The organism is Mangrovibacterium marinum (assembly GCF_003046625.1).
Classification (GTDB): Bacteria; Bacteroidota; Bacteroidia; order Bacteroidales; family Prolixibacteraceae; genus Mangrovibacterium; species Mangrovibacterium marinum.
Genome location: NZ_QAAD01000006.1, coordinates 115,344 through 173,014, shown reverse-complemented (window position 1 = coordinate 173,014; position 57,671 = coordinate 115,344). Strand labels below are relative to the sequence as shown.

Annotated in this window: 37 protein-coding genes and 1 riboswitch (1 of these 38 only partly in view); of the genes, 28 read left to right on the top strand and 9 right to left on the bottom strand. The window is 48.1% G+C overall.

The window, feature by feature from the left end; all coding sequences use genetic code 11:
* From panC to C8N47_RS07630, 6 genes are all read left to right on the top strand, one after another.
* On the top strand, positions 1-20 hold the final stretch of the coding sequence (gene panC / locus C8N47_RS07660; RefSeq protein WP_107822037.1) for a pantoate--beta-alanine ligase. The gene continues 835 nt to the left of window position 1, outside the view; the window shows 20 of its 855 coding nt (coding positions 836-855); its start codon lies beyond the left edge, outside the window; it ends in the stop codon at positions 18-20.
* 61 nt (positions 21-81) lie between these two features.
* Entirely contained in the window at positions 82-432 is a 351-nt protein-coding gene (gene panD / locus C8N47_RS07655) for an aspartate 1-decarboxylase (protein WP_107821953.1), read from the top strand.
* A 171-nt stretch (positions 433-603) separates the two neighbouring features.
* A complete protein-coding gene (locus C8N47_RS07650; RefSeq protein ID WP_107821952.1) occupies positions 604-1,479 on the top strand; it encodes a DUF6268 family outer membrane beta-barrel protein in 876 nt (291 codons plus the stop codon).
* 731 nt (positions 1,480-2,210) lie between these two features.
* The gene (locus tag C8N47_RS07640) at positions 2,211-2,651 is read left to right on the top strand and encodes a hypothetical protein (RefSeq protein WP_107821950.1); all 441 of its coding nucleotides are present in this window, start codon (positions 2,211-2,213) and stop codon (positions 2,649-2,651) included.
* 163 nt (positions 2,652-2,814) lie between these two features.
* Entirely contained in the window at positions 2,815-8,826 is a 6,012-nt protein-coding gene (locus tag C8N47_RS07635) for an MBG domain-containing protein (protein WP_170111331.1), read from the top strand.
* A 28-nt stretch (positions 8,827-8,854) separates the two neighbouring features.
* Entirely contained in the window at positions 8,855-9,751 is an 897-nt protein-coding gene (locus tag C8N47_RS07630; protein ID WP_107821948.1) for an outer membrane beta-barrel protein, read from the top strand.
* Between the two features lie 214 nt (positions 9,752-9,965).
* Here the strand turns inward: C8N47_RS07630 and C8N47_RS18670 are convergent, their stop codons facing one another.
* The 4 genes from C8N47_RS18670 to C8N47_RS07610 form a co-directional block, all read right to left on the bottom strand.
* Positions 9,966-10,352 (bottom strand): hypothetical protein, encoded by a 387-nt coding sequence (locus C8N47_RS18670; protein WP_146161463.1) that lies wholly within the window; start codon positions 10,350-10,352, stop codon positions 9,966-9,968.
* An 11-nt stretch (positions 10,353-10,363) separates the two neighbouring features.
* Positions 10,364-12,355 (bottom strand): UvrD-helicase domain-containing protein, encoded by a 1,992-nt coding sequence (locus C8N47_RS07620; RefSeq protein WP_107821947.1) that lies wholly within the window; start codon positions 12,353-12,355, stop codon positions 10,364-10,366.
* Positions 12,348-14,453, bottom strand: coding sequence for an ATP-dependent nuclease (locus C8N47_RS07615; protein WP_107821946.1), 2,106 nt, complete (start codon positions 14,451-14,453; stop codon positions 12,348-12,350). The genes C8N47_RS07620 and C8N47_RS07615 overlap by 8 nt, the downstream gene beginning before the upstream one ends.
* Before the next feature lie 432 nt (positions 14,454-14,885).
* Positions 14,886-15,785: an HNH endonuclease gene (locus tag C8N47_RS07610; RefSeq protein ID WP_107821945.1), complete on the bottom strand. Its 900-nt coding sequence runs from the start codon at positions 15,783-15,785 to the stop codon at positions 14,886-14,888.
* A gap of 188 nt (positions 15,786-15,973) precedes the next feature.
* On the opposite strand from C8N47_RS07610, the gene C8N47_RS07605 reads away from it, so the two are divergent.
* Positions 15,974-16,276, top strand: coding sequence for a hypothetical protein (locus C8N47_RS07605; RefSeq protein WP_107821944.1), 303 nt, complete (start codon positions 15,974-15,976; stop codon positions 16,274-16,276).
* A gap of 348 nt (positions 16,277-16,624) precedes the next feature.
* On the opposite strand, the gene C8N47_RS07600 is transcribed toward C8N47_RS07605, so the two are convergent.
* Entirely contained in the window at positions 16,625-17,311 is a 687-nt protein-coding gene (locus C8N47_RS07600; RefSeq protein ID WP_107821943.1) for a hypothetical protein, read from the bottom strand.
* A 384-nt stretch (positions 17,312-17,695) separates the two neighbouring features.
* Positions 17,696-18,235: an ester cyclase gene (locus C8N47_RS07595; protein ID WP_107821942.1), complete on the bottom strand. Its 540-nt coding sequence runs from the start codon at positions 18,233-18,235 to the stop codon at positions 17,696-17,698.
* Between the two features lie 230 nt (positions 18,236-18,465).
* Between C8N47_RS07595 and C8N47_RS07585 the strand changes: the two genes are divergently transcribed.
* The 11 genes from C8N47_RS07585 (at position 18,466) to C8N47_RS07530 (ending at position 35,049) form a co-directional block, all read left to right on the top strand.
* Positions 18,466-19,494 carry a GNAT family N-acetyltransferase gene (locus C8N47_RS07585; RefSeq protein ID WP_107821940.1) on the top strand — a complete coding sequence of 343 codons (1,029 nt, stop codon included), beginning with the start codon at positions 18,466-18,468 and terminating at the stop codon, positions 19,492-19,494.
* A gap of 54 nt (positions 19,495-19,548) precedes the next feature.
* Complete coding sequence (gene radA, locus C8N47_RS07580) at positions 19,549-21,009, top strand: DNA repair protein RadA (protein ID WP_245915686.1); 1,461 nt, start codon at positions 19,549-19,551, stop codon at positions 21,007-21,009.
* A gap of 321 nt (positions 21,010-21,330) precedes the next feature.
* Complete coding sequence (locus tag C8N47_RS07575) at positions 21,331-21,738, top strand: endonuclease domain-containing protein (RefSeq protein WP_107821938.1); 408 nt, start codon at positions 21,331-21,333, stop codon at positions 21,736-21,738.
* 1,593 nt (positions 21,739-23,331) lie between these two features.
* Positions 23,332-23,544: riboswitch (cobalamin riboswitch) on the bottom strand.
* Positions 23,545-23,752: 208 nt separating this feature from the next.
* Positions 23,753-24,148 (top strand): DUF4296 domain-containing protein, encoded by a 396-nt coding sequence (locus tag C8N47_RS07570; RefSeq protein WP_107821937.1) that lies wholly within the window; start codon positions 23,753-23,755, stop codon positions 24,146-24,148.
* Positions 24,145-24,633, top strand: coding sequence for a hypothetical protein (locus tag C8N47_RS07565; RefSeq protein WP_107821936.1), 489 nt, complete (start codon positions 24,145-24,147; stop codon positions 24,631-24,633). The genes C8N47_RS07570 and C8N47_RS07565 overlap by 4 nt, the downstream gene beginning before the upstream one ends.
* A gap of 29 nt (positions 24,634-24,662) precedes the next feature.
* Positions 24,663-25,442, top strand: a complete 780-nt coding sequence (locus tag C8N47_RS07560; protein ID WP_107821935.1) for a radical SAM protein — start codon at positions 24,663-24,665, stop codon at positions 25,440-25,442.
* Positions 25,443-25,591: 149 nt separating this feature from the next.
* Complete coding sequence (pepF, locus tag C8N47_RS07555) at positions 25,592-27,466, top strand: oligoendopeptidase F (protein WP_107821934.1); 1,875 nt, start codon at positions 25,592-25,594, stop codon at positions 27,464-27,466.
* A 993-nt stretch (positions 27,467-28,459) separates the two neighbouring features.
* Positions 28,460-28,951, top strand: a complete 492-nt coding sequence (locus tag C8N47_RS07545) for a hypothetical protein (RefSeq protein WP_107821932.1) — start codon at positions 28,460-28,462, stop codon at positions 28,949-28,951.
* A 93-nt stretch (positions 28,952-29,044) separates the two neighbouring features.
* A complete protein-coding gene (locus C8N47_RS07540) occupies positions 29,045-29,683 on the top strand; it encodes a flavin reductase family protein (protein WP_107821931.1) in 639 nt (212 codons plus the stop codon).
* A 67-nt stretch (positions 29,684-29,750) separates the two neighbouring features.
* Positions 29,751-31,805: a M3 family metallopeptidase gene (locus C8N47_RS07535; protein WP_245915685.1), complete on the top strand. Its 2,055-nt coding sequence runs from the start codon at positions 29,751-29,753 to the stop codon at positions 31,803-31,805.
* 727 nt (positions 31,806-32,532) lie between these two features.
* Positions 32,533-35,049 (top strand): TonB-dependent receptor plug domain-containing protein, encoded by a 2,517-nt coding sequence (locus C8N47_RS07530; RefSeq protein WP_170111330.1) that lies wholly within the window; start codon positions 32,533-32,535, stop codon positions 35,047-35,049.
* On the opposite strand, the gene C8N47_RS07525 is transcribed toward C8N47_RS07530, so the two are convergent.
* Positions 35,046-35,786, bottom strand: coding sequence for a 5'-methylthioadenosine/adenosylhomocysteine nucleosidase (locus C8N47_RS07525; protein ID WP_146161462.1), 741 nt, complete (start codon positions 35,784-35,786; stop codon positions 35,046-35,048). The genes C8N47_RS07530 and C8N47_RS07525 overlap by 4 nt on opposite strands.
* Positions 35,787-35,878: 92 nt before the next feature.
* Here C8N47_RS07525 and C8N47_RS07520 point away from each other — a divergent pair, with 92 nt between their 5' ends.
* The 7 genes from C8N47_RS07520 to C8N47_RS07490 all read left to right on the top strand — a co-directional run bounded on the left by C8N47_RS07520 (position 35,879) and on the right by C8N47_RS07490 (position 50,605).
* On the top strand, positions 35,879-38,779 hold the full coding sequence (locus C8N47_RS07520) for a ligand-binding sensor domain-containing protein (RefSeq protein ID WP_107821928.1): 2,901 nt from the start codon (positions 35,879-35,881) through the stop codon (positions 38,777-38,779).
* 226 nt (positions 38,780-39,005) lie between these two features.
* A complete protein-coding gene (locus tag C8N47_RS07515; protein WP_107821927.1) occupies positions 39,006-42,038 on the top strand; it encodes a SusC/RagA family TonB-linked outer membrane protein in 3,033 nt (1,010 codons plus the stop codon).
* A 13-nt stretch (positions 42,039-42,051) separates the two neighbouring features.
* Positions 42,052-43,539, top strand: coding sequence for a RagB/SusD family nutrient uptake outer membrane protein (locus C8N47_RS07510; protein WP_211316073.1), 1,488 nt, complete (start codon positions 42,052-42,054; stop codon positions 43,537-43,539).
* 19 nt (positions 43,540-43,558) lie between these two features.
* A complete protein-coding gene (locus tag C8N47_RS07505) occupies positions 43,559-45,607 on the top strand; it encodes a hypothetical protein (RefSeq protein ID WP_211316072.1) in 2,049 nt (682 codons plus the stop codon).
* A gap of 15 nt (positions 45,608-45,622) precedes the next feature.
* Positions 45,623-47,275 (top strand): family 16 glycosylhydrolase, encoded by a 1,653-nt coding sequence (locus tag C8N47_RS07500; protein WP_107821926.1) that lies wholly within the window; start codon positions 45,623-45,625, stop codon positions 47,273-47,275.
* A gap of 212 nt (positions 47,276-47,487) precedes the next feature.
* A complete protein-coding gene (gene bglX / locus C8N47_RS07495; RefSeq protein WP_107821925.1) occupies positions 47,488-49,779 on the top strand; it encodes a beta-glucosidase BglX in 2,292 nt (763 codons plus the stop codon).
* A 214-nt stretch (positions 49,780-49,993) separates the two neighbouring features.
* Positions 49,994-50,605, top strand: coding sequence for an HAD family hydrolase (locus C8N47_RS07490; RefSeq protein WP_170111329.1), 612 nt, complete (start codon positions 49,994-49,996; stop codon positions 50,603-50,605).
* 4 nt (positions 50,606-50,609) lie between these two features.
* Here the strand turns inward: C8N47_RS07490 and ispG are convergent, their stop codons facing one another.
* Positions 50,610-52,475 (bottom strand): (E)-4-hydroxy-3-methylbut-2-enyl-diphosphate synthase, encoded by a 1,866-nt coding sequence (gene ispG, locus C8N47_RS07485; protein WP_107821923.1) that lies wholly within the window; start codon positions 52,473-52,475, stop codon positions 50,610-50,612.
* A 300-nt stretch (positions 52,476-52,775) separates the two neighbouring features.
* Here ispG and gldA point away from each other — a divergent pair, with 300 nt between their 5' ends.
* Together gldA and C8N47_RS07475 are read left to right on the top strand one after the other, a co-directional pair.
* Positions 52,776-53,687, top strand: a complete 912-nt coding sequence (gldA, locus tag C8N47_RS07480) for a gliding motility-associated ABC transporter ATP-binding subunit GldA (RefSeq protein WP_107821922.1) — start codon at positions 52,776-52,778, stop codon at positions 53,685-53,687.
* A 299-nt stretch (positions 53,688-53,986) separates the two neighbouring features.
* On the top strand, positions 53,987-55,153 hold the full coding sequence (locus tag C8N47_RS07475; RefSeq protein WP_146161461.1) for a tetratricopeptide repeat protein: 1,167 nt from the start codon (positions 53,987-53,989) through the stop codon (positions 55,151-55,153).
* A gap of 175 nt (positions 55,154-55,328) precedes the next feature.
* On the opposite strand, the gene C8N47_RS07470 is transcribed toward C8N47_RS07475, so the two are convergent.
* Positions 55,329-55,730 carry a DUF7670 domain-containing protein gene (locus C8N47_RS07470; protein ID WP_107821920.1) on the bottom strand — a complete coding sequence of 134 codons (402 nt, stop codon included), beginning with the start codon at positions 55,728-55,730 and terminating at the stop codon, positions 55,329-55,331.
* A gap of 343 nt (positions 55,731-56,073) precedes the next feature.
* Between C8N47_RS07470 and metK the strand changes: the two genes are divergently transcribed.
* Positions 56,074-57,327: a methionine adenosyltransferase gene (gene metK / locus C8N47_RS07465; protein ID WP_107821919.1), complete on the top strand. Its 1,254-nt coding sequence runs from the start codon at positions 56,074-56,076 to the stop codon at positions 57,325-57,327.
* Positions 57,328-57,671: the final 344 nt, after the last annotated feature.

Genomic DNA, 57,671 nt, shown 5'->3' with positions numbered 1-57,671 from the left:
TAGCCGAAACAATTAATTAAGGCCGACCACGAAACGGTCCGGAAAATTTAGATCAGGTCATCGACCTAAAAAGAGAACGAAATGTATATTGAAGTTTGTAAATCGAAAATTCACAAAGTTACCGTTACGGAAGCCAACTTACAGTACGTAGGAAGCATTACCATTGATGAAGACCTGATGGATGCTGCAAACTTAATCGAAAACGAAAAGGTGCAGATCGTCAACATCAACAATGGCGAACGTTTGGAAACTTACGTCATCAAAGGCCAGCGCGGTTCAGGGGTGATTTGCCTGAATGGCCCCGCTGCCCGCAAGGTTGCCGTAGGCGATGTAGTCATCATCATCTCTTATGCCATGATGGACTTTGAAGCTGCCAAAGGCTTTAAACCGCAGCTGGTGTTTCCCGACACCGAGACTAACAAAATTGTATAACACAAGCAATCCAGATAATCGAAAACCCGAGGCAAACCGCTTCGGGTTTTTTGTTTTCCATGAAGTAAATTTCAGTTTATTAACATTTAGATTAATAACAAAGGGCACGGGAATTCCTAACTTTACACCCGATTATCCAACTTGGACTTTTAAACAACTTTACAGAAAACAATGAAACAACTTATTGCCATCAGCCTGCTATTGTGCGGGCTGAACCTGCATGCCCAAAAACCAGAGAACTACGACATTTACCTCAAAGGAGGATGGAACACCAAATCCGAAAGCGATGCCCGGTTCGAGCAATACGGCATCAATGCCAAACTGCTGACAATCCCGATCCAACAAGGACAAAAAGGCGTTTTTATGCTCCGCGGGAGCTACGATCTGGCCCGCATCGACATTAACAACCAGCTGATGATGCCCCACCGGCTGGAGCAATTTCACAGCGCCGGTCTGATGCTGACCTACTTTAAACGCCTCCAAAAAACCGGCTGGTCCTTCACCGGCCTGCTGATCCCCCAGCTGAACTCCAACTTTTCGCAAAGCCTCAACAGCAACGACTTTTATCTGAACGCAGCGGCCCTGCTCTCCTACTCCGCGACGCCCCGCAGCCGCCTCACCTTCGGGCTCACCTACGCCAGCACCCTGGGCTTCCCCGCTCCCATCCCCATCATCAGCTACTGGAAAAGCTGGGCCGACCGCTGGGAAATGAACCTGGGCTTTCCGCGACTGGGCATCACCCGCCGCTTGAACGACAAAAACAAACTGGCCCTGCTGGCCGACCTGAACGGCTACAACGGTAACATCGGCCACGGCATTGCCGACGATCGGTTTACCGCCGGACGCGTTGCCAAACGCATCAGCTATGTCGATGTGATTACCGGCCTGGAGTGGCTGCACAAATTCGACCACTACCAGTTACGACTGAAAACAAGCTACGCCGTTTACCGCAAATTCCAACTGCAAACCGACGACTACGACACAGCCTGGGAGTTCGATATGAATAAAGGCCTGAACATCGGCCTGGAAGTCGGCTTCAACCTTTAACCCCCGTCCACAACCGCTGCATTTCTGCCTCAATGCAGGAGTTTTATTCACCGGGTGACGACGAGTCAGCCGGTGAGTAGAACCCAAAAGAGACGCCCCCAAAACTTCATGTTAACTAAATTTCAAACAAAATTAACACAGCCCAAACGCCTCAATTCCCCTATTTGGGCCTAATTAAAGGATCACCCCCAACCAAATCACATTTGTAATTAAATATTATTACTAATAGTCTGGGAAAATTTATTTCTTTGTTAGTAAAATTTGCGATTGAAGGAAAGGATGATGCTCATCGTTCGGGTGAAAAGCGAAAGTGCAGAGCAAAATCCAAGTTCTACACTTATCTGTCCCCAGCTCGAGTCGAGTAGCAGGAACCAAAAATCAGAAGATTACGAGAACATAAAGCGTATGACCGGACGCCTTATGCCCCCAATTGACCTGAATGCGCTGTGCATCGGGGTCAGAAGTACACCAATAGTGGTACTCGAAGGGCATCATGCTCCAAACTGATATGGAACACTTTTATTAACATTTAAAATAGTATTTATGAAAAGACATCTACATGAACTTACATCCCCGTTTCATGCTCTTGAAACTATAATGAAAGCAAAAAGGGAGAATTATATATCCTTCGCAAGGAATAGCTTATTCAATTGAAAATCGGCCAACGGCAGATTACATACACCTTTTTTTGAAAAAAAATCGAGAAATAAAGAACAAAAGACTCACTATCTATGAGAAAATTATTTATCCTTTTATCTATTTGTATTTCATATACCCACCTTCTCCAAGCGCAGACAAGCGACGACCGAGCTCAGTTGCTCCAATTGTGTATTGATTTGCCGGAAATACAGGCAAACTACCCAACATTCGAGAATGAATCAAAGGCAGCGGCCTACATAATGCAATATCCGCTGACAATCCCGGAGAACCTGCCAATACATAAGTTTGAGAAAAAACCTGTCTACATGACTCGAAGCGAGATTTACGACAATCACGTTGACGCCTATTTTTTATTTAAACAAATAGAGATTGGCTCAGAATCAGCTCAAATTGAATTTACAATGTACTCGAATTACAATTCAAACACTCCTCAGATCGTAGATGTATATCTCAATTTTCAAAAATCGTCTACTGGCTGGTTGATCTCAAACCAAAAGCTTGAAAACAAGTAAGTAAATCTCCATAAACAAAAGCCTTATGCACCTCAAAATAATGAATATAGGAATAAAAATAAGCCTAATTCTACTTTTTGCCTTAGTAGGAAACATCTCATTTGCTCAATCCAATTTGTGTGCCTCGTACCCAAGTTCTTTTGGCTACGAATATGTCTCATCTATGAGCATAAATGGCAACTCTGTTTCCGGCGCAAGTAGTTTCTCCGATCAAACGGGATATTTCGACCATAGCTCATCATCTATTGCCTCGCTTGTAGCAGGAAATACTTATCCGATTCAAGTAACTGTGAATACAAACAGCACCTACACAGAGTATGTTAAGATCTGGTTTGATTTCAACGGGAATGGAGATCTAACGGACGACGGCGAATTGATTTATGATGCGAACCACAGTATTAATGGCACCTATGTTTTCAGCGGAAACATAACGATTCCGAGTGATGCCTTTAATGGAGATGTATACATCCGCCTCGTGATGACATACAATGGGACTCCTACACTATGCGGAAGTTATGGCTATGGAACTACCATTGATTCAAAGGTGACCATATCAGGCGGTGTTCAGTCCTATTCTCTAGAAGTAGGTGTCTCTGGCACCGGAAGCTATACTGGTACTGTCGTAAGCTCTCCATCCGGTATTGATACCGGAAACGGGCTTGAAACAGCAAAATTTGCCGATGGCTCAACCGTTAGTCTCACTGCAACACCGTCTGGAACTGCTAAGTTCAAGGGATGGACCGGAGCAGTAACAAGTAGTGACAATCCATTATCGATAACAATGGACGAAGCGAAAAACTTAACGGCTAATTTCGGGTCGAAAAACGCCACACCATCTTTTAATGACGGAACCTCAACGACACTGTCCGTTGCACAAAACGCTTCGGCAACCACCATCAACGATTTACTCGACATTACCGACACGGATACCGGCGACGCCTTGTCGTGGACCGTAACCACAGCCCCATCACATGGGTCTCTGGGCGGATTTCCGGCTACAGCAACAAGTACCGGAAGTGCCGTCACTCCAAGCGGATTGACTTATACGCCAACCACAGATTACAGTGGGGCGGACTCATTTATCATCCAAATCAGTGATGGTACAGCAACGGCGTCCATCACCGTCAATGTAACCGTTAAAGCCCTACAAACAATCGCCTTTGATGCCATTGACAGTAAAACTTATGGCGATGCTGATTTTTCGCTGGGCGACGCCACAACCGACAAGGGCTTAACCGTTACCTACACGGCCACCGACCCAACGATTGTTTCCATCAGCGGAAATACGGCAACCATCCTTAAAGCGGGAACCACTAAAATTACAGCCTCACAAAGTGGAGACGCTACGCATGCAGCAGCCGAATCCGTTGAGCAAACACTGCTTGTTAATACTAAAGGATTAACAGTTACCAATGCTATTGCTGCCAACAAAGTTTACGACGGCTCAACTACGGCCACAATCAGCGGGGCAACCTTAACCGGCGTAGTGGGTACCGATGCCGTAACATTGGGAAACAGCACTTCCGGAACCTTTGCGCAGGCAACAGTCGGCTCAACTATTGCCGTGGCTACAGCCATGACTATTTCGGGTACCGACGCAGCCAATTACACGCTGACACAACCAAGCTTAACCGCGGCCATTACAGCGAAAGAGTTAACGGTTAGCGCCGCTACAGCATCCGACAAAGTTTACGACGGCTCAACAACAGCCACCATCAACGGAGCAACCTTAACCGGCGTAGTAGGAACTGATGCCGTAACATTGGGAAACAGCACTTCCGGAACCTTTGCGAAGGCAACGGTCGGCTCGGACATTGCCGTGACAACAGCCATGACATTAACCGGAGACGATGCGTTCAATTATTCCTTAACTCAACCCAGCTTAAGTGCCGCCATCACCCAAAAGCCAATCACCGTAACGGCCGATGCAGCACAAACCAAAGTGTATGGCGAAGCAGATCCGACATTCACCTATACCTTCGCTCCTGCTTTGGTTAGCGGCGATGCATTCACCGGCGAATTAGACCGCGTGGCTGGCGAAAACGTTGGCAACTATGCCATCAACCAGGGAACACTGACTGCAGGTGCCAACTACGACTTAACGTACGCAGGCGACAACTTCAGCATCACCCAAAAGCCAATTACCGTGACTGCCGATGCAGCACAAACCAAAGTGTATGGCGAAGCTGATCCGACATTCACCTATACCGTTGCTCCCGCTTTGGTTGGCGGCGATGCATTTACCGGCGAATTAGACCGCGTGGCTGGCGAAAACGTTAGCGACTATGCCATCAACCAGGGAACACTGACTGCCGGTGCCAACTACGACTTAACGTACGCAGGCGACAACTTCAGCATCACCCAAAAGCCAATTACCGTGACTGCCGATGCAGCACAAACCAAAGTGTATGGCGAAGCTGATCCGACATTCACCTATACCGTTGCTCCTGCTTTGGTTAGCGGCGATGCATTCACCGGCGAATTAGACCGCGTGGCTGGCGAAAACGTTGGCGACTATGCCATCAACCAGGGAACGCTGACTGCCGGTGCCAACTACGACTTAACGTACGCAGGCGACGACTTCAGCATCACCCAAAAGCCAATCACCGTAACGGCCGATGCAGCACAAACAAAAGTGTACGGCGAAGCGGATCCGACATTCACCTATACCGTTGCACCCTCTTTGGTTAGCGGCGATGCATTCACCGGCGAGTTAGACCGCGTGGCTGGCGAAAACGTTGGCAACTATGCCATCAACCAGGGAACGCTGACTGCCGGTGCCAACTACGACTTAACGTACACAGGCGACGACTTCAGCATCACCCAAAAGCCAATCACCGTAACGGCCGATGCAGCGCAGACCAAAGTGTACGGCGAAGCTGATCCGACATTCACCTATACCTTCGCTCCGGCTTTGGTTGGCGACGATACATTCACCGGCGAATTAGACCGCGTGGCTGGCGAAAACGTTGGCAACTATGCCATCACCCAGGGAACGCTGACTGCCGGTGCCAACTACGACTTAACGTACGCAGGCGACGACTTCAGCATCACCCAAAAGCCAATCACCGTAACGGCCGATGCAGCACAAACAAAAGTGTACGGCGAAGCGGATCCGACATTCACCTATACCGTTGCTCCCGCTTTGGTTAGCGGCGATGCATTCACCGGCGAATTAGACCGCGTGGCTGGCGAGAACGTTGGCGACTATGCCATCAACCAGGGAACACTGACTGCCGGTGCCAACTACGACTTAACGTACACAGGTGCCAACTTCAGCATCACCCAAAAGCCAATCACCGTGACTGCCGATGCAGCACAAACAAAAGTGTATGGCGAAGCTGATCCGACATTCACCTATACCTTCGCTCCTGCTTTGGTTAGCGGCGATGCATTCACCGGCGAATTAGACCGCGTGGCTGGCGAAAACGTTGGCAACTATGCCATCAACCAGGGAACGCTGACTGCCGGCACCAACTACGACTTAACGTACACAGGCGACAACTTCAGCATCACCCAAAAGCCAATCACCGTAACGGCCGATGCAGCGCAGACCAAAGTGTACGGCGAAGCTGATCCGACATTCACCTATACCTTCGCTCCGGCTTTGGTTGGCGACGATACATTCACCGGCGAATTAGACCGCGTGGCTGGCGAAAACGTTGGCAACTATGCCATCACCCAGGGAACACTGACTGCCGGTGCCAACTACGACTTAACGTACGCAGGCGACGACTTCAGCATCACCCAAAAGCCAATCACCGTAACGGCCGATGCAGCGCAGACCAAAGTGTATGGCGAAGCTGATCCGACATTCACCTATACCGTTGCTCCCGCTTTGGTTAGCGGCGATACATTCACCGGCGAATTAGACCGCGTGGCTGGCGAAAACGTTGGCAACTATGCCATCAACCAGGGAACACTGACTGCCGGTGCCAACTACGACTTAACGTACGCAGGCAACGACTTCAGCATCACCCAAAAGCCAATTACCGTAACGGCCGATGCAGCGCAGACCAAAGTGTATGGCGAAGCAGATCCGACATTCACCTATACCGTTACTCCTGCTTTGGTTAGCGGCGATGCATTCACCGGCGAGTTAGACCGCGTGGCTGGCGAAAACGTTGGCGACTATGCCATCAACCAGGGAACGCTGACTGCCGGTGCCAACTACGACTTAACGTACACAGGCGACAACTTCAGCATCACCCAAAAGCCAATCACCGTAACGGCCGATGCAGCACAGACCAAAGTGTATGGCGAAGCTGATCCGACATTCACCTATACCGTTGCTCCCGCTTTGGTTAGCGGCGATGCATTCACCGGCGAATTAAGCCGCGTGGCTGGCGAGAACGTTGGCGACTATGCCATCAACCAAGGTACCCTGGCTGCCAATGCCAACTACGACTTAACGTACGCAGGTGCCAACTTCAGCATCACCCAAAAGCCAATTACCGTGACTGCCGATGCAGCGCAGACCAAAGTGTATGGCGAAGCTGATCCGACATTCACCTATACCGTTGCTCCCGCTTTGGTTAGCGGCGATACATTCACCGGCGAATTAGACCGCGTGGCTGGCGAAAACGTTGGCGACTATGCCATCAACCAGGGAACGCTGACTGCCGGTGCCAACTACGACTTAACGTACACAGGTGCCAACTTCAGCATCACCCAAAAGCCAATCACCGTAACGGCCGATGCAGCACAAACAAAAGTGTACGGCGAAGCGGATCCGACATTCACCTATACCGTTGCTCCTGCTTTGGTTAGCGGCGATGCATTCACCGGCGAATTAGACCGCGTGGCTGGCGAGAACGTTGGCGACTATGCCATCAACCAGGGAACGCTGACTGCCGGTGCCAACTACGACTTAACGTACGCAGGCAACGACTTCAGCATCACCCAAAAGCCAATTACCGTAACTGCCGATGCAGCACAAACAAAAGTGTATGGCGAAGCAGATCCGACATTCACCTATACCTTCGCTCCGGCCTTGGTTGGCGGCGAAACGATTTCCGGAGAATTGTCGAGAGAAGCCGGTGAAGATGCAGGTTCTTATGCCATCACGATGGGAACACTCACAGCTGGCAGCAACTACCAGCTGAGCTTGGTAAGCGAGCCTTTTGTGATCGAAAAAGCAACGCAAACCATCAGCTTCGAAGCCATTCCGCTCAAACACCTGGAAGAAGATGCCGACTTCCAACTCCATGCTGTTGCCAGCTCCGGTCTTCCGGTAAGCTACACCTACAACTTCGAGGCGGAGACCGCTCCGGCAACCGTGAGTACCGATGGATTGGTTAGCCTGCAAACCTCGGGTATTGTGCACATTACCGCTGCTCAGCAAGGCAACCAAAACTACCTGCCGGCAGCGCCTGTCGAACAACAACTGACCATTGAAAGCTCCGATGCAAGCATCCACGAACTGACCATTGGTAGCGAGTATTACAGCCAACCCGAACAGGAGATTTACTACCTGATTGATTGCGACAGCCAGGACGAATCGGTTGTGCTAAGCTACAGCACCGAGGCCAATGCCACCGCCAGCGAGGCCAGCCAAATTGTGATCGACACACCAAACCCGGGTATTTACAAGCAGTCCATCACCATTACATCGCAGGACGGAACACAAAGCTTAACCTACCGCATCACCATCGAACGCAGCTTCAGCTTCGAGGAGATCGTTGAACAGAAGTACGACAATGTTCTGCTGGTGAACAACAACCCGGCAACCAATGGCGGCTATCGTTTTGTGGATTTTAAATGGTTCAAAAACGGGCAGCTGATCGGAAACGGACAGTACTATTCGGCCGGCCAAAATGCATCGAACCAGCTGGATCCGTTTGCCAGCTACTCGGCCGAGTTAACCACAACCGACGGACAGCTGATTCACACCTGCGACTTCCGCATTGAGCTGAACAACACCTTCGTTCTGCGCGTGAACCCCAACCCGATACAAGCCGGAAGTACCATCGAGGTGGTTACAAACTACAACGACGATATGCTGAGCAGCCGCGAGGTGAAAATCACAAACCTCTACGGAACGCCCATCATGCAGGCACCATCGGCAACCAACACCACCAATGTAAGCTTGCCCGACAACATGAGCCCGGGAACCTACATTGTAACAACCCAAGCCGGTGGCGTTGTGCTGAGCACCAAAATCATTGTTCATTAATTCATGGTGAAACTGAAAAACAAACAAGATGAAAAAAGTTAAAATCAACCGATACAAACAACTCGTTATCGCAGCGCTGCTGTTGTTGTCCGCAAGGGCAGCAACAGCCCAGGAATACCGTTTACCCGAAGGCGAACTCTCGGTGTACCTGAAAGGACCTTACGCCAATTTGAATGTCGACATGAATGGTGCCGGCGACAACAACAGTCGCTTCGGTGCCGGCCTGGGCGTGCAGTACAGCCGCTACCTGAACCCCACCTGGAGCGTTTCGGCAGCACTCGAATACCAATCGTACCGGGCAAAAACCGTCCTCGAAGGTATTGCCGACGCCTACAGCCTTACCGACCTGGAGGGCGACAATATGGTGTTCCGCACGTCGGCATCAACCTACCGCGAGTGGCAGTCGGCAGGCATGCTCAACGTTCCGCTGCGCATACAATGGGAAAACAACGCCCCGGGCGCCCACCTGTTTGCTGCTGCCGGCCTGCAATTGGGCTTTCCGGTTCGCGCCCGCTATAAAGCAACAGCCTACGGCCTGGAAACCTCCGGCTACTTCCCCCAGTGGGATGCCGAACTAACCAGCCCCCGCTTTATGGGCTTTGGCAGCTGGGGAACCCAACAAAGCAACAAGCAAAAGCTGAAGCTGAAAACCAGCTACTCCATGCTGCTCGAACTGGGTTTCAAACAGCAACTACGCAGCATGCGCAACCTGTATGTAAGTGCATACCTTGAACTGGGCTTGAACGACATCGCCAAGACCAACAACAACCAACAGCCCCTGATCAACTACGATCCGGCTAAGCCCACCCAATTTGGCTATGCCTCGCTGCTGAACAGCAGCCAGCAAACCACCGGCACCCGCTACACCGGGAAAGTGAAAACACAAGGCTTCGGCGTGAAAATGCGCTACGCCTTTAGTTGGTAGACCCGCTGCCCAAACATAAACCAAAACCCGAAGCAAGCCGCTTCGGGTTTTTTGTTCGAACCGAGCAGCCCAACCGCCCTGCACCGCTTTTGCCTATCTTTACGCCGATGGCCGATGTACACAACAAACCAACACGCAGCTACAACATGAGCCGCATCCGCGGAAAGGACACCAAACCCGAACTGCTGGAATCAAGCTATTATTGTAGTGAATTTCAAGAAGAAGCTTTAAACAATATCTCTTCGAGGTTTGATATTTGTCTTAACCTATAAATTACCTCTTTCGTTGAGTAAGCCTTACTATCTTCTAACTTTTTGAATGGACTGATATCTGCCTGCAAATTTTGTCTCCCTCCAGGCTCATTCAGATAATTCTCTTGAGAATAAATAATGTATGGGATAAACCCTAGCTGTCTATTTGTATTCAAATCATCAATTGGCTCGTGCCCAAAACTCATTCCCAGCCTATACAGCAACGAATCTAAAGCTCCATAGTAATCGTTAAATCCATACTCTTTTTTATATCGATCAAGTATTTTCAATATCGATTCATTCGGTAAAGCTTTCTTTAATCTTAAAATTTCTTTATCCTCAGGTGTCATTTATTTTTGTTTTAGTATGCTCTAACAACTTCCCAAAGGCCGTCATTTACAAGATCAAGCTCCTCATCAAAACGATCTTTATGAATTGCCATGCAAAGCATAAATCTTGGTCTGCTCATACCCACATAAGCCATCTTGAGAGTTTCTTTGGTATAAGTATCCTTTTTCCCTTTTGGTTGCTTATATGATTCCCCTTTCAATTGCCCTGTTATTGATTCACTCTCAAAGCGCCCTTGATAGTAGGTCTCCAAATAAAGCGTCGCCGTATGAGTTTCACCTTTTACTTGGTGGATATTGGACACTTCGACTTTTAAATCCTCAATTCCTGGGTAACAATACAAATTCTGAGATTCAATTGCATTTTCAGGGATAACAGAATCATCAATTTCACTATCTAGAAATGAAACCACTTCCCGATTTCTCGCATTTACCTCCAAAACTGGAAATAACTCGTTAAGAAAAAATGCCTTTACCTTGTTTCTTATTTCATCAATATCCGAACCTTCATTGTCTATCTCAAGAATCCATTTCGAACATTCCTTATTAAACTTATCAAGCAACTCCGCCTCTGCAAGTTTTGCAAGCAAAGTTGTCTTCGTGTAAAAATGTCTCTTTGAATTCTTTTGATAAGTTACCCCTTGAATTCTCAGAATATGGAGCATCGCATCAATAATTTTGTTTCGATATTCCTTTATTGTTGCTCCATCTATCTTTCTAAGAAAGCTTTTCAATGATTGATAGTCCACTTTATCCTTCTTCTTTACCTCTTTATGGTAATCTCCAAAGTACGAAGCTAGCTTATATCGATCTTGTTGTTTCTCGTCCAACTCTTTACCAACCCACCCAACAGCTTTTATTGGTCTACGTTCTTTTTTTGAAACTTCAAATACAGATAAATCTTCTCCTTGATAGTTAACAGTCCGACTAAGCACTAACTCACAAAACTTAGGAAGCACTTGCAATGGATTATCATAGAGTATCAAGATTGGGCTAAGTGAATTTATTTCAGGAGACGCTTTCAATGCACTATTATCTTTAATACATACCGTCTTTAGAACTTCTCCTATATTATCCCCAAACCGTTTACTCGTATTGATCGGTAAGGAATCTTTTACAGTCCACACTTCTTCAACACTTACCTTGTTGTAGATCGATTGAGAAGGATCGCCGAATCGTTGGATAATCGTCTTTTGTGAGTCAAAAACCTTTCCCAAGATATCTAGTTGATGCTTTGCGGTATCCTGCATTTCATCAATGAATACATATTGAAAACGATTAGCAAAAGAATCGATAATGTTGTTGGTAGTATCCGGATCTGACAAAAATAGTTCTGCTAGATCGTACGCATCCATATAAGTCAGATAGCCAGATTCAATAGAGTAATCTTTTGTCCTCCGTAATCCGTCATAGATTGCGTGACCATCTGCCTTGCTCAAATCCAAACCTAGACGGATGCATTTATTGTCTTCATCTAACTCAAAATCCTTTAAACTAATCGTATAAGGGAAGCCTTTCGATTGCGTTCTATGACAGTATGCTATAGCCTTTTTTCCCATATATTTGAATTGAGATTTATCGAATTGAGCTCGATATCTTTCGTTGTCTATTGAGATCAACTTATTCCCGTATTTGTAGATAAAGTAAGGTGAGGTGAGAAATTTATCTACAAACGATTGTATTGTGCCAAAATGGTTGGGGTAGCGAAAGAGCACGTCAGACTTCGCTCCTAGCTTTTCTTTGATTTCATCGATAGCCACATTCGTATGGGTTAAAACACAAACTCCTCTGTTTCCCTCCAGTGGCATCCGATTGGCTAGGATCAAAAGCTTTGCGAGTAAAGTGGTGGTTTTACCGCTGCCGGGGCATGCAACAATATCCTTTGATTCGTTACACTTTATGATATTGACCTTTTCTTCGTCATCCATGAAGCAATGCTCCTTGGGGAGCAAGACTTTCGATGCATGTCTAATCTCGTCGTCTGTTGCAAATTCCTCTTTAGACATCAGCCCCTCCTTCTTCCTTAGGTTCGGTGACGTGATAAATAGCGTCGCAGATATACTTCAAATAATTGTCCTTCTCTATTCGTTCCTTGCTTTCCTCTTTATGCCATTCAAGTATCATTGCTAGACACTGTGCGGTAACTGCCTTTGAAACGTCTCCATTATTAAGAGGCTTAAAGATTTCATACGCAATCCTCTTCTTGCCTTCTCCAGTCAGGTCTTTTAGAATCTGCTTTGCTCTGCCTATTGCTTCACCTATCAATTCATCACTTAAACTCACGTTAGCGTCCTTCTGTAAAGTTCTGGCACACTCGATTGCAGAAAGTAAGTCAACGTGCAATGCCCCCAACGCGATTTCATATTCCAAAGTCCAATTGTTTGAGACAAATAGCTTCACATTTTGCTTTTGGGAATTAGCCATTTTTGCTTCTAATGTTCTCTCTCGTGTTTTACGAATAATAGGCTTAGATATAGTGACGAAATTCACTTTCAACATTTCGTCAATATCAGATTTAACCCCTCCTTTAAATTTCTTTACACGTTTTCGTTCCTTTTCTGTTTTCCAAAATTGATCCAATGATGTGTAAATATTTCCTTCTAATCCCTCAGCGTCAAACTCACCTACATATTTTCTAAGTTTATCGACCGTTTCTTGCGAGATTTTGATGTATTTGGGTCGTTCCCCATCTGGGATATCTTCATAATATTCAAAACTCCTTATGTCCAAATCTGAGATTATTGAGACTGGTATTCCTAACCATGTTTTCTCATGCGCCACATCATCTTTGTCTTTTCGCAAAAAGATCTTTGCATATCGCTTAAAAGCAGTACTGCCAACATTCACAACTGACACCCCATAAGCATGTAATGGTCTACCAATTATTTCAGCGATTGTTGGGATCAATAAGTTTTCAGCATCCCCCTCGACAATGATTACACCACGCGCAAAAAAGAGATTCGCTTTAGTTGCATCCAAAAAGCGTTGCAAGAATTGGTAATCCCCTTGCTCCAACTGCGTGTATTTATGCCCCATTGGAAAAGCTCCTCGATCTTTTTGGCAAATAATCAAATTCTCCAAGTTAATCTTCGATGCAAGCGTGGTACTATGAGTGGTCAAAATAAATTGCCCATATTCCTTTTTGTTCTTTTCAATAAAATCGATTACTCTCAACTGATATTGTGGGTGTAAATGAGCCTCCAATTCTTCAATTAATGTGAGCTTTAGACCTGTCTTCTTTTCTTTCAGATGCAACAGTTCGGCTGCCATACAAAGCAAGTTCAAGGAACCTAAACCCGATTTATTCTCTTCCAAAACAAGATCCAGCTCTCTCAAAATTTCATTCAATTCATTATCATCTATCTTTATCGCAGCCTTCCGATCCTCACCATGAAAAAGGAAGTCTTTTGTTAGAAACTCATTTATTGTATCCTTCACCACGCTACCCGATGGGTCAGTCGTAAAATAGTCATTCACTTCGTTTCCGTAAGATTCACGATGAGTCTCAAGCAAATGCTTCTTCTTCTTCCCGTGTTCGTCTTTACGGTCTTTGAAAACATCAAGGCTTTTAAGAATTTGAGCAAGTCTAGACTTTCTTCCGTGTGTCATTTCAGATAGAGCATCGCGAAGTGGCTTTAAGTAAATAACCCTCAATAAATCTCGGGCCTCACCTTCCATATAGGTTCCGTCAACATCTGCTCCTGCACTAATTTTCGGATAAATACTATTATCCTTCCTTTTTGCGGTCAACCAAATCTTTAATTGGTATTTCTTTTCATCATCAAAGCCAATCCATTCTAGAAAATGGCCCGCATCACTCGCGCTAAAACCAGAAAAGGTGCATTCTATCTTTAACTCACTTGTCCTTTCAGTTCCATCTTTATGAAAGTCTTTATCTTCAAGCTGAATAAACTCTTGGCTTTGGGTTTTTAACACATACCGTATAGCATCAATTATAGCCGTTTTCCCAGAGTCGTTTTCTCCAACGAGCACATTAACGCCTTTCTCAAAACGTACAACCAATCCTGGCTCTGATGTTTCAAATTGGTCTCCATTAATTCCGTATTTTCTGAAATTCCAAAGTTTAAGTTCTGCTAGATACATTGTTTCTCGATTTAGAATTGAGTAGACTAATGCAAAATTTTTTAAAAATGTAGATCCCCAATTGCACTCCAAAAGTAATCGCCGCGTATAATAGAATGTTCAAGAAAAATCTATTGATCCGTCGCAATGACATTGAGAGAATGGTAAATGGCAAGATTATATAGAATTCGGATTTAAATACGTGCCATAGACTTGTATTTCCCATACCACAACTCTTTCCATACAAATAGGCTAGAGGTATTAGATTTATTAGAATAATCGTTAACAAACTATTCTGACTAGCGACTATAGTACCAATCCGTCTAGTCTTCCTTAATAAGTATCGCGTGAATTTGCTATCGAACCTGTAATAGTATGTAGTGACTGTTGTTCTAACTGAGTCCGAGCTAAACAGCCTTGATATTTGATCAATTCCATCCATTGGTCGAAACACTAAACATTTTTAAACACCTCATACCGCTCTTCCAACCACTCCCGATTGGGTCGAGAAGCAACAGAGCGAGGTAAAATCAATTGATTCCCGTGCATGGCTTGTATACCGTGCTTCAACATGGGGCCATCTATTTCTTGTAAAATATCTTCGCGAACTTGCACTTGGTAGTCAGGCGTAATACCCAGAATATTTTGGTCGAACGCAGCGTGGTGAATCTTGCAAAGCGAGAGCCCATTTTGCACGACAGGTTGACCACCTTTGGAGTCAGAAATAATATGCGCCGCATCCAACAGTTCACGGTGTTTCAAATTACAAATCGCGCAATGTTCGCGGTATGCTTCCAGCACCCGTTCGCGGAAAGTACCTTGGTGCAAGCGTTGAATCATTTGCCGCGTGGCGTAACGCCGTTCGAGATCTGCAGCTTGGTTGTCCTCAATATTCGTATCGGCTTGTTGGTATGTTTTCACATCGGCCTCAACAATAAAGCTTAGATTCTTCCTATCGTCAAACACGATAAAAACCGGCCATTGAGCTAAATACTTGCCTCTTGAAACTTCGTGTAAATAAATTAAGGGGATTTTATGATTCATGCAGTCGCGTAAACCTCGGTTCACCCAATGGTTCGGATCTGTCCCCATGTAACGGTAGCGAATGCGATTATCGGAGATAAACTCATCGTCGTAAATACTGTCAATGCGGGATTTAATTGAAATGGGGAATTGCAGCTGCTTGGGTTTCCAAATGCCCTGTTGTCCACTCAGAACCACTCGCTCTCCCCCAACAATACAATCGTTAGCCAATACCATCGAGGGAATCACTTTATCGGGATATTTGAATCCGAGCGAGTTTAACCAGTCAAAAACCGCGAAGCGAATACGCTGACTTTCGTAATTTTCCATTAGGGGTGCTTAGTTAATTCCCATAAAAATAATCAATGTTATTGAAAATGACATCCATTATATCTAGAAAACAATTCTAGCGTATCTCTACCGCCACCAGCGAATACACAATGCGGAATACCTTCATGTGACCCATAGTCCGTTGACCAGCATCCTCCGACTTCTTTACTTTGTTCGCAAAAAGAACAATGGCAAAGGGAATCCGTTTTCACTACCTGCATCGCGATTCGGGGAACTACAAGAAATTTGGGCATCGCGATTTTTCGAATCCCAATAACCTGACAGTTGAAGAAATTACACAGCGAATCCGACAAGCACTGATCGACACGGAATTCTTCTATCCGGAAAAGGTTGGTATCCCGAAGTTTTTGTTCCACCGTTATGGCGACGACTTTTCGTGGTACGAATTTGAAAGCGTTGAAGAAATTCAAACGCATTATTTGCATGAGAGCATTGAGGGATTTATTGCCAAACTGCTCAGGGACGGGTGAAACTACTCAGGGACGGGTCAGAATGCTCAGGGAGGGGTCAAACTGCTCAGGGGAAGGGTCAACCAGCCCGGGGGAGGGTGAAACTGCTCGTGAACGGCGAGAAATTGCTCGGGGGACGGTCAACCATGCTCGTGAAGCGGGTGAAACTGCTCAGGGGACGGTCAAATTGTTCAGGGGATGGCTCAAACTGCTCAGGGGATGGTTCAGATTGCTCGGGGACGGCTTCAAACTGCTCGGGGACAGGTGAAACTGCTCAGGGGACGGGTGAAACTGCTCGGGGGAGGGTCAAAAGCCCCCGGGGAGGGTCGAACCTACTCGGGGGCTGCGTCAACTGCGGGTTTCAGAAAATCAGGCAAGGTACTTTTTGCGTTTTTCTTCGTCTTTCCAGAAAATATACTGCCCAAATTCGCGCACCGTACCGGCTTTTTCGGCCAACAAAGTAAAAGCCTTATCGCGCGTCACCTTATTGGGGCTGGTTTCACCGGCCGTTCCGTTGTAGGCGGCCAACAGCTCGGCCATCGTCTCCGATGTTGCCCGAGCCAGGTCCAGCTTCGTCAAGTCAAAATTAATTGCTGTCAGCGGATCGGGATATTTAGCCCCTAACTCGGCCAACTCATACAAATCCTGAACCATATCAGCATTACTTCCTCCTTCGCGAATGCGCATCACCCTTTTGTGGTTATCGGCATCGTTGCGGTAGGCAAACGAAAAATCGTGGAGCAGTCCATCGCGCAGTTCAAAAGCGGCCGGCGACTGTTCGCCCCACTCTTTCTGGGCTTCCTGGCGAAAGCGATACTCGCCCATCCACACCGCCTGGCAATAGCGCAAGGCTCCGGCCAACGGAGTAAGCTCGTCAATCAGCGTGACGTCCATACCTGCCGCACCGAGCGCATCGCGGTCCTGATTGGCATCCACTGCCAAAGTTTCAACACTTGCTGCATACTCATCAACCGGTCGGTTGGGCAGCTTTATCTCGTCGGAAGGCACCCCTCCGATCTCCTCTTTCCACAAGTCGTAATCGTCTTGATAACTCATGAGAAATCTAATTTTTGTGATATATTGCGAAAGCTCCGCCGGCCTCCTCTTCCGCTCCGGGCTTCCAAACGTGGAGGGGTCGATGACCAGCCGGCGGGCTACTTTCGACAATTGTTCCCCAAATTACAGAACATAAGTGAATTATTCACAAAATTCACTTTGTTAAACACGTAATTTAGAATCATTATCAATAAAATACGGCGCCCGCCGCCCTCCCGCTACGACATGCTTAGCTTCAAAGCCTTACAAAAGCTCGCCACCTGCTACCTCCTCGATATGAAAAGCCGGTTAACGACCGCAATCGCTGCCCGATTCACATAATCCGCAAATCCGAACATCCAGCTATCCGACAATCTACCGACAAAATCCGCCGGCCGCCGACAGCTATTCCGCTGCCGGTTCTTTCAGGCGAAGCTCCATGCCCAGCTGCAACATAAAGCCGAGCTCGTCCATGATTTCCCATTCTTCGGCAATCTTTCCATTCACCAGCCGAAAAACCGTGAACATCTGCGTTTCGATCGTTTTGCCCGTTGGCGGCAGTCCTTCCAACTCGCCGGCGTGAACCCCGGTAAGCAAACATCGGCTCACCACCCGGTCGCCATCGGCAATCAATTCCTCAATTTCCAGGTGGGTGTTGTGCAGCGCCGAAAGGTAACTTTGGTAAACCGCTTTATACGCGTCGCGCCCAGTCATGCTCATCGAGCTGCCGTGGTACAGCACATCGGGCGTTTGGCACTCGTCCAAAATCTCGGGACGACGCTCGTTCCACTTGCCCTCCCAGTACTTTTGAATAACTTGCTTGTTGTGTTCTTCGACATGTTGTTTCGACTTCAGGGCTTTCAAATCAGCCTTGTCGGCCTGATCAACACAAGACATACCGAACAATAAAACAAGGGTGATTACGAGGCTTAAGATGTTTTTCATGATCCTTGGTTTTGGTTTTGTAGTAAATACGAGCCCGGAGTCCGGAAAGCTACAGAGAGGGGGCGCGAGCGACGGAGTGAGTAAAAACGGTAGCAACAAGCTCAACTTAGTTTGGAGAACCACCAGCCGCTCTTTATTCCTAATCTCTTACCCCAACCAAAAGCTCCAAATGACGATGAACTCTTGTATGATTTTGAAATTCATCTATCTTTAACAAAAAAACCTCTGCCATGAACTTTCGTTTAGCGACTGAAAATGATCTTGAAGAAATTTTTCGTATTGCCAGCGCGTGGGATGTCAACCACGTGACCGATAAGAATGAAGGCTTCTTTGTGTCGTCCTTCAGTTTAGCGTATTACCAAAAGGCCTTTAAAAACGGGCATCTGTTTTACCTTGTCACGATCGACGGACAAATTGAAGCTTTCATTTACGGCTATCACAACGATAAAATAGACGCCTCGACCACGGTTAATAAATTGATTATTGCCAATTTCCCGGGCACTTATTTTGTTACCAAACAAATTTGCCGCCGCAAAGACAGTAACAAAGGCAAAGGCGCTACCAAAGCACTCTACGAAACGTTCATTAAATACATTGATTGCCCCATTGTGACAGCCATTGTACTGAAACCCTACAATGCCCGATCGGTTATATTTCACGAAAAAATGGGCTTCGACAAGGTACTGGAGACAACGCCCTTCGAGGCTGATGCCGACGGCGTAATCCGCCCACGCGGAATCTGGCTGCTTGCCCCCTACAAACTCGAGATGGCAACCACCTACATTAAAAAAGATTTTTCGCTCGAGGCCCTGGTCGATTTTCACCAGTCGGCGATCATGCTCTATACCCACGAAGATAATCTGAACTGGACCAAACTGGGCTTGAATGTCACCTTCATGTTTGCCATGATGGCATCAACTCCGTTCTTTATGCGCCTCGATTTTTCAATAAAAAATATGATCCTGCTCGTACTCGTCGGCCTGCTCGGCATTCTAATCAACTGGCTATTTGCCACCAAACTAAAAAGCGGACTCGAGTATATGCGATGCCATAAAGAAACAGCTCAAAACCTCGAAAAATCAGTTATGCGTTACGGCCCCAATGTTCCGGTGCTAAATGTGCATCACAAAAACATAAACGGTGTTTCAAAAACGAATAACATCATGCGAAAGGTCCCAAGCCTGCTACTCATTATCTGGGTTATCACATTCTTCTTTATGCTTTTAACAATGCTCGAAAAGCAGCTCGTTACGGGCTAAAACCACAAGAAATCGAGCAAGCAGGGAAACGCATGATTCGTGGAAAGCCCGGACTTGTCCACCTTGAGCTTTTCGCTGACCAATAAGAAAAGAAAAACTATTACCCTTATTTTTACAGATCAATTAATCGCTCTTCATTCAACCATCATGGCAAAAATCAAAACCGTTTATACCTGTCAGAGCTGTGGCAATACTTCGCCCAAATGGGTGGGCCGCTGTACCAACTGCGGCGAGTGGAACACCTTCGTCGAGGAAGTGGAAGTGAAGCAAACGCAGTCGCCCCTGCCCTCGCGCTCGGCCAGTGGTGCCCAGCCGCAAAAGCTCTCGGAGGTTGGCCACGGACAGGTGGAACGGATCGACACCCGCAACAGCGAACTCAACCGCACCCTGGGCGGCGGACTGGTTCCCGGCTCGCTGGTGCTGGTTGGCGGCGAGCCCGGCATTGGCAAATCGACCCTGGTGCTGCAAGTGGCCCTCGACCTCACCGACCGCAAAATCCTCTATGTGTCGGGCGAGGAAAGCATCCAGCAGATTAAGATCCGCGCCAACCGCCTGAAACGCGAAAACGACAATTGCTATTTCCTGAGCGAAACGGCCCTGGAGAATATCCTCACCCACTGCGAGCACCTGGAGCCCGAGCTGCTGGTGGTCGACTCCATTCAAACCGTGGCCACGTCTTATATTGAATCGTCGCCCGGCTCGGTGGCGCAAATCCGCGAGTGCACCAACGGCATCCTCAAGTTTGCCAAGGAGCGCCGAATCCCGGTCATCCTCATCGGCCACATCACCAAGGAAGGTAGCCTGGCCGGCCCCAAGGTGCTGGAGCACATGGTGGACACGGTGCTGCAGTTCGAGGGCGAAAACCAATACATGTACCGCATCCTGCGCTCCATCAAAAACCGCTTTGGCTCCACCTCCGAGCTGGGCATCTTCGAGATGAACAACACCGGCATGCGCGAGGTGAGCAACCCCTCGGAGCTGCTCATTAACCGCGACGACGAAGGCCTCAGCGGAACGGCCATTGCCTGTGCCATTGAAGGCAACCGCCCGCTACTGATCGAGATCCAATCGCTGGTAAGTACCGCCGCCTACGGAACCCCGCAGCGCTCGTCCACCGGCTTCGATCTGCGCCGCCTGAACATGTTGCTGGCGGTACTCGAAAAACGCGCCGGCTTTAAACTGGCCGCCAAGGACGTGTTCCTCAACATCGCCGGGGGCATCAAGATTGACGATCCCGCCATCGACCTGGCCGTGATTTCAGCCGTGCTCTCCTCTAACTTCGACCTGTCAATCAGCAAATCGCTCTGCTTTGCGGGCGAGGTAGGCCTCTCGGGCGAAATCCGCGCCGTAAACCGCCTCGAGCAACGCATCGCCGAAGCCGAAAAGCTGGGCATGAAAAAAATCTTTGTCCCCGCCAACGGCAAAGCCCTCAACTTCAACAAATACAAAATTGAAATCGATCCCGTCTCCCGCGTCGATGAGTTTTTCCGCAAGGTGTTTCGGAAGGAGAAATAGAAGTCGGGAGACGTGAGACCTCTGTTGCAGCAAAGGCGAAAGGAGGCTGACTAAAAAGTCTGAAGAGTTTTTCCGAAACTATCAGATTGTAAGTCCGTTCAAGCTAATTACCCCTAAATCCCCTAAAGGGGACTTTAAGCCCTCCGGCAACTACCGGAGAGGTCTGCGCGCCTGCCGGAGGGCAGGGAGGGGTAAAACCGATCCGAAAGAAACTGCAAGTCACCATACCCCAATCCTACCAGACAGCTATGAACATCTCTGCCGAATAGATTAATTGCCATTCAACCCCAAACCCCTAAAGGGACTTAAACACCTAGCAAAATGAGTATAAGCGATCATGTTTCAATGTTCTATAATGCGAAGCCTCCTATTTTTGAGAAAGCAAAAATGCTTCGCGAAAATATGACTTCTTCCGAATTGCGACTATGGGAGAAATTAAAAGGTAAGCAAGTATTGGGATTAAGATTTAGGCCACAACACCCTATTGATATCTTCATCGCCGATTTCTACTGCCATCCCATCAAGCTGGTCATCGAAATAGATGGTGGCATTCATTTAAACAAAAGCCAAAAGGAATATGACATTGGCCGAGAAGCCGAATTGAATCAATGGGGAATCCAAGTGATTCGATTTACAAACGAGCAGGTCGAAAATAATTTAGATCTGGTTATCAGGAAAATCAACTTAGCCTGCAGTCACCTGTTGAGCAAAGGCCAAAGTCCCCTTTAGGGGATTTAGGGGTGAACACGATTTTCGAAAGCAACTGCAAATCAACCCTCTCGAATCCAGGCAACCAAATATGGAGATCTACTCAGAATAGATTAATTTGCCAGTCAACCCCAAACCCCTAAAGGGGCTTAAACACCTAGCACGATGAGTATAAACGATCACGCTCCCAAGCAGATTGAAAGCACCTGCGCCCCCCTGTTGAGCAAAGGCCAAAGTCCCCTTCAGGGGATTTAGGGGTAACCGTCTCCCGCGTCGATGAGTTTTTCCGCAAGGTGTTTCGGAAGTAGAAAGAGAAGTCGTGAGACGTGAGTCTTGAGTCTTTAGACCTCTGTTGAGCAAAGGCCAAAGTCCCCTTCTGAGCCTGTCCCGAAATTTATTCGGGAGGATTTAGGGATAAAACCTATTCGAAAGAAACTGCAAGCCACCATACCCCAATCCGACCAGACAGCGATGAACTTCTCTGCCCAATAGATTAATTGCCATTCAACCCCAAGCCCCTAAAGGGGCTTAAACACCTAGCACGATGAGTATAAGCGATCATGTTTCGATTTACAAACGAGGAGGTCGAAACCAATCTTGATCTAGTCATCAGGAAAATCAATTTGATCTGCAGCCACTTGTTGAGCAAAGGCCAAAGTCCCCTTCAGGGGATTTAGGGGTAACCGTCTCCCGCGTCGATGAGTTTTTCCGCAAGGTGTTTCGGAAGGAGAAATAGAAGTCGGGAGACGTGAGACCTCTGTTGCAGCAAAGGCGAAAGTCCCCTTCTGAGCCTGTCCCGAAATTTATTCGGGAGGATTTAGGGATAAAACCTATTCGAAAGAAACTGCAAGCCACCATACCCCAATCCGACCAGACAGCGATGAACTTCTCTGCCCAATAGATTAATTGCCATTCAACCCCAAACCCCTAAAGGGGCTTAAACACCTAGCAAGATGAGTATAAGCGATCACGCTCCCAAGCAGATTGAAAGCACCTGCGCCCCCCTGTTGAGCAAAGGCCAAAGTCCCCTTTAGGGGATTTAGGGGTGAACACAATTTTCGAAAGCAACCGCAAATCAACACTCTCGGATCCAGGCAACCAGATATGGAGATCTACTCAGAATAGATTAATTGCCATTCAACCCCAAGCCCCTAAAGGGGCTTAAACACCTAGCAAGATGAGTATAAGCGATCACGCTCCCAAGCAGATTGAAAGCACCTGCGCCCCCCTGTTGAGCAAAGGCCAAAGTCCCCTTTAGGGGATTTAGGGGTGAACACGATTTTCGAAAGCAACTGCAAATCAACCCTCTCGAATCCAGGCAACCAAATATGGAGATCTACTCAGAATAGATTAATTTGCCAGTCAACCCCAAACCCCTAAAGGGGCTTAAACACCTAGCACGATGAGTATAAGCGATCATGTTTCAATGTTCTATAATGCGAAGCCTCATTCCCGATGCGGTTTGGGAATTACATCACCCAAAGCGACTGACATAAAAAAAAAGCTGTGGCCCCTGACCTACAGCTTTTAACAGTTACATTGCTCCCAACGATTGGCAGAAAGCGGGAGCCAATGAAGCCAGGGATGTGCCTGAATCGGCTACGTCTTTACCCCGAAAACTTCGAATTACCGGCAGGTCTTCTGGCTCACCCAATTTCGGACGCCTTCCCGTTCTTCCCGATGGCAGCCAGGCCATGAACAGTGACTTAAAATTTCCGAAATCTTTTTGCGGGTTTACAGCTGCGGGGACAGCTCCGGTATTGCACCGGATTCCCTTTTCATCCGCACGACTAAGGCCTTCGCGGAACCGATAACAAGCTCAAAAATATAGATTATAGCCCGACCAACAAGTTATATTTCCTCTAATTTTACGATTAATTCATCTAGCCCGAATGCAGAAATTCAACAACACAGCCGGCTGACCGTCGCTACCCGCCAAAACCGAATATCCCGCCTGCTGTTTGTCCGCCCCCAAACACTTGCAACTTGAAAGGCGAAACTTTAACTTTGGCCCATATTATTTAATGCGTTGCCCATGAAGCAAATCTTCTCCATCGTAATGGTGATCCTGGCCCTGACGACCTCCTCGTGCAAGGAAAAAGGCTATCCCAAACCCGACAAGCTACTCAACGAAAAACAAATGGTTGATGTGCTGTACGATATCCATATCGGCGAGGCCATGTCAACACGCCACCGCTACGGCATAGCCGACAGCCTTAAAATTAAGTCGGAAGAGGTGTACAAAGGTATCCTCAACAAATACGAGATCAACGATTCGCTGCTGGCTCGCTCCATCATCTTCTACTCGTCGCGCCCCAAGGTATACGAGAAGATCTACAAACAGGTGATCGAACGCATCAACCTGAACATTGAGGAGCAAAAGGAGCAACGAAACCTGAATGTCATTCAAAAAGAAGACGACAAAGAATGAAGTTCTCAGCGCATTTTATCGTTCCGGCCGATGGCTCGCTCCTTCCCAAAGCAATTGTTGAGGTGGATGCCTCGGGAACCATCGTTCGGCTCATTGAAACCAGCACCGAACTGCGCGAGCAGGCCGGCATGGAGTTTCACAGCGGCCTGATATGCCCGGCATTCATCAACCTGTGGCAACTTGCCAACACCGATGAAATGATGCGTCGCCTGCCGGAACTGGAAGCCTTCCGGAGCTTCATCCCGCAGGATACAAGCCATCCCAAAGCCATCTTCAACTGGATAAAAGCCATCCAGGAGAATGTCGCCGACAGCTCATTAACCGCACTGATCGGCCTGTTTACCGCCCGGGCAGCACAGGCTTTCAACGTCGACGATGCCGGCCTGATCGCCACAGGAAAACGCCCCGGCCTGATCCTGATCTCGGGCATCGACTACGCCAACTTTAAACTGAAAGCCGACAGCCGGTTGAAAAAACTGATATAATCAGTACTTTTGCCGGCAAAGAATTTCAAATGGCCACTTTTCTATTCGACAAAATCATCTTCGGCCCGGTTAAAAGCCGCCGGCTGGGCGTTTCGCTGGGCGTAAACCTGCTGCCTACCGACTCCAAAGTTTGTTCCTTCGACTGTATTTACTGCGAGTGTGGATGGACACCCCGCAAACGCGAACACAAAGCCGAGCTACCCTCGCGCCAGCAGGTTGCCCAACGCCTGGAAGCGCAGCTCAAAAAAATGCAGCAAGCCGGCGAACTGCCCGACGTCATCACCTTTGCCGGGAATGGTGAACCAACCCTTCACCCCGACTTTGCAGCAATCATCGACGACACCATCAGCCTGCGCAACAGCTACGCTCCCAACTGCCGCGTTGCCGTGCTGTCGAATGCCACCATGCTTCACCGCGAACCGGTTTTTCAAGCCCTGCTGAAGGTCGATGATAACATTCTGAAGCTGGACTCGGCCATCGAACGAACCGTTGAACTGCTGGACTGTCCCATGGGGCGCTTCAACTTAGCCGAGGTCATGGAGCAGCTCGCCCGCTTCGGAAAATCGGCAACCATCCAAACGCTGTTTGTGCGTGGAAAGCATAAAGGTGAACGAATTGACAACACAAGCCCCGAAGAACTGGAGGCCTGGCTGACAGCGCTGAAAAAAATTAATCCTGCACAGGTGATGATTTACACCATTGCCCGCGATACCCCCGCACAGGGTCTCGTGAAAATTCCGCTCGACGAGCTAAACCAAATTGCCGATCGTGTGAAAGCGGCCGGCTTCGAAGTGCAGGTGTCCGCCTAGCAAACTGCAGGACCGGATTGCGCAGCCCATCCAATGGAACGGACTGATATGCACTGCTGCGCCATCGAAATTGCGCCCCAACTGTAATAAATCCGGTTCTTGCATACTCATATCCCGAAACAAGACGAAAAGCTATAAATAAATTGATTATGCAGAAGATAAAATTCCTTGCCCTCTTGCTGGTGCTCTTTAGCCTGACAACCACAGCACAGCAACGCAACAGAACAGACATTGCTGACCAATACAAATGGGATCTGACCGATATATTCCCGTCGGACGAAGACTGGCGCACAGCCTTCGATGAGCTGTCGCAAAAGCTGGAAACCGTTGAAAGCTTCAAAGGCAGCATCATGCAATCGCCCGAAAACCTGCTGAAGGTGCTCCAATTCAACAGCGCACTTTCCATGGAAGCTTCCAAACTCTACATCTATGCCAGCATGAACTCGGATCTGGACACCCGCGACTCGAAGTATAACGGGATGCAACAGGAGCTTCGCCACCTGTTTTCAACTTTGGGTGCCAAAGCCGCCTTCATCCAACCCGAAATTCTGGAGGCCGACTGGAGCACTGTTGAAAGCTTCATTGAACAGGAGCCCAAACTTGCCATCTACCGGATGCCATTGGAGAATACCTTCCGCACCAAAGCGCACAGCCTGAGCGAAAACGAAGAACGCATTATGGCCCTGACCGGCAACATGAGCGGAACGGCCGCATCGGTTTACAACACCTTCCGCAATGCCGAGATGCCCGCTCCCGAGGTTACCCTGTCCGACGGCCAAAAGCTGAAGGTCAGCAGCTCGGAGTACAGCCGCATCAGAGCATCGGCCAACCGTGCCGACCGCGAAATTGTGTTCCAGGCCTACTGGGACAACTATGCCCGCTTTAAGGCCAGCTACGGCGAAATGCTCAGCGGAAATGTGAAGACCGATATCTTCCGGGCACAGGCGCGGCATTACGACTCGTCGCTGCAAGCAGCCCTTTACCCCAACAATATTCCGGTTGAAGTGTATCAGGCGCTGATTGACAATGTGAATAAGAACCTGCCGGCTTTCCACCGTTACCTGCAAATTAAAAAACGAATGCTGGCCGTCGACACGCTGAAGTATCTCGATTTATATGCACCTGCCGTCAAGAACGTAGACCTGAGCTATACCTACGATGAAGGCGCCAAACTGGTGATTGATGCCCTAAAGCCACTGGGCAAAGAATATGTAGCAACCGTAAAAAAAGCCATCGACGAACGCTGGATTGATGTGTACCCCAGCCAAGGCAAAACAACCGGCGCGTATTCCAACGGAGCATTCTACGAGGGACATCCCTACATTCTGCTCAACTACAACGACCTGTACGAGGACGTGAGCACTCTGGCGCACGAACTGGGACACACTATGCAAAGCTATTTCAGCAATAAAACACAACCCTATCCCACATCCGACTATGCCATCTTTGTGGCCGAGGTTGCGTCAACCTTCAACGAGGTGCTGCTCTTCAACTACATGATCGACAAGGTGAAGGACGACGACATAAAACTGTCGCTGCTGATGAACTGGCTCGATGGCTTCCGCGGTACCTTGTTCCGCCAAACCCAGTTTGCCGAGTTTGAGCTGAAAATACACGAAGAAGCCGAACAGGGAAAACCGCTCACCGGCGACTCCTTCTCCGACATTTACAGCGACATTGTAAAACGCTACTACGGCCACGACAAAGGCATTTGCGTTGTCGATGACTATATCAATATGGAATGGGCCTACATCCCCCATTTCTACTACAACTACTATGTGTATCAATACAGCACATCGTTTACAGCCTCCATATCCCTGGCCGAAAAAGTGATGAGCGGCGATAAAAAAGCCCTCGAAAACTACATGGCCTTCCTGGCAGCCGGAAGTTCCGACTACCCCATCGAACTGCTGAAACAAGCCGGCGTGGACATGACAACTGCCGAACCCTTCGAAAAAGCAATTCAGGCCATGAACAAGGTGATGGACGAAATTGAAACCATTCTGGATAAAAAAGGAATGTAGAATACCGAAATACCAATCAGCAAGAAGACTGTCAGCACTGGCAGTCTTCTTTTTTTTGAAAGTCTACCACGCAAAGCTGCTAAGGCGAAATGTCAATAACTGGTTCTGATTAGAAGTGGAACGACAACCCGACAACTGGTGAAAACAACGGCAACAGCATAGTCGGAAAGTCCTAAACTTTCATTCCTGATGGTGAGTCCCCGGAATCATGTAGGTTTTCTGTGAAAATCCCTTCGGGTGATGTGGTTTCCGCCGGTAGGCAGGGTTTCCAAACCGCATCGGGGATGCCTTGAGATGTGGAACGACAACCCGACAACTATCGAAAACAACGACAACAGGATATCAGTAGCACCAAAGGCAACACGAAGATTCTCCCGTCCCGTACGGGACTGAATTTCCCCCGGCCGTCGTTAAGCTACCCAAATTGCATCCCTCCGGGATTGCAGCAAGTTTTCCGTTTGATTTCGGGCTCTTAAGAAACATCACTCTGTTTCTTTTCTTTATAGCATTTTCGAATGTGAACACTCGATAAAAGAAGGCCAACCGGATCCCGACTTTTTGGCATTGAGCAAACCTCATCCTTATGGGTTGATGGTGTTTTTTGTAATCTACCTGTAGCTTCGGGATTCCCCCGCTCTGCCCGCAGAGAGGGGACAGAATTGAAACGATCCGCCAGGATTGGTTCATTTCAGGGGAGAGTGAAAAGGGGCCTTTGTGTTTTTTGTAAACATAGATTCGGGTGATGTGCCTGCCTGCGGTAGGCAAGGTTTCCAACCGCATCGGGGATGCCTTGAGATGTGGAACGACAACCCGACAACTTGTGAAAACAACGACAACCCAGACAACCGAAAAACCCTGATAATGAGTCCCCGGAATCATATCTAACTTTTATCGATTTGGACAACTTGCGACAACCAGGACAACAGAATAAACGGAAAGCCTTATTTTTACCCGAATAAATCAATTTCACCCCGTCAATCTTAATCCCGGATTATGAGCCGTACACATTTACTGCTGTTTTCATTGCTGTTTTTCATGTCATCCTGGGCATCCGGACAACTGCCCGGCGAACCAATTGGCATGTACTCCAAAGGCTTTCTGCTGAAAAAAGATGTCTACGTGAAATGCGATATCGAAATGACCCACGAGCAACTGCTGAAGGTATTTCTGAAAGACCCGCAGATGGACAAATACACCCGGCCACTGGCCATCAACTATATGTTTGGCAAGGTGCTAAGCTCAACAGCCAGCGTGCTGATTGCCCTGCCCCTCGTGGAATCGATAAGCGACAATGGCTCGCCCAACTGGAACCTGGCCTACATTGGTGGGGCCTGCCTGGCAGCATCAATCCCCTTCAAACTGGCTTTTAAAACGAAAGCCCGCCGGGCCGTAGCCTTTTACAACAGCGGCTACCGCGAAAAAGACGAACTCAGCCTGCAACTACAGCCGGGCGTAAACAGCCTTGGCCTTCGCCTAAGCTTTTAGCTGAAGCTGGCTGCGCCGTGCATCGCCAATTCGCTTTTTCGCCATCCCCCGCAGTTTTTTAACTTTGAATGCGCAATCATAACAACGAGAAGCATGACCACCTTTAAAAAGACCAACTGGCGCCCCGGCACCATGGTTTATCCGGTGCCGGCAGTTTTAGTAAGCTGCGGCGAAACAGCCGACGAATATAACCTGATCACCATTGCCTGGACCGGCACCATCTGCAGCGACCCGCCCATGTGCTATATCTCGGTGCGCCCCTCGCGCCATAGCTACGAGATCATTAAACGCACCGGCGAGTATGTCATCAACCTGACAACCGAAGAACTGGCGCGCGCCACCGACTGGTGTGGGGTGAAATCGGGCGCCAAAGTAAACAAATGGAAAGAAATGGGTCTCACCCCGGCACCGGCCTCGGTGGTGAAAGCACCCATCCTGGCCGAAGCGCCCATCTCAATCGAGTGTAAGGTGAAGGACATCGTGAACCTTGGCACGCACGATATGTTTATCTCCGAAGTTGTCAACGTAATTGCCGACGAGCGCTACCTGGATCCCGAAACCGGCGCCTTCAGCCTAAAACAATCCGACCCCATCTGCTACGTGCACGGGCACTATTTTAAAGTGGGCGAACAAATTGGCAAGTTTGGCTGGTCGGTCGAAAAGAAAAAGAAAAAAAAGAGGCCCCCTCTAACTCCCCAAAAAGGGAGAACAGGGAATAACAACAAGCAATAAACACAAGAGGGTAAAACGGATCCTTCGCTGTTTTGGCTTTTAATGATTAATCATGAAAACAAATACAATGGATACAAAAACAATAAATGTACTGAACCCGCTCCTGGAGCCTTTCAACACCTTACACGATACGGCTCCCTTTCCGAAGCTAAAAAACGAACACTATCTGCCAGCTTTTCAGGAAGCCATAAAACAGGCTAAAGCCGAAATACAGGCCGTAATCGACAATCCGGCACAGCCGACTTTCGGGAATACCGTTGAAGCAATGGAAGCAACAGGCCAACGGCTGAGCATCATCCGGGGCATTTTCTTCAACCTGAACTCGGCCGAAACCAACGACGAGATGCAGCAAATTGCGCAGGAAGTAGCGCCTATGTTGGCTGAATTCGGCAACGACATCAGCCTGAATGAAGAACTTTTTGCCCGCGTGAAAGCGGTCTACGAACAGAAGGATCAGCTGGAACTGACCACCGAGCAGCAAACTTTGCTGGACAACAGCTACCAAAGCTTTGTGCGCAACGGAGCCAACCTAAGTGCCGACGACAAGGAAAGCTATCGGCAAATAACAGCCGAACTGAGTAAACTCGGCTTGCAGTTTCAGCAAAATGTACTGGCCGAAACCAATGCTTTCGAGCTGCATCTGACCAGGGAAGACGAGCTGGCGGGCCTTCCCGACTTTGTGCGCGAAGCTGCCGCTTTAACCGCCCGCCAAAAGAACAAAGAAGGCTGGATCTTCACACTGCAACACCCCAGCTTCATCCCCTTTATGAAGTACAGCGACCGCCGCGACCTGCGCGAACAGCTTTTCCGGGCTTCATCGCGCAAAGGCAACCAGGATAACGAATACGACAACAAAGAGATCATCCGCAAAATTCTGGAGCTGAAACTGCAAAAGGCAAAACTGCTGGGCTATAAAACCCATGCCGACTTCAAGCTGGAACGCCGCATGGCTGAAACACCGGCCAAAGTGGCGAGCTTCCTCGATGAGCTGCACCAGGCCTCCAAGCCTTTTGCGCAGAACGATCTGGCAGAAGTGCAGCAATTTGCCAACGAAAACGGATTTGAAGGAACAATCGAACGCTGGGACTGGGCCTATTACTCGGAAAAGCTGAAAAATGCCCGCTACGGATTTAACGAGGAAGAGGTGAAACCTTACTTCCAACTGGAAAATGTGGCCCGCGGGATTTTCGGACTGGCCCAAAAACTTTACAAGCTGGAGTTTAAAGAAAACAAGCAGATTGACGTTTATCATCCGGATGTGAAAGCCTACGAGGTCTTCAACAACCAGGGCGAATTTATTGCCGTGCTGTACATGGATTTTTTCCCGCGCGAAAGCAAACGCTCCGGCGCCTGGATGACCGACTATCGCTCGCAATATGTAGAAAAAGGGGTGAACAAACGCCCGCACATCAGCATTGTGTGCAATTTCACCAAACCCACCGAAACCAAGCCATCATTGCTGACTTTTGACGAGGTAACCACCTTCCTGCACGAATTTGGACATGCCCTGCACGGTATGCTCAGCCAATGCCGTTATGCTTCCACTTCGGGAACAAACGTGTATTGGGATTTTGTGGAGCTGCCCTCTCAAATGCACGAAAACTGGGCCTACGAGAAAGAATGGCTCGATCAGTTTGCGGTACACTTTGAAACCGGCGAGAAACTGCCCGAAGAACTGATCCACAAGATTGTTGCGGCCAAGAATTTCCAGGCGGGTTACTTCCAGGAACGACAGCTTAGCTTCGGCATGCTCGACATGGCTTACCACACGCAGCAAGAAGCGCTCCGGGAGCCGGTAGCCCAATTCGAGGCCAAAGCCATGAAACCGACCGAACTGCTGAAACCCGTTGATGGGGCACTGATGAGCACTGCCTTTTCGCACATTTTTGCCGGAGGCTACGATGCCGGCTACTACAGCTATAAATGGGCCGAAGTGCTGGATGCCGATGCCTACTCGATATTCCAACAAAACGGAATCTTCGACCAGGATACCGCTGATTCGTTCCGCCAAAATATCCTCGAAAAAGGTGGCAGCGAACATCCGATGGTACTTTATAAACGCTTCCGAGGGCAGGAACCAACCGTTGATGCTTTGCTCGAACGCAGCGGCCTGAAGAAGTAAGTTCTAGTTATTGAGGGTTTCACTTCAAGTGAAGCCCTCAATAACAGTGAAACCCACACTTCGTTTTAGCGACAGGCATAAAAAAAGACAAGCGCCTCAGCGCCTGCCTTTCTAACTTTCTCTCTGTGTATGTATGAAAAAAACTCTGTCTTCTGTTTCCCTTCATGGCTTTGAGGAAAACTCTTCAACCTAAATAACAACTACTGTGCCAAAATTTCATCCAGATCTGTTCCAACCTTTGTATTCCAAACTATTTAGAAAAGGAAATTCCGCCCACTACACTTAAACAAGAAAAGCAAGTGCCTGAGCACTTGCTTCCTAACCTTTTCTCTCTCTCTGTATGTATGAAAAAACTCTGTTTCTGCTTTCCTTCATGGCTTTGAGGAAAACTTACGCAAAAATGTATATCAACTACTGTGCCAAAAAAGAAAAAAATTTCAAAAGTCCCCCTCTGTTAAGACTTATTAAGGAATAGCGCCGGCTTTTCCTTTCCCCCTTGAATACTTCAGGCTTCTTTCCTGCGTTTTCATAAAACTTATCGGGCTATAACAGCCCGGAAGCCGAACGATTGAACATGACGGATATGAAAACAACGACCACACGAACTTCTCTTTTCATCAAAATAGGATTGACAGCACTCATTTTTAGTCTGCCTCAGCCAACAGAAGCAGTTGGTTGGCCAAAACTCTTCAAGAAAAAAGCGCGACAAAAAACCGAGAAATCCGCTATGGCGATAGTTGACGGGCGGGTTACGGAAGAAGACTTTCAGGAACCGCTGGCCAAAGCAACCATTCAACTACGGGGAACGGGAATTTATACCGTCACCAATCGCTTTGGCTACTACCGGATGAAACTTCCCCCGGCCGATTTTATGGTTGAAGCCATTCACCCGGGCATTTACAGTGAGTTTTACAACATGTCGACCTACGAAGGGATATTTACCCCCATGGGAGCGGTTCGGCTGGAACCAACTGCCGTGGGCCGCAAAGAACAACGCGACATCGCCGCTCGTATTGCCATCGCGAAGCATCCGGCAGCCACACAAAACAGCTCAGCTTTCGACTTGCTCAAGCAAGCCGGCTCGGTTGAATTTAATCATCTGCTCAGCAACCAGCCGTCGGTTTACCTCCTGGAAAATGGGAGTGGCTACGGCAGTTCCGAAATCCGCGTGCGTGGGTTTTCGGCCAATCAGAACCAGATTGTTTTTAATGGCGTAAGCCTGAACAACCCGGAAACCGGGAGCATGAACAGCCCCTTGTACCCCGGGTTGAACGACTGGGCCAGCGATGTGCAGTTTACCACCGGTGTAGCCTCCGGAAAACAAAGCGAACTGGGGCAAACCGGCTTAATTAATGTGTTGCCCCTCATGCCTCAAAAGAAATTCGGGGTGAATGTACTGGGAGCAACCGGCCTGAATGGATATCTGAAAACAGCCGCGACGATACACTCGGGCTACAACAAACGGAACCTGGCCTTCGCCCTGAAGCTGGACCGCAGCAGTGGCGATGGCCTTGCCGACTACACCGGATTTACCTCCTACGGAATGCTGTTTAACCTGTACAAAGCGTTTAATCACAGACACAGCATTTTGCTGACCAACGCCACGAAAAGCTGGCAGTCCGATCAACGCAGCCGCCCCGACAGCATCTCGAAATTCGCCCAATACGGCATAGAACACAACAGCAATTGGGGATTTTTAAACAACAAAGAGCAGGGCTGGAACGGCAACTTCGGATTCACCAACCTGGCCATCCTCACGCATAACTGGCACAAACAGGTACATAGCCGGTTGGTCAGCCAGCTGTATCTGGAATTTACCAACAGCGTACAAACCCATCCCTCCGGCACAATGAATGGCCTCAGCCCCTACCAGCTACCGCCAAGCACTGCCGGGCTAGTCGATTTTGACACGATCAGCCAGTACAACGATGGACGCACCAACTCCGAAACCGAAGGAATAACCATCCTGGCAGCCGCCACCCGATCGTTACGCTGGGGCATGCAGTCGCAGTATCTTCACGAGTTCAACAAACAGACCAAAGGCTTCATTCAAATCGATTTTGAGAGCTACCGGGGCAGGCATTTCGGAACGGTTAACAACCTGCTGGGGGCAGCGGGTTTCACCAGCCAGGCCGACCTGAACGGAACAACCGGAAACGTCGAGAAGCTTTTGGCATCGGCATTTCTACCCAAAACCGGGAAAGCCGACAAAGCCGATCACAGCTACGAGGCACTGATCCGTAAAGTCGGTGCCAGCCTCAACCTGGAACACACCGGCAACAAAACCTTCAGCTACCTCGAAGCAGCCTTCTTTGTAAAAAGCCAACAACGCACGGACCACTTTAACTATCTCAGCAGTGATCCGCTGGCCAAAACCGATGCGGTGAACAAGATGGGCTGGCGCCTGGCAAGCGGGATTACATACCGGATCAACGAGTTCAATTCCTTCCGCCTGAATGCCGGAGCCTCCGCCAGCCCGGCGCGCTTCAATATTTTGTTTCCCTCAGCAAACAACCGGGAAAACCCGGAAGCCGAAAACAGGAATCTCTATTCGGGCGATTTGGCCTATGTGCTTAGCTCAGGCAGGTTTTACATAGCACTGCGGGGCTATGCCATGTATCAGCAAAACCAAAGCAACATCCAGCGATTGATGCTTAACACGGAAGAATCCTTTGCCCTGATCAACGGGCTGGAGCAGTTTCACCGGGGACTCGAGTTCAACAGCCAGATCACCTATTTGCGGCGCCACAACTTCTACCTGGCAATATCGTACGCTAAATGGACGTATCAAAAGTCGGCAACAGCATCGGTATACGACAATGCCAACCAACTGCTGAGCCGCTTACAGATGCCGATGAAAGGATACAATACCGACAACTGTCCACCGGTCAGTATGTATGTCAAAAATGAGTTTAACATCCTCAAGGGGCTGGAAGTCAACATCAACTACTACCGTGCGTTTAAAAGCTATGCCCCCCTGTTAGTACATGACTTTGACGAAACCGATAGTCCGGAGCAAATCAAGCTCCCCTCCTTCGACCGGCTTGGGGCGGGAATCAACTACTACCACGAATTTCGGAATAAACGTTCGATCAGTGTGTTTGGCGAAGTACACAACTTCTTAAACAACGAATACATCAATGCCATTTACACCAATATAAGCAGCCCGGAAGCTTACGCGCAAAACCTGGCGCATTATGGCAGTCCGATGAGTTGGAATGTGGGGCTAAGCTTCAACTTTTAAACAAACATCAGGCGGGCAATCTCGACTGAGATCTTGCTAATATCCTCGAAAAGAAAACGCTCGAAGGAAGCATGCGCATCATCATCGGCATTATCCGAAATAATGCGGATCACGGTGCAGGGAACCCGGTAATCAGCGGCAACCTGAGCAATGGCAGCTCCTTCCATTTCAGTACAGAAAAGCTCCGGATGCTTGTCCACAATTTTGTCCTTGCCCTTTCGCGAGGCAACAAACTGATCGCCGGTACCAATGGCTCCAATGTGAATGGTTGGCTGATATTTTGCATTAATTTCGGGATATTGACCACCATGCAGGTTGTAGGTAAACTGCTTGACGGCCTCGAGCGCCCGCTTTTGCGCTCCTTTACGTACCGGAAACTTAAACTTTTTGTAAAAGGGAGGATTGATGGTGCCCAAACCATCCAAACGCGTTAAATCAACATCGTGCTGAATGAGCTTGTCGGCAACAACAATGTCGCCAATCCGCAAGTTTTCCATCAAGGAACCAGCCAAGCCAATGAAAACCAACTGATCAACCTGAAACAAATTGATCAGAGTGGTTGCCGTTGAGGCCGCAGCAACTTTTCCCCAACCCGACAGCACCATCACCACCTCTTTACCGCCAATAGTCCCTTCGTAAAACTTACGAACACCATATTCGTGAACTTTGAGATTTTCAATGTCATGCTCGAGCAGCTGAATTTCTTCGCGCATAGCGCCTATTAAACCGGTTTTCATTGTTGAGGATTTGGTGAATTGAATGATCGAAGGTACCAATTAATTTCTATACGACTGTTTCTTCCAAAAAAATAGAATGATATATTTGTTATATGGGCCAAAAGAGTCACATCCTGCTTGTTTTCTTTTCCTTGCTTTCCGCGTTTACATTTGGACAGCTAAAAAACGTTGGAATTCCGGAAATCAGGAATTTCAAAAAACAGGATTACCAGGCAGGAACACAGGATTGGCAAATTGAAAAAAACAGTCGGAATTTTCTGTATTTTGCCAATAACGAGGGCTTGTTGGAATATGACGGATCTCACTGGATCCTTTACGGGCTTCCAAATCCATCGTTGATTCGAAGCCTGAAAATAGATGACAACGACCGGATCTATACTGGTCAGCAAAACGAGTTTGGGTATATGGAGCCAAATGCTGAAGGAGTGTTAAGCTACCATTCGTTAAGCGATCAGCTCTCCGACGAGCAAAAAAATTTTGATGAGATCTGGCGAATCCACATCACCAATTCCGGCGTTTTTTTTCAATCTTTCAGCCATCTGTTCCTATACCGGGACGGACGCCTTAGCGAAGTGCCTTTAAAAAACCGCATCCGCTTTTCGTTTTATGTGAACGGCCACTTATGGATTCAGGATGAACAGGATGGCTTGATGCAATACCGACAGCTTCAGCTGGTGAAGATGCCCGGAGCCGACAGCCTGATCGGGAAGGAAATCTGGACAATCCTGCCATTAAACAACACCAAAGTACTGATTGGTACTGCCAACAACGGTGTTTTTGAATACGACGGGGAAAAACTTATCCCCTGGAATAACGAAGCCAACAGCTTCCTGGCGGCCAATCAAATTTTCGCAGCCACCAAACTACACAACTCCTATTTCGCATTTGGGACGATACAGAACGGGCTTATGATTACCGACGAGAGCGGAAAAATCATGCAGCATATCAACAAAAAGAAAGGGCTGCAAAACAATACCATTCTGAGCATCGGCACCGACCAAAACCAGAACCTTTGGCTCGGACTCGATAACGGGATCGACTACGTGGAAGTAAATTCGCCACTAACCTACATTTACGATCCGGAAGGGTTTGGATCGGTTTACACCTCCTTGATTCACCATGGAAAACTTTACGTTGGCACCAACCACGGTCTGTTTGTGAAAGACTGGCCCGAAGTAAAAACGATCCGGTCAGATTCCTTCCGGCTGATTCCGGGAACCGTTGGTCAAACCTGGTATCTGGGAATCCATCAAAACGTTCTGCTTTGCGGCCACAATACCGGTACATTTATCATTGAAGGGGAAACCGCTACCAAAATATCGGATGTTGACGGAGCCTGGGTCTTTCTGGATTTGAAAGACAAGCCCAACCTTCTTCTTGGCGGAAATTATGCCGGACTGAGCCTGTTTGCCAAAAGCGACGATCATTCGTCCTGGCAATTCGTTAAGCAGATTCCCGGATTCAACGAATCATCCCGTTTGTTGGCACAGGATGACACCGGCAACATCTGGATGAGCCATGGTTATAAAGGCATATTCAAAATAAAGCTCAGTGATGATTGCCTGAAAGTACTCAGCTACCGCCTATATAATTCACAAAAGGGCCTTCCTGCCGATAACTTCATCAATCTGATGCAGGTTGCAAACGAGCTTATTTACACCAGTCCACAAGGCATTTACTGCTACAACAAAGATGAAGACACCTTTGCTCCATCGAGCTATTATAACCAACTATTCAACGACAGAATCAACGTCAATTACATTCTTGAAGATAGCTACAAAAATTTATGGTATTCATCGGCGGAGGGCCCCGGTGTTTTGCGACTTCAGGAAGACGGTTCATACGCCCGGGTAAGTTCTCCTTTCGAAAAACTCGCGGGCCGGATGATTTCCGGCTTTGAGAACATCTACGTCGCCGACCTCCAAAATACGTTTATTGCTCTGGAAGACGGATTAGCACACTACACACCTAATTACACGACAACCAACGACATCCTTCCGGATATATTTATCCGCGAGGTATATAACATTCCAACCGGTGACATCCGCTACCCTTATGCTGAAAAGAATCCGGACGAACCGGAATTGTCGGAATACGCCTATAAAGGCAATAATCTCCGCTTTACCTACAGCTGTCCCGATTACCGCAATGCCGGAAATATGGAGTTTAGCTATATGCTCGCGAATTACAATCCGGAATGGTCGCCCTGGGCTTCATCATCGAGCTGTGAGTTTATGAACCTGCACGAGGGCGAATATACCTTCAAAGTAAAAGCACGGATCAATGCCCTTACCGAAAGCAACATCGGCAGCTATACATTCCGAATTTTACCGCCTTGGTACCGGACCAATCTGGCCTACGCAACCTATCTGTTTGTCGGTATTATGCTGATTGCGTTAATCAGCTGGTTTATCTATTTTCGGATTCAGGTCTCCAAACGAAAAGAACGACTGGTTCAGCTGCAAAAATACCGGGCACAAATGCAGCAGTATCAACGCGAAGCTTTAATCTCGGACAAAGAGATCATTCGCCTGCGCAACGAACAGCTTCGGGGAAAAATGATCAATCTGGATAAAGAGCTCGCCAATCAGACCATGAGTGTAATCCAGAAAAACAAGTTTCTGGGCAAGCTCAAAGCCGAATTAAAAAACCTCCAGGTCAACTCCCCGGACAGTAGCTTCAAATCGAAGATCAGCTTAATCATCAACCGGATTGACAAAGAATTCGACAACCAAAAACAAAACGAGCTGTTTGAAACCTACTTTGACGAAGTACACGAAGACTTTTTCAAACGTCTTTCACAAGCTTACCCAACCCTTACTCCCCGCGAGATGAAACTATGTGCTTATATCAAGATGAATATCTCATCGAAGGAGATTGCCACCCTTTTAAACATATCTGTCCGCGGAGTGGAAATCTCCCGTTATCGTTTACGAAAAAAGCTGAACTTAGACCGAACCGAAAACCTGACAAGCTTCATTTCGCGCATTTAGCCCGATATGCTGTACAGCAGAACAGCTACTGACGTATACAAAACCAAAACCACACTATCAACAAACATTTCATTTAGTGCAACTTACATTTTTAATGATGTAGTTTTGTAGTACTGCACTCCGGAGTCACGTAGTATTAATGAAGAGGCTATTTTTTTGGCATTCACCTTTTTCCTTCGAAATTCGATCCAGTTTTTAACTTTTCGCAAGACCAAAAAAATGACCTATGAAAAAAATCTCATTTTTTCTATTTTGTATAATCTTTGGATTTCATGCCCTAGCGCAGGATCTGACCATTAAAGGTCTGATAACATCCAAAGACGACGGACAACCACTTCCGGGCGTATCGGTACTGATTAAAGGAACCCTTAAAGGGACAATCACCGATTTTGACGGGAACTATGTCATTCAGGCTCCCAAGGATGCCACCCTTCAGTTTTCCTACATCGGAATGAAATCTCAGGATGTTAATGTCGACGGGAGAACCACCCTCGATATTGTTATGGAAAACGACGCGATCGGCGTTGACGAAGTTGTGGTTATTGGTTACGGAACCCAAAAAAAGGAAGACCTTACCGGAGCCGTATCTATTGTGAACGCGGAAACCATCGAAAACCTCAAACCGGTAAAAGTAGAACAAGCTTTACAAGGAACCATGTCGGGGGTGAATGTAACGGCCCAATCCGGGGCTCCGGGTTCGGGGCTGGACATCCGTATTCGGGGAATCTCGACCAACGGCGATGCTTCACCTGTGGCCATCATCGACGGATACCAGGGCGATCTAAACACCCTGAATCCCAACGACATTGAAACCATTACAGTCCTGAAAGATGCCCAGGCGGCCATTTACGGTACAGTTGGGGCGAACGGAATCATCCTGATTACCACCAAGTCGGGGCGTAAAAACCAGGCAACAAAGGTAACGGTAAACAGCTCGGTGGGAATCCAGGAAACAAGCCGCAAACTTCCGGTGCTAAACGCAACTGAATATGCGGTCCTGCTAAACGAAGCTTATGCGGCCAGTGGCGATGACCTGCCTTTCCCAAGCATTTCGGGACTCGGCAAAGGTACAAACTGGCAAAATGAGCTGTTTGAGACCGCGCCGGTTTACAATAACGACATCAACATCTCGGGCGGAACCGACAAGATTGTTTACTCGCTAAGTGCTTCGAATTTAAAGCAGGAAGGAATTATCGGTGGTCCCAAAACCGGTTACGAACGCAATACCGGACGCATGACCCTGGGTGCCGACCTGTCGAGCTGGATCAAATTTAAATCTTCCATCACCTTTACCAATGTAAACCGAAAAACGATCAACGAATTTGGCTTGGGGTCGGTTCTTTTCAATGCCTTGAATATGCCCTCGACCATGCCGGTTTACGATGACGCGGGCGATTACTTTCTGGCACCTTCAAGCCTGGGGAACGAGGTGATTAACCCGCTGGCTCAAATAGAAAATACTTACAACGACTACGATCTGTCCAAGTGGAACGGAAATTTCAGCCTCGACTTCAACATCCTGTCCAACCTGACCGCCACAACACGGATCGGTTTCAACACAACCAACGACAAGTCGAAAGATTTCTCCAAAGAAATCAGCTACGGCGGGAAAGTATTCGATGTATCGCGCAGCACCGTTTTTCAGGATCGTAACAACTACAACGACTACACCTTCGATGCGTTCGTCACTTACGACAAGACCTATAGCGACTTGCATCATCTGACAGCAACCGTGGGAACAACCGTTTATAAAACCTGGGGCGACCATCTGGAAGGACGTGGCTACGACATTCCCAATAACTCGTGGGAGTTTGCCGACATTGGTCTGGCAACCGGAACCACCGATGCCAAAGTAACCAACTCGTGGACATACGATCAGCGCAGGTTGTCGTACTTCGCCCGTATTCAATACGACTACGAAGGAAAATACCTGCTGTCGGCGATGCTGAGACGAGACGCCTCAACCAAGTTTGGCCCCAACAACACGGTCGCCTATTTTCCATCGGTTACGATCGGATGGAACCTGGCCAAAGAAGACTTCCTGAAAGAGGCCGAAAACATCGATCTTCTGAAACTAAGGTTAAGCTATGGTATTCTGGGCTCCGACAAAATTGACGATTACCAATACATTTCCCGACTAAATGGTGAAGCCACTTATGTCTTCGACGGCTCGCTGGTAAACGGTACAGCCGTTGGTGCCAGTCCAAATGCGTCCATTAAGTGGGAGGAATCCGAACAGTTTGACCTCGGCGTTGACCTAAAGCTATTCAACAATAAAGTAGACCTGAATGCAGACTATTTCAGCAAGAAAACGAACAACTTGTTAATTGGCAACATCCCCGTATCCGGAATATTGGGTGTTGGTGCACCTGGTGCTGCCGGACCTACCGTAAACGCAGGAACGGTGAAAAACAGCGGTTTTGAGTTTGCTGTGGGCTACCGCGGAAAAATAACCAAAGACCTGACCTTTAGCGTGAACTACAACCTCACAACACTAAAAAACGAGGTGCTCGAGGTTAACAACGGAACCGGATTTGTAGAAGGGGGCTCGTTCGGTGTTGGACAACCGGCACCTGCCCGCATGGAAGTCGGGAAACCGATTGGCTATTTCTATGGTTACAAAACCGATGGACTGTTTCAAAACCAAGCCGAAGCAGATGCTCACCCATCGCAAGTTGCCTTAGGTGCTGAAGCTTCTCCCGGAGACATTCGTTTTGTCAACATGAATGGCGACGACCTTATCGACACCGACGATCGCACCGACATCGGCAGCCCGATCCCGGACGCCACCATGGGGCTAAACATCTCGCTGAACTTTAAAGGTCTTGACTTTGTAGCCTACGCTTTTGCATCTATCGGCAACGATATTGTTCGCAACTACGAACGTGTCATCCCCGATGTGAACAAAATGAGCTACAAACTCAACCGCTGGACGGGTGAAGGAACCAGCAACACGGTTCCGCGGCTAACAACGGCAGCGACTTCAAATACCGTTTTCTCCGATTTTTATGTCGAGGACGGCTCCTTCCTGCGCCTGCAAAACATCCAGCTGGGATACAAGCTACCCAAATCGGTTACCGAAAAGCTGTTCATCCAATCGTTACGGGTATACACCAGCATCAGCAATCTGTTTACAATCACCGAATACCAGGGCTTCGATCCGGCAGCCTCAAGTGGCGAACCTATCGGTGCCGGATTTGACAACGGATTTTACCCGGCTGCCCGGACCTACACGTTCGGCTTAAACCTTAACTTCTAAAACTCAGAAAACAATGAATAATAAGATCTTCCATAAAATCATGTTCACCCTTAGCCTGGTCTTCGCGGCATCTGTTTTTTCGTGCACCGACGACTTTGTAAAGATTGAACCGGAATACTCGATTGACTCGGAGAACTATTTCAACTCGGAAGCCGACTATTACTATGCACTGGTTGCCGCTTACGACATGCTGCAATCGACTTATGCCAACGCAATTGTAGGCGAATTTGCCTCCGACAATACCTTATGCGGTGGCGAAAATGCCACCGACGTCATCGGGTGGCAACAGATCGACGATATGATTCACACCCCCTCAAACAGCAACCTGCGCGATATCTGGAACTGGATGTTCGCGGGTGTACAACGCACGAACTATTTCATGGAATTTAAAGACAAAACCGACTTTGAAAACAAGGAGCAGATGACAGGTGAAATACGCTTCCTGCGCGCTTACTATTATTTCGAACTTGTCAAATGGTTCGGTCCTGTTCCGTTAAAAGTTGACGAACGCTTCAAACTGGGAGATGAAACAACGATTCCTCGTTCCCCAGTTTCTGAGGTCTACGGACAAATTGAAGCGGATCTGTTATATGCTGAATCAGTACTGCCTCCCACTCCAACCGAGCCAGGACGCGCGACACGCGGTGCTGCACAAGCCTTGCTGGGTAAGGCATACCTGTTTCAGAAAAAATTTGACGAGGCAGCTCTTGTTCTGGACGACCTGATCGATGACCAGAACTATTCACTGGTTTCCGACTACGCTTCAATTTTTGAAGATGCCGGAGAGAACGGTGCTGAATCGGTATTCGAAGTTCAATATACCGATGTGGAAGGTGCCAGCTTTGACTGCCTGCAATGCAGCGAAGGAAATGTTGCCGTAGGTTTCAGCGGTGTGCGCAGCTACTCGGGCCCTCTGTATTCTTCGGGCTTTAGTTTTAATGTGCCAACGCAGGAGGCTGTCGATCAGTTCGAGCCCGGAGATCCCAGGAAAGACGTGACCATTCTGGACATCGAGGCCTGGGCCGACGAAACAGGAGCCGAATATTCAACCGGCTATGAGCACACCGGCTATTTCAACCGGAAATACATTCCACGCAAAAGAAGCGCCGACGCACAAGGCGACCTAAACCTGACCAACCCGAACAATTACCGGGCAATCCGGTACGCTGACGTCTTACTCATGGCTGCCGAAGCCAATAACCTGAAAGATGTTCCGGACGATGACAAAGCACAAAAATATCTGAACGAGGTTCGCAAACGCGCCTTTGGCGACGAAAACCACAAAATCACCTCCACCGGATCGGCATTAACCAATGCAATCTACCACGAACGACGAGTTGAATTAATGGGTGAAGGGCATCGTTTCTTCGACCTTGTGAGAACCGAAAAAGCAGCCGATGCCATTGACGGTTTTGTAACTGGTAAGCATGAAATATTTCCCGTTCCGCTGGAAGAAATCAACTTCTCGAATGGCAACTGGACTCAAAACCCAAACTACTAAACCCGTAAAAACTTGAGCAATGAAAAACTATAAAAATAGATTGGCGTTATTCTTTATCACGCTGCTCGCGTTCTCCTGCGTGACAGATGAAGATAAACTATACTCGCTCGATTACATTCAGGCGCCATCCAATGTCGATGCGGTCTTCAACATCACACAGGATAACTCTGGGCTGGTTACCATAACTCCAAATGCTGAAGGAGCCACAAGCTATACAATTGACTTTGGCGATGGCGTTTCAGAAGATCTGGCAGTTGCCGAATCCGCCTCGCACATTTATGCAGAAGGAGTTTATCAAGTCGAAGTCACAGCTCATGGCATAACCGGTCTCACCACCGAGGCAACAAAACAACTGAACGTTGCTTTTAAAGCACCGGAAAACCTATCGGTTGTTGTGGAAAATGACCAGCTGATATCCAAAAAAGTGAATATTACAGCTACTGCCGATTATGCCACTGTTTTTGAGATCTACTTTGGAGAAACCGAAGATGAGGAACCAACCTTAGCTTTACCGGGAGAAATGGCTTCGCACACCTATGCGGAAGCTGGCGACTACCAGGTGTTTATGAAAGCCAAAAGTGCTGCTATAGCGACCCTCGATACCACTTTCACGGTCACTGCGATCGAAATCGTCAGTCCTGTTTTGGCGGCACCGACTCCTCCGGCACGAAATGCTGCTGATGTCATTTCTATATTCAGCGATGCCTACACAAACATCACCGTAAATGAATGGAACCCGGGATGGGGACAAACTACCACCCTTACGACCGTTGAGGTTGCCGGAAATCCAACTCTTCTTTACGGAGCACTCAACTACACGGGAATCGTAACGGACTATAATAACCCGACTGACGTAACTGCAATGACCCATGTTCATTTTGACTACTGGACACCCGATGCCACTGAATTGTCCCTCAAACTGGTAAACACATCACTCGATCCTGTTCAGGAAGACCTTGAAATGGTACCGTCAATTACACAAGGAAGCTGGGTAAGCGTGGATATGGCATTGTCTGAATTTGCCCTCGACCTGTCAGGTGTTACCCAGCTGCTATTCGGATCTTCCGGAGCCACGGTTTATATCGATAACCTTTACTTCTATAGCGCTACAGCCTCGGCTCCAACAGAGGCTGCTCCAGTCCCAACAGCAGATGCCGCTAATGTGATTTCAATTTTCAGTGATGCTTATACCAACATCACGGTAAACGAATGGAATCCGGGTTGGGGACAAACCACGACCTTAACGACACCGCAAATTAACGGGGACAATACGCTGCTTTATGAAGCACTCAACTACACCGGGATTGTAACCGACTACGGAAACCCAACGGATGTTTCGGAAATGACACATATTCATTTTGACTATTGGACAAATGACGCAACTGCTTTGTCACTAAAACTAGTCAACACAACCTACGACCCGGTTCAGGAGCACATTGAAGCCCTATCTTCCATTAGCTATGGAAGCTGGATAAGTGTTGACATTCCGCTGGAGAACTACTCAATCGATCTTTCCGGCGTAACTCAGTTGCTGTTCGAATCATCAAACTCCAAAGTTTACATTGACAATATCTATTTCTATAAACAGGGAACAGCAAATGCACCAACCACTGCGGCACCTGCACCAACAGCAAACAGCGGAGATGTGATTTCAATTTTTAGTGATGCTTATACAAATATCACAGTAAACGAATGGAACCCGGGTTGGGGACAAACAACGACATTAACGACCCTGCAAATTAACGGGGACAATACACTTCATTACGAAGCACTCAACTACACCGGAATTGTCACCGACTACGGAAACCCAACGGATCTCTCTGCAAAGACCTATGTCCATTTTGATTATTGGACAAATGATGCAACTGCATTGTCGTTAAAACTGGTCAACACAACCTACGACCCGGTTCAGGAGCACATCGAAGGCCTTTCGTCCATTAGCTATGGAAATTGGATCAGTGTTGATATTCCGCTGGTTAACTATACAATCGATCTATCCGGGGTTACTCAGTTGCTGTTTGAGTCGTCTAGTGCTAACGTTTATATCGACAATATTTATTTCTACTAATAAAGGAAACAGGTTATGAAAAAATACAATATCTATCTGTCTATTTTGATCTTTGGCATGCCGTTATTGCTGGGAGCCTGCCAAACGGATAACTACGAATTAGGCAAACTCATCACACCAACGAACGTTGACTTTACGTACGAAATTGTTGGAGCTGATGCCGAAAACCCCTATGGCGACGGAACCGGGCTGGTAAGCTTTACCGCTACGGCTGACCATGAAATTACCTACACTTACAGCTTTGGAGACGGAACAGACCGCAAAGTTGCCCCCGACGGCAAAATTTCACATCAATTTTCTAAAACAGGCGTAAATACCTACCTTGTTACCGTGGATGCTGTTGGAGCTGGCGGCCTTGCTTCCTCCAAAACAATGCCGGTTGAGGTGCTGAGTACATTTACCGACGACGAAGCCCTTGAATTGCTGACTGGTGGAAGTTCTAAAAAATGGTACTGGGCAGCAGACCAACCCGGCAACATCGGACTGGGGCCCAATGATCGGAAATACAGTGGGAATGAACATACCTGGTCCTATTGGTTCACCTCAACAGCCTGGCACCCTGACAAACTGTGTATGTACGATGCCGAATTTGTATTTACAAAAACTGCGGACGGCTTAACCTTTGAGCAGACCGCCGGAACGGCCTATATACCCGCAGATTATGCCAACACAATCGGCGTAGAAGGGAATACCTGCCATGGCGAAGACGTCGTTCCATCGCTCTATGGTGTAAAGAATGTCTCATTCAGTCCCTCATCCTCCATTGCTACTGTTGACGGCGGATACCGGGGTACGACCATGACCTTCTCGGATGGTGGCTTTATGTGCTGGTATGTTGGTACAAGCGTGCATGAGATCATTCAGTTAACAGACGACATTCTGAAGGTACGAATAGAAGGAACAGGTGCCAATGCCTGGTACTGCACGTTTACAACCACCAATCCGAACGAAGGCAATGTTGAATACAACGACTTGGTATGGTCTGATGAATTCGAAACCGACGGAGCCCCCAACAGTGCAAACTGGACATACGACCTCGGGGCCGGTGGCTGGGGCAACAATGAAGCGCAAAGCTATACCAACAACCCGGAGAATGTGAGCATTTCGGATGGGATACTGAAAATTACAGCCAAAGCGGATGGTGCCGGGGGATACACCTCTGCCCGAATCAAAACCGAAGGACTGTACGAGTTCACTTACGGGCGGGTTGAAGTGCGGGCCAAATTACCTGCTGGTGGCGGCACCTGGCCGGCAATATGGATGCTGGGAGCCAATTTCTCAACTGCCGGCTGGCCCGACTGCGGCGAGATCGACATTATGGAAGCCATCGGCAACGACCCGGGCTATGTGCAATCGGCCTTACACACGCCTTCAAGCTCCGGAGATACCGATTACAAGGGAAGCACCGTTGTTGCCGACGCCTCCGAAGCCTTCCATATTTACTCGGTCAACTGGTCGCCTAATGAGATCTCTTTTCTGATTGACGGCGAAATCTACTACACCTATGTTCCGCAAACTAAAGATGCTGCCCACTGGCCCTTCGATGCCGACCAGTTTCTGATTCTTAATGTAGCCATGGGAGGTACGCTGGGGGGCACCATTGACCCCTCGTTCACGCAAGCCACCATGGAGATCGACTATGTGCGGGTTTATCAAAATACCGATTAACCGATTTCTGTATTCCAGGCAATCCCGGAGGAGCCTGTGTGCTCCTCCGGAACCTTCGCAACGCTCCCGCTGCAGAGGTTGGCCGCATATCAGCCGGGCGAACATACACGCCGGCCAATTCCGCAATACCAACATTTAAGATCCTATTTTTTAGTTGAAATCGTGCAAACACGACAAGGCTGAAAAAAGGATAAAAAACTCATCGCTAAAATATGATACACAAGAAACAAATACACCATCAGCTTCACCAACCAGTCTATTGGCTTTGTACACTTTTACTGGCACTTTCATCAGCCTGCTCTTCACCAAAAGAACAAGCAGAAAAGAGCATCGAGCAGCAGATAGACGATCTGATTGCCCAAATGACACTGGAAGAAAAAGTGGGCCAGATGAATCAATACAACGGCTTTTACGACATGACCGGGCCCGCCCCTTCCGAGGGAAATGCCAAAAACAAGTACGAGCATATCAAACACGGCCTTGTTGGATCGATGCTCAATGTAAAAGGGGCCGAAAACGTGCGCAAAATGCAACAGTTAGCCGTTGACAGCTCCCGGCTGGGAATTCCCATGATCTTTGGCTTCGATGTGATTCACGGTCATAAAACAATCTTCCCCATCCCTTTGGCCGAGTCCGCCAGCTGGGACCTGGAAGCGATTGAAAAGTCAGCCCGAGTTGCCGCAGTTGAAGCTTCAGCCGAAGGCCTCAACTGGACCTTTGCACCCATGGTCGACATTTCGCGCGATCCCCGATGGGGACGGGTAATGGAAGGGGCAGGCGAAGATCCCTACCTGGGAAGTAAAATTGGCGTTGCCCGCATTAAAGGATTTCAGGGCGACGATTTAAGTGCCAACAATACTATTGCGGCCTGTGCCAAACACTGGGCCGGCTACGGATTTGCCGAAGGCGGACGCGATTACAATACGGTCGATGTCAGCACCAGCACGCTGTACAACGTCATCTTCCCCCCCTTCAAAGCAGCCATTGAGGAAGCTGATGTGAAGACGATTATGAACTCATTCAATATCATCAACGGAATTCCGGCGACGGCCAATGAGTTTTTGCTGCGCGATGTGCTGAAAGGCAACTGGGAATTCAGCGGCTTTGTCGTGAGCGACTGGAGCAGCGGCGCCGAGATGATCGCCCACGGATACGCCAAAGACCTGGAAGATGTGGCCATAAAAGCCACCAACGCCGGTTCCGACATGGATATGGAAAGCTATGCCAATGTCGCGAATTTGGTTGATGCTGTGAAAAACGGCAAAGTACGCGAAAAAGTTATTGACGATGCCGTACGGCGCATTCTCCGCGTAAAATTTGAACTCGGTCTGTTCGACGATCCATACCGATACTGTGATGAGAACAGAGAAAAAGAGCTACTCTTCCACCCCGATCATATTGCCGCTGCGCTGGATATGGCCCGAAAATCGATTGTTCTGCTAAAAAACCAAAACAGCCTGTTGCCACTAAAGAAAACACAGAAGAAAATAGCCGTCATCGGCGCCTTGGCAAACGACAAAAACAGCCCGCTGGGCAACTGGCGCATGGCCGGCGACGACAATACGGCCGTTTCCGTGCTCGAAGGACTGACCAGCTACTGCCCGGACGCAAGCTATGCCGAAGGTGCCAGGCTTGTTACCGGTCCCGAAGCATTTGCCACCGAACTTGAAATCAACACCACCGACCGAAGTGGTTTTGCCGAAGCGCTGAAACTGGCCAAACAATCGGAAGTCGTGATCATGGTCTTGGGAGAACACGGACTGCATAGCGGCGAAGCCAGATCCCGTGCTGACCTTGGCCTGCCCGGATTACAGCAAGAGCTGCTGGAAGCGGTATACCAAGTTAATCCCAACATCGTTCTGGTACTGATGAATGGTCGCCCGCTAACTGTTTGCTGGGCCGAGGAGCATGTTCCAGCCATCGTGGAAGCCTGGCAACCGGGAATACAAGCAGGCAACGCCATTGTACAAGTGCTTTTTGGCGACTATAACCCTTCCGGCAAATTACCGATGACCTTTCCACGTAGTGTAGCACACATCCCTGTTTATTACAACGCTTTCAGCACTGGCCGACCGGGACCGAAGACCGAGGTCTTTTGGCCTCACTACATGGATCAAACCCACCAACCCTTGTTTCCTTTTGGCTATGGACTAAGCTACTCAACCTTTGAGTACTCTGGCTTATCTGTGCAGCAAACAGGTCCGCAGCAATTTGAGGTGAGTGTTCAGGTTAGCAACACCAGTTCAACAAATGGAGAAGAAGTCATTCAGCTTTATATCAGAGACCGTGTAGCCAGCATCGTTCGGCCCGTAAAGGAACTGAAAGGGTTCGAAAAACGGATGATCAAAGCCGGAGAAACTGTTACAATCAAATTTAAGCTAACGGCCAAAGAACTCGGTTTTTACAATGGCAAGGGACAGTTTTTGGTTGAAGCAGGAGACTTTGATCTTTGGGTCGGTCCAAACTCAGCAGAAGGCTTGCACACTGAATTTTCCATCCACTAAACCGGCAGGCAGTAAACCGGGTTAGTACGGGCTAACCCGGTTTATACTGCGAATATTCAAAAATTGACATAAACACGCTTCTGCGATCCTTCGCTGCCAACCACCTTCCGCTCGATCAGAAACAGATCTGTTTATCCATCGTTTTGGGGCTTGATTCTCCAATTTTCTGCTTGGTTTATTAGCTTTGCAGCTCAATTTCCGAAATACAATGGTCATGACAAAAGCAATTAAAAATATCATCTTCGATTTGGGGGGTGTTCTTTTAAAAATTGATGCACAGCGAACAATCCGCGCATTCGGGGAGTTGGGGCTACCCGAGCTGATTAAACCCGGTGGCTGGGGATACAATCATCCCGTTTTTCTGGATATGGAAGCCGGTAAGCTTAGCGAGCATGAATTTCGGGACGGTATTCGCCGGCTACTGCCCCGGGCTGCCAGCGACCAGGATATTGACCAAGCCTGGTGTGCCATGATTCTGGACTATTTTCCGGAACGAATTGAGCTGGTCCGCAAATTAGCCCTAACGCACCGGGTGTATCTGTTTTCAAACACCAACGCCATCCATGTTCGGCACTTTCATCAACTATTCCAAAAAACATTTGCCCATTCCCTCTCCGATTTGTTTGTAAAGGATTACTATTCGAATGAGATGGGCATTCGCAAACCAGCCGTCGAATCCTTCGAATATGTCCTGAATGATGCCGGCTTGAAAGGCGAAGAAACCCTCTTTGTGGACGACTCGAACGAGAATGTGGAAAGCGCAAAAAAAACGGGGATGAGCACCATTTGGCTCACACCCGATTCTGATTTATTGTCTTTCTTTTAAACGCTTAATTTTGTTCTTCCGGATCGGTCCAGTCGCCGTTTTCACGGATCAGGTTTTCCAGCTCATAAACCGCATTCTCATAAGGAATATGCCGTTTTTTCAGCGATTGCCCCTTGTACAGGTTCACCTTACCGCTGCCCGCACCAACAAAACCGTAATCCACATCACCCATTTCGCCGGGGCCGTTTACCACACAACCCATCACCCCAATTTTCAAATGATTCAGATGTTTAAAGTGTGCCTTCACGTTGCGCGTTGTTTCGTGCAAATCGAATTGCGTACGGCCACATCCGGGGCAGCTTACAAACTCGGTTTTCGACACCCGCATGCGGCTGGCCTGCAGAATTGAAAAACTCAGATCTTTCAGATCCGTGAAAGTAATATTGTCGCCTTCGTTGGTAAGGCAAATACCATCGCCGTAGCCATCGATAAACAGGCCGCCCAGGTCGATAGAGGCCTTAATTTGAAGATCCTCCAGGCTACTCTCCTTGTAGGAGCGCATCAGGATTACCGGAACCTTCCAAATATGCGATTCCAACGCCATGAAGAAGGCGCGTAACTCGGCAAACGGGTTTTTATTAAAGCTTTCCAAAATCAACACGGTCTTGCGTGTTTGCTTCAGCTTCATGATAATTTCGGGGTTTTCCGCCATAAAACGGTCAAACTCCATTTTGTTGGTCCGGATGAATTTCATCTGTCCCCAGTGGCTACCCCCAAACAGGTACTCTTCCAGGTCCAGGATCGGATACACGTTTCCTTCCAGATCCAGAATCTGATCGCGATTCAGAAAATAATCCGGAATTTGCTTGCCCCGCAAGGGCAAAATCTCCGACAAATTGCGATCGCGCAGATCAGCAATCACCACAGGCACCTGCTTGCCTCCCATATTCATCACCGGGCGGGTCGAGCGATGCTCATACTCGAACGGATTCACCTGCGCAAACAAAGGCGCTGTAATCTTCTGATGATTTTGGTACGATTTAATGTGGTTGACCATTTTCCGGGCCACCGGTATTTCGCGTTCCGGCGCTTCGGTCAACGATACGCGGATGGTGTCGCCAATACCGTCAACCAGCAGGGCACCGATACCGACAGCCGATTTTATACGACCGTCTTCGCCTTCGCCAGCCTCGGTAACTCCCAGGTGCAACGGATATTCCATATCCTCCAGACGCATACGCTTATTCAGCAAACGAACGGTATACACCATCATCCGGGTATTGCTCGATTTGATGGAGATGACCACATTGTTGAAATTAACTTTCTTACAAATGCGCAAATACTCCATCACCGATTCGCTGATTCCCGCCGGAGTGTCACCGTAACGGCTCATGATCCGATCCGACAGCGATCCCTGGTTGGCGCCAATCCGCAAAGCCGTGTTGGTATCGCGCAAAACCTCAAGAAAAGGAACAAACTGTTCTTCAATTCGTTGCAATTCCTCCTTATATTCCTCATCGGTATAGATATGCCGCTCAAAACGGGCTCGTTTGTCGTAAAAATTTCCGGGATTAATTCGAACTTTCGAGATGTACTTGGCCGCAATTTCGGCCAGCTTCGGGTTGAAATGCACATCCGCAATCAGCGAGTTTTCGTAGCCCCGGGCAACCAACTCACTTTTAATATTTTTCAGGTTTTCCGCATCGCTCATTCCCTTTACAGTAACACGAACATAATCGGCTCCGGCCTTAATGATGCGAATAATCTGGTCTACCGTTGCATCTGTATCCTTGGAATCTGTATCAGTCATTGATTGAATACGGACCGGATAATCTCCCCCCACTGGTATCTTACCAACGTGAACCACAGAGGTTTGCTGGCGTTGATACTTCGTTAAATCCTTGATGTAATTAAAATTCCGATCTTCCATGTTCAGTCACGCATTTTTGAGAGCCACAAAGTTAAATTAAAGTTAATAAATACAAAATCGAAAAGCCTAAATTATTAGAAATTAGCAGGTCTTCGCGCCCCTGCGAATCGACCTTTCCCGCTTGCCCACGAACAAGCCGCAGCTGCCGCGAAAGGCCCGATTGATATGCAGCTCCCTAATTTTCGAACACAAAAGAAACGCAAAATAAAGGATCGCAGATTACCTGAAAATTAAATTTGAAACATCTATTCGTAAGCTGATCTGCCCGATTTCCTTATTTTTGGAGACAAACAGCAGGCGATGACAATTCAGATTGAAAACATTTCGAAGTACTACGGAAAACAAAAAGCAGTTGACAGCCTTCATATTGAGCTCAATAGCGGGGAATTAATCGGTTTCCTGGGTCCCAACGGTGCCGGCAAGTCCACTTTAATGAAAATTATCACCGGCTTCCTGGCGCCCGACGAAGGTCGTGTGCTCATAAACGGTCAGGAAGTAGCACCGGCCAACAAACACATCCGCCGGCAAATTGGCTACCTCCCCGAGCACAACCCGCTGTACACTGATTTATATATCAAGGAATATTTACAACTCACCGCCGGCATGTATGGCCTGCCCAACAAAAAGCAGCAGGCCGATCGCGTAATTGAGATGACCGGCCTCGGAGCTGAGCAGCATAAAAAAATCGGGGCCCTGTCCAAAGGATACCGACAGCGTGTTGGCTTGGCTCAAGCCTTAATTCACGATCCCTCGGTTCTTATTTTAGACGAGCCCACCACCGGACTCGATCCCAACCAGCTGGACGAAATCCGCAGCTTAATAAAAACCATCAGCCGCGAAAAGACAGTTCTGTTTTCGACCCACATCATGCAGGAGGTGGAAGCAATCTGCAACCGGGTGATCATCATCAACAAAGGGAAATTGATTGCCGACAAGCCGGTTAACGACCTCAAGAGTGGCAAGCTATTCTCAACCCAACAGGTATTGATTGAATTTGCAGAACCGGTAGCTGTCGAAAAACTAAGCTCAACGTTGGCTCCCAACACGATCGAACAACTCGCTGCCAACAGTTTTCTGATTCACGCCGCCGGCACCGGAGATGTGCGCCCTGCACTCTTTCGTTTTGCCGTTGAAAACAACCTCACCATGCTCACCATGCACGAGCAACAAACCAGCCTCGAAAGCATCTTCCGGAAGCTTACCGGCAACTAACACCACCGAGGGCTAAAAGCGCCGTTCCCACAAAGGGCTAACATGCCCTGCATATTTGCGTACAAACTTCATGAGTGTCAACCGACATCAGCTGACACAAGCAAAATATGCAAAATCATATACTTTATAAACAGTTCGACGAGCTCGATCTTCCACCGTAAAACCAGATCGATCAGCTTTGCAGCACCCCCGCTTCGGATACTCCTTCTGTTTTGCGGAAGGTTTTGTAGCCGTAGCTCAATGGGATTGCTTCTGTTTTGATAACCCGATACACAAACCCACCTAATCCCGAAATCAAAATGAAAAAGTACTACAAATCCTTACCAATTCTTCTCACCTTTGTAAGTCTTTGCCTGCTGGGTTTCGCTCAATTGCAGCCTATGCCGATGAGCGGTAAGAGCCCCCAAGCACTCGAAATGTGGCAACAAGCCAGCGCAAGCCTGGACAATGCCGACATTGCTCGGGCCACCGAGCTAATGAAAAAAGCCATTGCAACTGATCCCGACTTTTTTATGCCAAACTACCAGTTAGCAATGATTTACAAGTATACCAACCAACCCGACGAATTTGCAACATACCTGAAGAAAGCCATCGACTCGAAAGCTGAACTTACCGAGGGCGAGCAGCTCCTGAAAGATGCCTTATTGCGCATGCAGGAAAACCCCGAAGCTCCCGTTTACGACATTGCCGATCAACTGATCGCCCGCTTTCCAAAGGCCAAAATCCCCTACTATTTTAAACTAATCCATTGCATGATGGACGATAAATACGAAGAAGCGGCCAGCCTTTGTGATCAAATTCTGACATTTACGGACACACCCGGCTCGGCCTGGAACATGAAAGGCTATGCCTGTCTGGGCCTGAATGACTACGATGCTGCCCGCGATGCTTTTGACAAATACATTGAGCTGGTGCCCGATCACCCGAATCCGTACGACTCGAAAGGTGATTATTACATGCACAGAAACCAGTATGCCAACGCCTACCACAGCTACATGAAAGCCTACCAGATGGATAACAACTGGAGCTATAAAAAAGCCATGAAAGCCCAAAAACGTGCCGATTGGGCAAAAGGACCGGCTGAGCTGGCAACCCCCGACTTAAAAGGCGCCTGGTTACTGGTTAAAATAAAACGGGTAACAGCTGGTGACGTTGAATTTGAAATCCCGGGCAACGTTACCGGAAGCCAGGTAAAAATCTGGTCGGATGAGTACTTCTCGGCAACCGGAAAATTTGAGATCAACGGCAAAGAGCTGGACAACTACTCCTGCGGCAGCTACGAATTTGAAGGAAACCACTACCAAGAAACAATCATCTACCATGTTTCGCCCGAGATCGTTGGCTCACAGGTCAATATGATTATGGAGTTAAAGGGAGACACCCTCACCCAAACCTGGCCAACAACTGAAAAGGAAGACATCGACTGGGATAATTACGACCAGGAGATCTACGTCAAGCTGGACTAAAACAGCCACTGAATATCATCTGTTACAAATCCAACCACCTTGTTGCGGTTGGATTTTTTTTGTATCGTTTTTACAACGGCCTGTTTTTTTTCACGCTTTGTACATCTGTGAGTGATTTAGCCAAACACGCTAAATTGCGGCATTACAAATGACTGAAATCTGAAAATCTGACGATCTATTGTGCTTGGTACTTTTTCTTGCTAAACTTCTTTTTGAAATGATGCCACAAGAAGAAGCCGCCCACCACCACAAATGGCAAGCTGAGTGTTGCTACGAATCGCAAACTGATCCATAGCGAATGATTCAATTGATATTGATACAGAAAGATGACCGGACTGAAAGCCAGACCAACAACCACAAACAGAACACCTCCCACCAATTCGCGTTTCCAGGCTAAAACCAACAAAGCCACCCAAACATAAGTGGGCGTAAGATGCACCATAAAGGCCAACCACTGCTGCCACAGGCTTAGGGCCGGATCGAATGCATCCAGCGCAAATAAGCTGACAAACAAAATAGCAGCAATACCTGCAACACGAGGCAGCCAATACAATATTTGAAGCGATTTGCTCTTCACGACTATATTTACGTTTGCCTGCCGCTTTAGTTAAAAAAAGGATGAAAGCGCAAACCCACGGCATCGCACTCCGGCAGTCGCAATGGTTTTCCAACGAGCTTACACTCAAATACAAACTTACATTCATATCCATCCGCAATTTTGCAAATCAAAAAAAGGTATTACATTTGCAGCCGTAATTGTGGACAAATTTGAGATTGATTGCAACCACAGAAAAAAATGCTAAAGCAATCGCTTTAACCTTTTGGCTTTCCTTTCAATCCACTCATCCACAACAAATAATTAAACATTTAATCATTGACCCGCTTACAAAGCAGGCCGATTTTAACCGTATTTAAACAAGATGAGCTATCTATTTACAAGCGAATCGGTATCGGAAGGACACCCGGACAAAGTTTCCGACCAAATTTCTGATGCCCTGCTGGATGAATTTCTGGCATTTGACCCGAACTCTAAAGTAGCCATTGAAACGTTGGTAACAACCGGTCAGGTTGTTTTGGCCGGCGAAGTAAAATCGAAAACCTATGTGGATGTGCAGGAAACTGCACGTAAAGTGATTAACCAAATCGGCTACACCAAGGCCGCTTACCGTTTCGACGGGGACTCGTGTGGCGTACTAACTGCTATTCACGAGCAGAGCGACGACATTAACCGGGGTGTTGACCGGGAAGACAGAATGGAGCAAGGTGCCGGCGACCAGGGAATGATGTTTGGCTATGCCTGCAAAGACACCGAAGACTATATGCCCTTGCCGCTCGAATTGTCGCACCGCATTTTGAAAGAGCTGGCCGTCATTCGCCGCGAAGAAAAAGAGATGACTTACCTTCGTCCCGACTCCAAGTCGCAGGTAACCATCGAGTACAACGACGATAATACTCCCAAGCGTGTTGAAGCAATCGTTGTTTCAACTCAGCACGACGAGTTTGACGACGATGAGCCCATGCTGGCAAAAATTAAAGAAGATGTCATCAACATTCTGATGCCCCGTGTTATCGCCCAATTACCCGAACGTGTTCAGGCTTTGTTTGGCGATGCTATTAAATACCACGTGAACCCAACCGGTAAATTCGTTATTGGCGGACCTCACGGCGACACCGGCTTAACCGGTCGTAAAATCATTGTTGATACTTATGGTGGTAAAGGTGCTCACGGTGGTGGTGCCTTCTCGGGTAAAGACCCCTCGAAGGTAGACCGCTCGGCCGCTTACGCATCGCGCCATATTGCCAAAAACCTGGTCGCTGCCGGCGTTGCCGACGAAGTACTGGTGCAGCTGGCTTATGCCATTGGCGTTGCCAAACCGGTAGGCGTTTATGTGAACACCTACGGAACAGCAAAGGTGAAAATGGACGACGGCGCTATTGCCCGCGAGGTTGAAAACCTGTTCGACCTGCGCCCGGCAGCCATTGAAGAACGCCTGAAATTGCGGAACCCCATCTACCGCGAAACAGCAGCCTACGGGCACATGGGACGTACACCCAAAACGGTAACCAAAGTTTTCGAATCGCCTTACTGGGGGAAAATTGAAAAAGAAGTGGAGTTGTTCACCTGGGAAAAACTCGACTACGTCATCGAAATCAAGAAAGTATTCGGCCTTTAATCCGCTTACCATAAACAAACATAGCAAGCCCGACCCATTTTGGTCGGGCTTTTTTTTGAAAATCTACCACGCAAACCCACCAAGGCGCAATGTCAATAACTGGTTTTAATTAGATGTGGGATGACAACCCGACAACTGTTGAAAACAACGACAACAGCATCATCGGAAAAATCCGAAACTTTCATCCCTGTTGGTGATTCCCCGGAATCATGAGTGTTTTTTTTGAGAGTCACTTTGGGTGATGTGGTTTCCAACCGCATCGGGGATGCCTTGAATTACGATTGAGCTTGAATCAGGAGCCACTACTCACTTTGTAGCAAACCTGTTAGTGAGCGTTTCCCAAC

Bases quoted from the DNA above. Each gene is read 5' to 3' on its own strand.
- C8N47_RS07525 (WP_146161462.1), bottom strand. From the start codon at position 35,786: ATGAAAACCGGTTTAATAGGCGCTATGCGCGAAGAAATTCAGCTGCTC.
- C8N47_RS07510 (WP_211316073.1), top strand. From the start codon at position 42,052: ATGAATAATAAGATCTTCCATAAAATCATGTTCACCCTTAGCCTGGTC.
- C8N47_RS18670 (WP_146161463.1), bottom strand. From the start codon at position 10,352: ATGACACCTGAGGATAAAGAAATTTTAAGATTAAAGAAAGCTTTACCG.
- panD (WP_107821953.1), top strand. From the start codon at position 82: ATGTATATTGAAGTTTGTAAATCGAAAATTCACAAAGTTACCGTTACG.
- C8N47_RS07615 (WP_107821946.1), bottom strand. From the start codon at position 14,453: ATGTATCTAGCAGAACTTAAACTTTGGAATTTCAGAAAATACGGAATT.
- C8N47_RS07505 (WP_211316072.1), top strand. From the start codon at position 43,559: ATGAAAAACTATAAAAATAGATTGGCGTTATTCTTTATCACGCTGCTC.
- C8N47_RS07515 (WP_107821927.1), top strand. From the start codon at position 39,006: ATGAAAAAAATCTCATTTTTTCTATTTTGTATAATCTTTGGATTTCAT.
- C8N47_RS07540 (WP_107821931.1), top strand. From the start codon at position 29,045: ATGACCACCTTTAAAAAGACCAACTGGCGCCCCGGCACCATGGTTTAT.
- C8N47_RS07565 (WP_107821936.1), top strand. From the start codon at position 24,145: ATGAAGTTCTCAGCGCATTTTATCGTTCCGGCCGATGGCTCGCTCCTT.
- C8N47_RS07475 (WP_146161461.1), top strand. From the start codon at position 53,987: ATGAAAAAGTACTACAAATCCTTACCAATTCTTCTCACCTTTGTAAGT.
- C8N47_RS07620 (WP_107821947.1), bottom strand. From the start codon at position 12,355: ATGTCTAAAGAGGAATTTGCAACAGACGACGAGATTAGACATGCATCG.
- metK (WP_107821919.1), top strand. From the start codon at position 56,074: ATGAGCTATCTATTTACAAGCGAATCGGTATCGGAAGGACACCCGGAC.
- bglX (WP_107821925.1), top strand. From the start codon at position 47,488: ATGATACACAAGAAACAAATACACCATCAGCTTCACCAACCAGTCTAT.
- C8N47_RS07585 (WP_107821940.1), top strand. From the start codon at position 18,466: ATGAACTTTCGTTTAGCGACTGAAAATGATCTTGAAGAAATTTTTCGT.
- C8N47_RS07530 (WP_170111330.1), top strand. From the start codon at position 32,533: ATGGCGATAGTTGACGGGCGGGTTACGGAAGAAGACTTTCAGGAACCG.
- ispG (WP_107821923.1), bottom strand. From the start codon at position 52,475: ATGGAAGATCGGAATTTTAATTACATCAAGGATTTAACGAAGTATCAA.
- C8N47_RS07600 (WP_107821943.1), bottom strand. From the start codon at position 17,311: ATGAGTTATCAAGACGATTACGACTTGTGGAAAGAGGAGATCGGAGGG.
- C8N47_RS07520 (WP_107821928.1), top strand. From the start codon at position 35,879: ATGGGCCAAAAGAGTCACATCCTGCTTGTTTTCTTTTCCTTGCTTTCC.
- C8N47_RS07595 (WP_107821942.1), bottom strand. From the start codon at position 18,235: ATGAAAAACATCTTAAGCCTCGTAATCACCCTTGTTTTATTGTTCGGT.
- pepF (WP_107821934.1), top strand. From the start codon at position 25,592: ATGCAGAAGATAAAATTCCTTGCCCTCTTGCTGGTGCTCTTTAGCCTG.
- C8N47_RS07635 (WP_170111331.1), top strand. From the start codon at position 2,815: ATGAGCATAAATGGCAACTCTGTTTCCGGCGCAAGTAGTTTCTCCGAT.
- C8N47_RS07640 (WP_107821950.1), top strand. From the start codon at position 2,211: ATGAGAAAATTATTTATCCTTTTATCTATTTGTATTTCATATACCCAC.
- C8N47_RS07650 (WP_107821952.1), top strand. From the start codon at position 604: ATGAAACAACTTATTGCCATCAGCCTGCTATTGTGCGGGCTGAACCTG.
- C8N47_RS07500 (WP_107821926.1), top strand. From the start codon at position 45,623: ATGAAAAAATACAATATCTATCTGTCTATTTTGATCTTTGGCATGCCG.
- C8N47_RS07490 (WP_170111329.1), top strand. From the start codon at position 49,994: ATGACAAAAGCAATTAAAAATATCATCTTCGATTTGGGGGGTGTTCTT.
- C8N47_RS07570 (WP_107821937.1), top strand. From the start codon at position 23,753: ATGAAGCAAATCTTCTCCATCGTAATGGTGATCCTGGCCCTGACGACC.
- gldA (WP_107821922.1), top strand. From the start codon at position 52,776: ATGACAATTCAGATTGAAAACATTTCGAAGTACTACGGAAAACAAAAA.
- C8N47_RS07610 (WP_107821945.1), bottom strand. From the start codon at position 15,785: ATGGAAAATTACGAAAGTCAGCGTATTCGCTTCGCGGTTTTTGACTGG.
- C8N47_RS07545 (WP_107821932.1), top strand. From the start codon at position 28,460: ATGAGCCGTACACATTTACTGCTGTTTTCATTGCTGTTTTTCATGTCA.
- C8N47_RS07630 (WP_107821948.1), top strand. From the start codon at position 8,855: ATGAAAAAAGTTAAAATCAACCGATACAAACAACTCGTTATCGCAGCG.
- C8N47_RS07575 (WP_107821938.1), top strand. From the start codon at position 21,331: ATGAGTATAAGCGATCATGTTTCAATGTTCTATAATGCGAAGCCTCCT.
- C8N47_RS07560 (WP_107821935.1), top strand. From the start codon at position 24,663: ATGGCCACTTTTCTATTCGACAAAATCATCTTCGGCCCGGTTAAAAGC.
- C8N47_RS07605 (WP_107821944.1), top strand. From the start codon at position 15,974: ATGGCAAAGGGAATCCGTTTTCACTACCTGCATCGCGATTCGGGGAAC.
- C8N47_RS07535 (WP_245915685.1), top strand. From the start codon at position 29,751: ATGGATACAAAAACAATAAATGTACTGAACCCGCTCCTGGAGCCTTTC.